This is a genomic window from Geitlerinema calcuttense NRMC-F 0142, from assembly GCF_030285425.1.
Window position 1 is genome coordinate 1 of the sequence record NZ_JASVEJ010000029.1, and the last position, 57,671, is coordinate 57,671.

Annotated in this window: 41 protein-coding genes and 3 pseudogenes; 18 read left to right on the forward strand and 26 right to left on the reverse strand. The window is 48.9% G+C overall.

Going from position 1 to position 57,671, the window contains the following annotated elements; translation table 11 throughout:
* Positions 1-255: 255 nt before the first annotated feature.
* Complete coding sequence (gene hpsL, locus QQ055_RS07585; protein WP_286004493.1) at positions 256-1,911, reverse strand: hormogonium polysaccharide biosynthesis protein HpsL; 1,656 nt, start codon at positions 1,909-1,911, stop codon at positions 256-258.
* Positions 1,912-1,922: 11 nt separating this feature from the next.
* Positions 1,923-3,413 (reverse strand): phosphoglucosamine mutase, encoded by a 1,491-nt coding sequence (gene glmM / locus QQ055_RS07590; protein WP_286004494.1) that lies wholly within the window; start codon positions 3,411-3,413, stop codon positions 1,923-1,925.
* A 443-nt stretch (positions 3,414-3,856) separates the two neighbouring features.
* Here glmM and QQ055_RS07595 point away from each other — a divergent pair, with 443 nt between their 5' ends.
* Together QQ055_RS07595 and QQ055_RS07600 are read left to right on the forward strand one after the other, a co-directional pair.
* Positions 3,857-6,628: a hybrid sensor histidine kinase/response regulator gene (locus tag QQ055_RS07595; protein WP_285963892.1), complete on the forward strand. Its 2,772-nt coding sequence runs from the start codon at positions 3,857-3,859 to the stop codon at positions 6,626-6,628.
* A complete protein-coding gene (locus QQ055_RS07600) occupies positions 6,625-7,983 on the forward strand; it encodes a sensor histidine kinase (protein ID WP_286004495.1) in 1,359 nt (452 codons plus the stop codon). The genes QQ055_RS07595 and QQ055_RS07600 overlap by 4 nt, the downstream gene beginning before the upstream one ends.
* Here the strand turns inward: QQ055_RS07600 and QQ055_RS07605 are convergent.
* Together QQ055_RS07605 and QQ055_RS07610 are read right to left on the reverse strand one after the other, a co-directional pair.
* Complete coding sequence (locus tag QQ055_RS07605; RefSeq protein WP_286004496.1) at positions 7,980-8,780, reverse strand: Tab2/Atab2 family RNA-binding protein; 801 nt, start codon at positions 8,778-8,780, stop codon at positions 7,980-7,982. The genes QQ055_RS07600 and QQ055_RS07605 overlap by 4 nt on opposite strands.
* Positions 8,781-8,784: 4 nt before the next feature.
* On the reverse strand, positions 8,785-9,225 hold the full coding sequence (locus tag QQ055_RS07610; RefSeq protein WP_285963895.1) for a hypothetical protein: 441 nt from the start codon (positions 9,223-9,225) through the stop codon (positions 8,785-8,787).
* Between the two features lie 25 nt (positions 9,226-9,250).
* Here QQ055_RS07610 and QQ055_RS07615 point away from each other — a divergent pair, with 25 nt between their 5' ends.
* The 4 genes from QQ055_RS07615 (at position 9,251) to QQ055_RS07630 (ending at position 13,446) form a co-directional block, all read left to right on the forward strand.
* Positions 9,251-9,934: a response regulator transcription factor gene (locus tag QQ055_RS07615; RefSeq protein WP_286004497.1), complete on the forward strand. Its 684-nt coding sequence runs from the start codon at positions 9,251-9,253 to the stop codon at positions 9,932-9,934.
* A 6-nt stretch (positions 9,935-9,940) separates the two neighbouring features.
* On the forward strand, positions 9,941-11,206 hold the full coding sequence (locus QQ055_RS07620; RefSeq protein ID WP_283357054.1) for a sensor histidine kinase: 1,266 nt from the start codon (positions 9,941-9,943) through the stop codon (positions 11,204-11,206).
* Positions 11,207-11,389: 183 nt separating this feature from the next.
* Positions 11,390-12,520 (forward strand): redoxin domain-containing protein, encoded by a 1,131-nt coding sequence (locus QQ055_RS07625; RefSeq protein WP_286004498.1) that lies wholly within the window; start codon positions 11,390-11,392, stop codon positions 12,518-12,520.
* A 488-nt stretch (positions 12,521-13,008) separates the two neighbouring features.
* Positions 13,009-13,446, forward strand: a complete 438-nt coding sequence (locus QQ055_RS07630) for a pentapeptide repeat-containing protein (RefSeq protein ID WP_285963897.1) — start codon at positions 13,009-13,011, stop codon at positions 13,444-13,446.
* Between the two features lie 124 nt (positions 13,447-13,570).
* Here QQ055_RS07630 and QQ055_RS07635 read toward each other — a convergent pair whose 3' ends face one another.
* Positions 13,571-13,906, reverse strand: coding sequence for a hypothetical protein (locus tag QQ055_RS07635; RefSeq protein WP_069969574.1), 336 nt, complete (start codon positions 13,904-13,906; stop codon positions 13,571-13,573).
* Positions 13,907-14,533: 627 nt separating this feature from the next.
* Between QQ055_RS07635 and QQ055_RS07640 the strand changes: the two genes are divergently transcribed.
* Together QQ055_RS07640 and QQ055_RS07645 are read left to right on the forward strand one after the other, a co-directional pair.
* Entirely contained in the window at positions 14,534-14,917 is a 384-nt protein-coding gene (locus QQ055_RS07640; protein ID WP_069969575.1) for an alr0857 family protein, read from the forward strand.
* A gap of 44 nt (positions 14,918-14,961) precedes the next feature.
* Entirely contained in the window at positions 14,962-15,549 is a 588-nt protein-coding gene (locus QQ055_RS07645; protein ID WP_283357052.1) for a hypothetical protein, read from the forward strand.
* A gap of 29 nt (positions 15,550-15,578) precedes the next feature.
* Here the strand turns inward: QQ055_RS07645 and QQ055_RS07650 are convergent, their stop codons facing one another.
* The 7 genes and pseudogenes from QQ055_RS07650 to QQ055_RS07680 all read right to left on the reverse strand — a co-directional run bounded on the left by QQ055_RS07650 (position 15,579) and on the right by QQ055_RS07680 (position 21,105).
* Entirely contained in the window at positions 15,579-16,052 is a 474-nt protein-coding gene (locus tag QQ055_RS07650; protein WP_283357051.1) for a PIN domain-containing protein, read from the reverse strand.
* Positions 16,049-16,312, reverse strand: a complete 264-nt coding sequence (locus QQ055_RS07655) for a UPF0175 family protein (RefSeq protein WP_069969578.1) — start codon at positions 16,310-16,312, stop codon at positions 16,049-16,051. The genes QQ055_RS07650 and QQ055_RS07655 overlap by 4 nt, the downstream gene beginning before the upstream one ends.
* Positions 16,313-16,525: 213 nt before the next feature.
* Complete coding sequence (locus tag QQ055_RS07660) at positions 16,526-18,265, reverse strand: abortive infection protein (RefSeq protein WP_286004499.1); 1,740 nt, start codon at positions 18,263-18,265, stop codon at positions 16,526-16,528.
* A gap of 83 nt (positions 18,266-18,348) precedes the next feature.
* Entirely contained in the window at positions 18,349-19,164 is an 816-nt protein-coding gene (locus QQ055_RS07665) for a hypothetical protein (RefSeq protein ID WP_286004500.1), read from the reverse strand.
* A 358-nt stretch (positions 19,165-19,522) separates the two neighbouring features.
* Positions 19,523-19,831 carry an urease subunit beta gene (locus QQ055_RS07670; RefSeq protein ID WP_069969580.1) on the reverse strand — a complete coding sequence of 103 codons (309 nt, stop codon included), beginning with the start codon at positions 19,829-19,831 and terminating at the stop codon, positions 19,523-19,525.
* 44 nt (positions 19,832-19,875) lie between these two features.
* A complete protein-coding gene (gene ureA / locus QQ055_RS07675; RefSeq protein ID WP_069969581.1) occupies positions 19,876-20,178 on the reverse strand; it encodes an urease subunit gamma in 303 nt (100 codons plus the stop codon).
* An 82-nt stretch (positions 20,179-20,260) separates the two neighbouring features.
* A pseudogene (locus QQ055_RS07680) lies at positions 20,261-21,105 on the reverse strand (urease accessory protein UreD).
* 173 nt (positions 21,106-21,278) lie between these two features.
* Here QQ055_RS07680 and QQ055_RS07690 point away from each other — a divergent pair.
* Positions 21,279-23,912, forward strand: a complete 2,634-nt coding sequence (locus QQ055_RS07690; RefSeq protein WP_286004502.1) for an ATP-binding protein — start codon at positions 21,279-21,281, stop codon at positions 23,910-23,912.
* Positions 23,913-23,954: 42 nt separating this feature from the next.
* A pseudogene (locus tag QQ055_RS10830) lies at positions 23,955-24,571 on the forward strand (glutathione S-transferase family protein).
* Here QQ055_RS10830 and rppA read toward each other — a convergent pair.
* Together rppA and QQ055_RS07710 are read right to left on the reverse strand one after the other, a co-directional pair.
* Entirely contained in the window at positions 24,568-25,266 is a 699-nt protein-coding gene (rppA, locus tag QQ055_RS07705; RefSeq protein WP_283357045.1) for a two-component system response regulator RppA, read from the reverse strand. The pseudogene QQ055_RS10830 and the gene rppA sit on opposite strands and share 4 nt — an antisense overlap.
* A 10-nt stretch (positions 25,267-25,276) precedes the next feature.
* Positions 25,277-25,921, reverse strand: coding sequence for a glutathione S-transferase family protein (locus QQ055_RS07710; RefSeq protein WP_283357044.1), 645 nt, complete (start codon positions 25,919-25,921; stop codon positions 25,277-25,279).
* Positions 25,922-26,041: 120 nt separating this feature from the next.
* On the opposite strand from QQ055_RS07710, the gene hisG reads away from it, so the two are divergent.
* Complete coding sequence (gene hisG, locus QQ055_RS07715; RefSeq protein WP_286004505.1) at positions 26,042-26,686, forward strand: ATP phosphoribosyltransferase; 645 nt, start codon at positions 26,042-26,044, stop codon at positions 26,684-26,686.
* A gap of 31 nt (positions 26,687-26,717) precedes the next feature.
* On the opposite strand, the gene QQ055_RS07720 is transcribed toward hisG, so the two are convergent.
* The 6 genes from QQ055_RS07720 to QQ055_RS07750 form a co-directional block, all read right to left on the reverse strand.
* Entirely contained in the window at positions 26,718-27,758 is a 1,041-nt protein-coding gene (locus tag QQ055_RS07720) for a methyltransferase (RefSeq protein ID WP_286004506.1), read from the reverse strand.
* Positions 27,759-27,890: 132 nt separating this feature from the next.
* Positions 27,891-31,640: a type I polyketide synthase gene (locus QQ055_RS07725; RefSeq protein WP_286004507.1), complete on the reverse strand. Its 3,750-nt coding sequence runs from the start codon at positions 31,638-31,640 to the stop codon at positions 27,891-27,893.
* A 12-nt stretch (positions 31,641-31,652) separates the two neighbouring features.
* Positions 31,653-36,980: a non-ribosomal peptide synthetase gene (locus QQ055_RS07730; RefSeq protein WP_286004508.1), complete on the reverse strand. Its 5,328-nt coding sequence runs from the start codon at positions 36,978-36,980 to the stop codon at positions 31,653-31,655.
* Positions 36,981-37,071: 91 nt separating this feature from the next.
* Entirely contained in the window at positions 37,072-37,653 is a 582-nt protein-coding gene (locus QQ055_RS07740; RefSeq protein ID WP_349775334.1) for an AMP-binding protein, read from the reverse strand.
* Between the two features lie 38 nt (positions 37,654-37,691).
* Entirely contained in the window at positions 37,692-38,270 is a 579-nt protein-coding gene (locus tag QQ055_RS07745) for an AMP-binding protein (RefSeq protein ID WP_286004509.1), read from the reverse strand.
* A gap of 361 nt (positions 38,271-38,631) precedes the next feature.
* Positions 38,632-39,846, reverse strand: coding sequence for a PQQ-dependent sugar dehydrogenase (locus QQ055_RS07750; RefSeq protein ID WP_286004510.1), 1,215 nt, complete (start codon positions 39,844-39,846; stop codon positions 38,632-38,634).
* A gap of 461 nt (positions 39,847-40,307) precedes the next feature.
* On the opposite strand from QQ055_RS07750, the gene QQ055_RS07755 reads away from it, so the two are divergent.
* Entirely contained in the window at positions 40,308-41,888 is a 1,581-nt protein-coding gene (locus tag QQ055_RS07755) for an iron uptake porin (protein WP_286004511.1), read from the forward strand.
* Positions 41,889-41,927: 39 nt separating this feature from the next.
* Here QQ055_RS07755 and QQ055_RS07760 read toward each other — a convergent pair whose 3' ends face one another.
* Positions 41,928-44,042, reverse strand: a complete 2,115-nt coding sequence (locus QQ055_RS07760) for a catalase (protein ID WP_286004512.1) — start codon at positions 44,040-44,042, stop codon at positions 41,928-41,930.
* Between the two features lie 259 nt (positions 44,043-44,301).
* A complete protein-coding gene (locus QQ055_RS07765) occupies positions 44,302-45,186 on the reverse strand; it encodes an inositol monophosphatase family protein (RefSeq protein WP_286004513.1) in 885 nt (294 codons plus the stop codon).
* A gap of 153 nt (positions 45,187-45,339) precedes the next feature.
* Between QQ055_RS07765 and QQ055_RS07770 the strand changes: the two are divergent.
* Positions 45,340-46,163 (forward strand): annotated as a pseudogene (locus QQ055_RS07770) (M90 family metallopeptidase).
* A 74-nt stretch (positions 46,164-46,237) separates the two neighbouring features.
* Here QQ055_RS07770 and QQ055_RS07775 read toward each other — a convergent pair.
* Positions 46,238-48,670: a PAS domain-containing sensor histidine kinase gene (locus tag QQ055_RS07775; protein ID WP_286004514.1), complete on the reverse strand. Its 2,433-nt coding sequence runs from the start codon at positions 48,668-48,670 to the stop codon at positions 46,238-46,240.
* Positions 48,671-49,213: 543 nt separating this feature from the next.
* On the opposite strand from QQ055_RS07775, the gene trpD reads away from it, so the two are divergent.
* Positions 49,214-50,296: an anthranilate phosphoribosyltransferase gene (gene trpD, locus QQ055_RS07780; RefSeq protein ID WP_286004515.1), complete on the forward strand. Its 1,083-nt coding sequence runs from the start codon at positions 49,214-49,216 to the stop codon at positions 50,294-50,296.
* A gap of 55 nt (positions 50,297-50,351) precedes the next feature.
* On the opposite strand, the gene QQ055_RS07785 is transcribed toward trpD, so the two are convergent.
* Positions 50,352-51,368 (reverse strand): ribose-phosphate pyrophosphokinase, encoded by a 1,017-nt coding sequence (locus QQ055_RS07785; protein ID WP_349775332.1) that lies wholly within the window; start codon positions 51,366-51,368, stop codon positions 50,352-50,354.
* 208 nt (positions 51,369-51,576) lie between these two features.
* Between QQ055_RS07785 and QQ055_RS07790 the strand changes: the two genes are divergently transcribed.
* The 4 genes from QQ055_RS07790 (at position 51,577) to QQ055_RS07805 (ending at position 55,959) form a co-directional block, all read left to right on the forward strand.
* Positions 51,577-52,035 carry a GatB/YqeY domain-containing protein gene (locus QQ055_RS07790; protein ID WP_069969598.1) on the forward strand — a complete coding sequence of 153 codons (459 nt, stop codon included), beginning with the start codon at positions 51,577-51,579 and terminating at the stop codon, positions 52,033-52,035.
* A gap of 91 nt (positions 52,036-52,126) precedes the next feature.
* Positions 52,127-54,058 (forward strand): protein kinase domain-containing protein, encoded by a 1,932-nt coding sequence (locus tag QQ055_RS07795; protein ID WP_286004516.1) that lies wholly within the window; start codon positions 52,127-52,129, stop codon positions 54,056-54,058.
* Positions 54,059-54,122: 64 nt separating this feature from the next.
* A complete protein-coding gene (locus QQ055_RS07800) occupies positions 54,123-55,187 on the forward strand; it encodes an SGNH/GDSL hydrolase family protein (RefSeq protein WP_283357029.1) in 1,065 nt (354 codons plus the stop codon).
* A 52-nt stretch (positions 55,188-55,239) separates the two neighbouring features.
* Positions 55,240-55,959, forward strand: coding sequence for a DUF8619 family protein (locus QQ055_RS07805; protein ID WP_069969601.1), 720 nt, complete (start codon positions 55,240-55,242; stop codon positions 55,957-55,959).
* On the opposite strand, the gene QQ055_RS07810 is transcribed toward QQ055_RS07805, so the two are convergent.
* Positions 55,956-56,585 (reverse strand): precorrin-8X methylmutase, encoded by a 630-nt coding sequence (locus QQ055_RS07810; protein ID WP_069969602.1) that lies wholly within the window; start codon positions 56,583-56,585, stop codon positions 55,956-55,958. The two genes, QQ055_RS07805 and QQ055_RS07810, sit on opposite strands and share 4 nt — an antisense overlap.
* A 128-nt stretch (positions 56,586-56,713) precedes the next feature.
* The gene (locus tag QQ055_RS07815) at positions 56,714-57,490 is read right to left on the reverse strand and encodes an MBL fold metallo-hydrolase (protein ID WP_286004517.1); all 777 of its coding nucleotides are present in this window, start codon (positions 57,488-57,490) and stop codon (positions 56,714-56,716) included.
* Positions 57,491-57,671: the final 181 nt, after the last annotated feature.

Genomic DNA, 57,671 nt, shown 5'->3' on the forward strand with positions numbered 1-57,671 from the left:
AGAAGGGAATTAGGAGTTAGGAGTTGGGGGTTGGGGAAGAAGGGAATTAGGAGAACTTGATAACTATCAACTCAGCACTCTCTTCCCCACTCTGCACACTGCTTCGCAGAAGCTAAAGCAACAGCACTTTCCACTCAGCACTCTTGACCCCACTCGGAACACCGCTGCTTGGTGTGCAAGCTACGGAACTGGGAACTTTGCACTCTTTTCCCCACTCAGCACTCAGCACTCAGCACTCAGCACTCAGTTCGAGAGTTATCTTCGTTTTCGAGTTTTGGCTTTGCCTTTCTTTTTACCTCGCTTTTTCTTGCTATTTTGTTCTGCTTGTTGGGCGAGAATGTCGGCTTCTAGACTTTCTCGCTTATCTATTTCTGGCAGTCTTAACAGCACCCCGGCAAAAAACCAATAATAGATGGCAACGGGATCGGTATCGAGGGGATACCAGTAGGTTTGGTAGCTAATAATGAGGATGAACACCCAAAAACAAGCCCCGAAGCTGCGGAAGTTGCGATCGCGCACGGAGCGATAGGCTTTAAAGGTGAGAACCGTTAGGGCTGTCACCATTAACAAGAATAAGATTAACCCAGGCCAGCCCACTTCATACAAGATTTTGGGAAACCAGGTTTCAATGAGGGTGGTTTTGCCAAAGGTGCGGGCGGAGTTGGTGGCCCGTCCTAAGCCTGCACCTAATAGGGTCGTTTTATCGGCGGTGTGGGCGGCTTGGGCGGCGATAAATTCGGTGGGGGGGGAGGCGTTCCAACGGCTGACGGTACTATCCCAGCGTTCTTGTACTACGTCAGGATACATGGTCATCGCCCCGCCGAGGAGGATGGCTAAACCGATGGCGATGGGGATGAAGCGTTTGAGGTTGGTGAGTTGCCCGGTAAGAACGAGTAAGATGACGGTGATGATGGGAACGAGAATTAAGGCGATCCGTTGCCCGGAAATGACCGCACAGACGAAGACGGAGGCCATCCCCCCAAGTCCCATTATTCGCCACAAGGGGGAAGGATCGCTGAAGGCGGTGGCAAAGGTGAAAAAGGCGTTGGAGATCATGAACCACGCCCAGTGCCACGGGGAAACGAAGGTTCCGGGCAACCGGATCATGTTCACCTGGGGGCTGAAGGCGAGGGAACCGCCAACGAAGCAACGGGCATCAAGGTTGGCTTTAAATAGGTCTGCGCCAACGAGGTTGCGGGTGCCTTCGCAGCGCCCTGACTGCAACATGGAATACTGGATAAAGCACAGGGCGCAGCAGATAATGGCGAAGATGACGTGCGATCGCGTTAAGAATAAAAATTCTTTTTTGGAACGGATGAGATAGTAGGCACAGGTAATCAGGGGAATATATCCCATGAAGACTTTTAAGCCTAAGATTCCCAGGAGAATTGGTTTTTCGCCAGGGGCAGAGGCTTGGGTGGCGTTCACGGCTAAAATCACGAGAACGCAATACCCCAATAGCGCATACACCCAAGGCAGAAACTTTTTGGGCAGTAGAAACGGGACGCGTTCTCGCTGGCAATATTTATAAAAGCCAAAGAGGGCGGGGATGTAGAAGGCATCCTTTGCCAGTTGAAAGAGGGGGCTGCCGCCGCCGACGGAGTAGGTGACGGTTCCAGAAATCGGCAGAAACATTAAAAAGGCCCAAATCGCCTGCCGAGGGTACTGGGAAGACAGCAGTAAGATGACGGTGGCGACAAACCCACCAAGTCCGGCTTTGTCGCCGCCAACAGCAAACCCAATTCCCCCCAGTACGGCTCCGATCCCGATGGCTTGAGCAGCGGCGGCAATGAAGGCGCTGCGATCGCTGGCAGCTTTGCGCTTTTGGGCGGCTAGCTCTTTTTTAGTAGGGGGGGACGGAACCGTGGGAGTAATGGGCGGTTCTTGGATTTTGGTTTTGGATCTAGCCAAGGAAATGCGGATTAGGTAAGGTACCGCTGAACCGCTAGCACGAGGTTATCTGCCCAGTGGTTGGCGAGTTCAGCACTTGCCGCTTCTACCATAACTCGGATAACTGGCTCTGTGCCAGAGGCGCGCACGAGGATGCGACCGCGATCGCCCATGTCTTGAGTGGCGGTGGCGATCGCCTGTTGCAGGGGGTCGCATTCTTGCCAATTTAAGCGGGTTTGACGGTCTTCGACTCGCACGTTCCGCAGCAGTTGCGGGTAGGTTTGGAAGCTAGAATCGATTAATTTGGCTAGCGGGGTTCCCGATTCCTTGACAATTGCAGCAATATGTGCAGCGGTCAGCAAGCCATCGCCGGAAATTCCGTAATGGCGACAGAGGATGTGACCGGACTGTTCGCCGCCCAGCATTGCCCCGGTTTTCACCATTTCGGCGTGGACGTATTGATCGCCAACTGCGGTGCGGATCAGGGTGCCGCCGAGTTTCTCCCAAGCGCGTTCAAAGCCGAGGTTGGCCATGACGGTGGAGATAATCGTATTTTCGGGTAATAATCCGGCATTTTTCAGGGTGTGACCCCACAGATACAGGATGTAGTCGCCATCGACGGGCCGTCCTTGGGAGTCTACGGCGATCGCGCGATCGGCATCGCCATCGAAGGCAAACCCCAGATCGGCTTGGTAATGAACTACGGCCGCTTGTAAGGCTCCTAGGTGGGTGGAACCGCACTGGACGTTAATGCGATCGCCATCGGCGCGATCGTGCAAGCAAATCACCTCGGCCCCCAACTGGCGGAACACTTCCGGCGCAACTTGAACGGCGGCTCCCCATGCCAAATCTAAAACAATCCGTAGCCCTTGCAAATTGGTGGTTTTTAACAGGGGTTGATGCAGGGATTCGGTATAGTCTTTCACCAATTCCGGGCGATAGAAATGTTGGCCCCATTCCGTTTGGGTAGAGAGGACGTTAATATCGCCCCGCAAAGCCGCCTCAATTTCCGCTTGCATCGCTTGGGGTAACTTGGTGCCTTCTGAACCAAAAAACTTAATTCCGTTGTCTTCTGGGGGATTGTGGCTGGCGGAAATCATCACGCCGCCGAGGGAATCCGTCTTGTTTGCCAGATACGCCACGCACGCGGTCGGACATAAGCCCAAATTCCAGACTTCTAAGCCCGCCGCCGTCAGTCCTGCCGAGAGGGCAGAGGATAGCATATCGCTAGAATGGCGCGAATCTTGCCCTAAAATCACCGTTCCCGAAGTTTGGGCATAAGTGCGTAAAATTTGACCCGCCCAAAACCCGACTTGCATCGCTAGGGGGGCGCTGAGAAGATCGCCGACTTTACCCCGTATCCCATCTGTCCCGAATAATGGTGTTGTGGGTAGGGTAAGGGGACTCCAAGCATGGCTGCTAGAGCGCTTTTTGCTATCTGCGATCGCCTCTAGCGGTGACGCATGGATCGGCCCGGAGTCTAGGCGACTAGAACCCTGCGTTCTAGAAGGAGAAGTAACCATAAATTAAACACTCCACACAACACACTCACAGAGGAGAATATCACCTTTTTTCCAAAATCTTCTCCACCCTATTACGCATTCCTATCTCTAGATACAGGCGTCTTTAGATGAAGGGGTGCTAGATCGAGCTATAACATCTAGGGTGTGCTAACAGCTTTCAGCTAGACTCTCAGCGATAGAATATTTCTTTATTCGCAGCCAGATAAAAATCTCCGGAACCTGGTTGACTGACAAAACTTTTTTCCCCTCATCCCCAACCCTTCTCCCATTGGGAGAAGGGAGTCAATCAGCAATGAGCGTTCCCTCTCCTAGGAGTGAGGGCGGTTCGGACAACAACCTTAATCAGATTTGTCAGTCAATCAGGGAGGTGACAGTAACCGTGCTGACGGGTGTTGGCACTGATTCAGATGCGATCGCAGTTCATCAACTTGTGAAACCTTCCTATGAACGCTCCCATACATCAGCAAACCCAGGGACTGCCACTCCGCTTCTTTTTGGTGGTTCCGTTCATTGTACAAATTTCCTTAGCCGTCGGCCTCACGGGATGGCTATCGATCCGGAACGGACAGCAAGCGGTTAATGATGTGGCTAGCCAGCTTCGAGATGAAGTCACCAGTCGGATCGATAGCGAAGTTCGCTATAGCTTAGAAACCGCAATGACCATTAATCAACTGACTGTAGACTCTATGCGCCGCGAGGCTTTGAGCTTACAGGATGTGCAAGAGGTTGAAGGCGTCTATTGGGATCATTTAATCGCCTTTGACTTCATCAGCGGTCTGGGGTTAGGGCTGCCTTCAGGCGATATGATCGGCATCTTTCGCCGCGTCAAAGAGGGTCAAGAAAGCTACTTTATTGAGTATGCCAATGACTCAACGGGCGGATATTGGTTAAGCCAGCAAGTCAATTTGCAAAAACAAGTCCTGAATAGCACCAATACAGGTAATCGCATTGATGCGCGAGAACGTCCTTGGTATCGAGCCGCCGTCGCCGCAGGTCAACCCGTTTGGACAGAAATTTATCCCTCAATTAGTCGTTCGGCCGATAAAAGTCTGGCGATTAATGCCTCTCGTCCGATTTATGACGCTAATAATAATTTTGTTGGGGTTGCGAGTGTCATTTTTAATTTGGCGCATATTAGCCAATTTCTCGATCGATTAGAACTGAGTCCGTCTGGGGAAACCTTTATCCTAGAACGCACTGGGGAGTTGGTGGGGAGTTCTGATGGCACCGATCCTTTTACCCTGGAAGCAGGACGGCTGATGGCGGTTGATAGCCCCAATCTTTTAATTCAGGCGTCTGCAACTCATTTGCAGCAGTATTTTGGCGATTTGCAGCAGATTCAACAACCGCAGCAGCTTGAGTTTTGGATTGAGGGTCAGCGCCAATTTCTTCAGGTGACGCCGCTATCTTTGGCAGAGGGAATTAATTGGTTGATTGTGGTGGCGGTTCCGGAAGCGGATTTTATGGCACAGATTAATGCCAATACGCGCAATACAATTATTTTGTGTCTTTTGGCGTTGGCGATCGCCAGTATCGTCAGCTTAATTACGTCGCGCTGGATTAGCCACCCGATTTCTCGCCTCAGTCAGGCAACTGGCGCGATCGCCCAAGGTCAACTCAATCAAACGGTTGAAACTCAAGGGATTCAAGAGTTAGAAGTCTTGGCTCGATCGTTTAACCAAATGGCCAAGCAACTGCAAGATGTGTTTAGCGAACTTGAAGCGCGAGTCGAACGGCGAACCGCCGAATTAAAAGAAGCCAAAGACGCCGCCGATACCGCTAATCAAGCGAAAAGCGAGTTTCTCGCTAACATGAGCCACGAATTGAGAACGCCCCTAAATGGGATTTTGGGTTATGCTCAAATTCTGTTGCGCGAACCCGGTTTTGACGCCAAACAAAAAGACGGTCTCAGCATTATTCAACAATGCGGCGCTCATCTGCTGACGCTGATTAACGATATTCTGGATTTGGCAAAAATTGAGGCCCGAAAGCTGGAGTTATTCCCCCACGACTTCAACTTTCAGGCGTTTCTCAACGGCATTGTCAATATTTGTCGGATTAAAGCCGAGCAAAAAGAGATTGTCTTTGATTACCAAGTGCTGAATAAACTCCCGGCGGCTATCCAGGCGGACGAAAAGCGCCTGCGCCAAGTGTTAATCAATTTACTCAGCAATGCTATTAAGTTTACCGATACGGGCGGGCGCGTCACCTTTAAGGTAGGCGCAGTTGTGGATAGTAGCAAGACAACGGTTGTTGAGTCGCCCCCATCGTGGGTTTGCTTGCGCTTTCAAGTCGAAGATACTGGGGTGGGAATGTCGCCCGATTGGATTGAGAAAATCTTTACCCCCTTTGAACAAGTGGGCGAGAAGCATCGGATGGTGGAGGGAACGGGTTTGGGACTCGCCATTAGCCAGCAAATTGTAGAAATGATGGGTTCTGCAATTCAAGTGGAAAGCGTTTTAGGAGAAGGAAGTCAGTTTTGGGTAGAAATTAATGTCCCCCAATCAACCGATTGGGTAGAATCTCAGGCGCACGCAACGCAGAATATTAGTGGATATGAGGGTAAAACGCAACGATTGCTGGTGGTAGACGATCGATGGGAGAATCGGTCAGTATTAGTGAATCTGCTAGAACCGCTAGGGTTTGAGATGGTTGAAGCCAGTCAAGGACAAGAAGGGATTGAAAGGGCGATCGCGTCTCGTCCGGATCTGGTGATTACCGATTTAGCGATGCCGGTGATGAATGGATTTGAAATGGTTCGTCAATTGCGATCGCTTCCCCAATTCCAAGACCTACCGATTATTGCTTCTTCGGCTAGCGTCTTCAATTGCGATCGCCAACAAAGTCAAGAGGCAGGTTGCACGGATTTCTTACCCAAACCGATACAATCAGAAGAATTATTAGCTCAACTCAGGCAGTATTTAAACCTGTCCTGGACTTACCAACCGGGTAGCGAACCGGCGATCGCGCCTCAAGCTGTCCCCACACCCCCTCAAAATACTTGGATCGTCCCTCCCGCTAAGGAGTTATTAGCCCTTTATACAGCCATCCGCATCGGAGATATCCGGGCTGTAGAACAAGAGGCTCGACGAATTCAACAATTGCACCCCGACTATGGCAACTTTTCGGGCAAAATATTGCAACTGGCTCAAGAGATGAACGAGCAAGCTATTCTCAAACTGGTTAAACCTTATGTGGAGGCTGAGAAATCATGACTCGGCAAAGTTTAATTCTAATTGTGGAAGACAATCCCACGAATGCCCGCGTCCTATTTGATGTCCTAGAGGCGGCCGGGTTTCGGGTTCTGTTAGCCCAATCGGGAGAGAGTGCTTTAGAAAAACTGAGTGCGATTACTCCCCATTTGATTTTGTTAGATGTAATGATGCCGGGAATGGACGGGTTTGAAACCTGCCGTCGCCTCAAAGCGGCGCAAGCCACTCAAGCCATTCCGGTGATTTTTATGACGGCTCTAACCGAAACTGCTGATAAGGTGAAAGCCTTTGCATTGGGGGCCGTCGATTACATTACGAAGCCCATCCAACAAGAAGAAGTATTAGCGCGAGTTAACGTGCATTTGCGCTTGCAAACCCTCAATCGAGAATTGCAGGATTTAAATCAGACTCTAGAGCAACAGGTGATTCAACGCACGGTTGAACTATCATCAGCGCTTGAGCAACTTCAGCAATCTCAGTTGCATTTGGTCAATAGCGAGAAAATGTCAGCTTTGGGGCAAATGGTGGCAGGTGTTGCCCATGAAATTAATAATCCTGTGGGCTTTTTGACGGGGAACTTACAGCCTGCCTTCAATTATGTTGAGGATTTATTGAGCCTGATTGATTTGTACCAAACAAAGTATCCCCAACCCGATTCGGAGATCGAAGAGCATATTGAAACTATCGATCTTGCGTTTGTGCGGGAAGATCTACCCAGTTTGCTGAATTCTATGAAGGAAGGGATAGGGCGAATTGCCAATATTAGCAATAGCCTGCGGACGTTTTCGCGTACAGATTGCAAGCGTCAAGTCGCGTTTAATCTGCATGAGGGATTAGATAGTACGTTGATGATTTTGGGGCATCGCTTGAAGGCTACAGCAAATCACCCTGAAATTAAAGCGGTTAAGCATTATGGCAACTTACCGTTGGTGGAGTGCTATCCGGGGCAACTCAATCAGGTTTTTATGAATATTTTGAGCAATGCCATTGATGCGTTAGACGAGCAAAATCAACAGCGCGCGCCGGAAGAGATCCAGGCGAATCCCAGTCAGATTCAGATTTGGACTGAAGTTTATCAACCCGGTTGGGTGAAAGTCCGCATTCTGGATAATGGGCCGGGATTATCTCCAGAAGCGCGATCGCACTTATTCGATCCTTTCTTTACGACTAAACCTGTCGGGAAAGGAACGGGGTTAGGGCTATCGATTAGTTCTCAAATTATCACGCAAAAACATGGAGGAAAGCTTTACTGCAACTCAACGCCAGGAAAGGGTACAGAATTTGTAATTGAAATTCCCATACAGCCTTCTGTACCGCTGTCTGCTGCTGCACCGGTTCGCGGTAACGCCCGCAGTTAAAATTCTCGTTGCAATAGCCAAAATCCGGTATAAGTCATGCCAGAATCGTCCGGTTGTACGAGGAGAAAGTGCAATCCCAAACTGGCTTTTTGGCGTTGGAGAAAAGTTTGACCCGCCGCCGCAACTTGGCGATCGCTAAACGTTTCCAGCACCCAGCGATCGACTAACCCCGCCTCTAAAATTAACCCATCCGGTTCCCCAGGGATATAATTTAACGCCGCAGGACGAACTTCTTGCAGCCACCGCGCCAAACGCATGGACTGACGGCCGCCATCAATGACTGCACCCGGAATCGGAACCGTAGAAGCCAATCCCAAATTTAAGGGAAATAACGCTTCAGGTAGGTGGCGAATGGGAATGGGACGCGCGCTGAACGCTTCAACCAAATTGCCCGCCGCCAGACTTGCAAACCGCCAGCGATCGCCCCAAAGATTTTCCGGTAGCGGCAAAGGTGGCGGTTTATCCAAGGCTAAAGGGGAAGAACCCGGTACAGACCGTTCGGTTAACCATTGCTTTAAAGCCAGGGTTCGCCGCGTCGGTTCAATCTCAATCCCTAAGTGCTTGCCTACCCCTTCTAAAAGATTGTACGCGACTGGGCGAAACACCTGAATCACCTCCGGCAGAGTCGCCGCCGCTTGTTGCAACTGCGAAATTAACCAAGCTTGATTCACCTCCGACTGAAGACAGCGCGCCTCATAGGTCAACTGGCGGGTGGCATCGCAAATCAGCAACTCCCAGAACGGCTGTCCGTTCTTTTGAGGCGATCGATAAATATCTACTTGCCAAATTCGAGACATGGTTTTAACGATCGATTCGATAGCGGACTAACCTTTGTACGGCTTCTGGCGAGAGTCCCAACTCTTGAATAATAGCGGCTTCCACCGCCTCCACCTCCGTCACCGGAAACTCAAAGCGCAACTCCTTGAGGGTAGTATCGGCAGTATTAACCTGAACCTCGGTAAAGTTCTCCCGGCGGTTAATTTCTGCTTCAATACTTACAATAGTGACATCAATGGCTAAATTGAGAACTTCCTCTGGATCGGCTTTAAGTTGTTGTGCGGTTTGGTAGTTATAGCTGAGAACCTGGTGCGCCACCCATCCACTACCTATCCAAAATCCCAATCCCAGTAGCGGGAGAGGCAAACAAAACTCTAAACTGGCCAGCAACCAAGACCGTTTTAGCGATCGCGCCAACGCTTGGGAGCGAGCGTGCCAAACTTGTAACCATTGAGGTTGGGACATACGATCGTTAACGATAACGCGAACTATGAGACTTTTACTGGTAGAAGATGACCCAGCACAACTCGACCCTCTTCATCTAGTTTTATCAGAAGTTGGCCATGTCGTGGATGCCGTGACTGACGCTGAAACCGCCCAGTGGTTAATCGAACAAAAAGATTACGATTTGTTGATTCTCGATTGGATGCTTCCTAAAATTAGCGGCGTGAGTTTGTGCCATCAATATCGCTCGGCGGGAAAAACGGCACCCGTTTTGATGCTGACGGCCAAAGATACCACCATTGATAAAGTCACGGCATTGGATGCTGGGGCCGATGATTATTTAGTAAAACCTGTGGATGTGGTGGAATTGTTGGCCCGCGTGCGTGCTTTGGGACGGCGATCGCCTCAATGGATTGGCGATACCCTGAGTATTGCCGATTTGCATCTTCACCTAACGACGTTGAAAGTGGAACGCCAACAAACCCAAGTGCAACTTTCAGGCCGCGAAAGTCAATTGTTAGAGTATTTTTTGCGCCGTCCCTACCAAGTCCTGACTCGCGAACAAATTGAGTTAGCTTTATGGGAATGGGGAACCGAACCCGAAAGCAATGCAGTCGCTAGTCAAGTCCGACGCTTGCGCCAACGCTTGCAAGCCGTAGAAGCCAGCGATTGGATTGAAACCATCTATGGGGTGGGTTATCGCCTCTCTCCCCCCCCTCAATCAGCGTAGGGAGTTATGTTTCATCGTTCTCGCCGCAATTTAGCTCGCTGGTTTACCTGGTCGATGGGGAGTATTTTGGTATCGTTTGCGAGTGCGGTTTATTGTATTGAAGTGCAGGATCAACTGACTTCGTTTGACCAAGCGCTGTTAGATAAAATTCAAGTGATGGCAGCCAGCGTTGAGTATCGCTACCATCGGGGACATTGGGAATTAAATTTAGAACATGTGCCGCTGTTAGGCAGTAATTCGCTGCCTTTGGATAGTAACTTAGTCTATGCCCGTTGGTATAACGAGCGAGGGCAGTTAGTGCAGTTTGTGGGGGCGTTTCCTTCAGAACAGCTTGAGGAACAACCCACGTTTCAGACCATTCGCCTGTCGGAAGAGGGGTCTGAGTTATTGCGTCAAGTGACGTTTCCGGTGACGCATCATCAAGTTTTAATTGGATATTTGCAGGTGGCGATTTCTTTATCTCCGGTGCAAGAGGCGATCGCCCAAATGCGATTATTCTTATCGGTAGGCGTCCCGGTGGCGTTGGGTGCTATTACCCTGACGGGTTGGTATTTGGGGGGAAGAGCAATGTCCCCCATCCGCAACGCCTACGATCATCTGCAACGATTTACGGCTAATGCTTCTCACGAATTGCGATCGCCTTTATCGGCAATTTTGAGCAATGCTCAGGTGGGTTTAATTTTACCAACTGGGGATGGGCAAATTCAGCGCGATCGCCTCTCGCAAATTGTGAAGACGGCGAAGGAGATGAGTCAGCTTGTCGATCAACTGCTGTTTTTGTCGCGTTCGACAGAGTATTTATCGCCAGAGGTTCTCAAGCAATTTGATTTCGGGGTTTGGTTAGAAAACTTGGCGGCAGATTATGCCCCGAAATTAGAAGCCCAACAGTTAGACTTGCAGACTCAATTTCCCTTAATGCCGGTATTGATTTGTGCCGATCCCGATCTATTGCGGCAGGCGATTGTCAACTTGCTCGATAATGCCTGTAAGTATACGCCAGCGGGCGGTCAGGTTTGTTTGCGACTCTCGACATCGGTTCGCTTCGCTACCCTGGAAATTGCGGATAATGGGATTGGCATTCCGCCAGGGGATTTACCCCATATTTATGAACGCTTTTATCGGGTAGATTCGGCTCGCAATCCGGAAACGGGGGGATTTGGTCTAGGCTTATCGATTGTCGATCAAATTGTCAAGGTTCATCGCGGTCAAATTCGGGTGAGTTCTACGGTAAATCGAGGCACCACATTTACCTTAGAATTCCCTTTGCTGTAGCAAAATCATTGCCTATCGTCAACCAACATTCGTCATAATTCCGTCATTTTTCTTTGTTAGCCTTGCGAGAGATGAAACAGAAAGTGCGAAATTCCAGCAGCAAAGGCGAAGCTTTTTTAACTGCGTTTGCAGAGTGCTGGATAGCTTTGTTTCTCAACGATACTTAAAGACTGGGTTAATTTTATGAGCGTTGTATCCGTTCGTCTGAGTGTAGGCGATCGCATTCCTGCGTTTAATCTTCCTTCGCAAACGGGAGAATACTTCAATATTGGTGACTTTGCGGGCAAACCCTTGGTCATCTGCTTTTTCCCCAATCCTTTAACACCAGACTGTATCGCTCAAGCGCGAGAAATTCAGACGTTATTACCCCAACTCGAAGCCATTGGCGTCAATCTAATTGGCGTTAGCCCGACTCCAGTAGAAGTCCTCCAAAATTTTGCCCAAACGCATCAGCTTCAATTTAAGTTACTCTCTGACCCAAAAGGCGCGCTTTGCCAAGAATACGGCATTCTCTACGGCAATGCTCAAAATCAATCTTTAACGGTTGCGCGCCAAACTTTTGTGGTGAATATCGATCTGCGAATTATCAAAGTTTACAATACGGTCGATCCGCACCAGCACGCTTCGCAACTGCTCGAAGATTTACAAGCGCTACTGGCAACTGAAGTGCCGCGCCACATTACGCGCCAAGCCCCCGTTTTACTGATTCCCAACGTCTTCGATCGCGAATTTTGCCAGCATTTAATCAATATTTGGCATACCCAAGGCAATGGCGAATCGGGGTTTATGCGCCAAGTGAACGGTCAAACGGTTGGGTTAATCGATCATAGCCATAAAATTCGCCGCGATCATTTCTTGCAAAACGGCGAAACCAAGGAACGAATTCGCTATTTATTTGGAAAACGGGTAACGCCGGAAATTTGGAAGGCCTATTGTTTTAATGTGACTCGGTTTGAAGATTTCCGAATTGTGGGTTACGATGCCAGCCGGGGGGGATATTTCCGCCCTCACCGGGATAATACCACCGCCGGAACGGCCCATCGTCGCTTTGCAATGACGATCAATTTAAATGCGGGAGAGTACGAAGGCGGTTATTTAAGATTTCCAGAATACGGCCCTCATCTCTATCGGCCAGATACGGGAAGTGCTGTGGTTTTTTCTTGCAGTCTTTTGCACGAAGCAACGGATGTAACGGCGGGATTGCGCTTTGCGTTGCTGACCTTTTTCTATGGGGAAAGAGAAGCACAAATACGAGATGAATATCGCAAGCGCAACCAAGGAAGTGAAGACCAAAACCAAGCCTATCAACCCTAGTTCTATCGTCTGCTTTAATGGACCAATCCGCGCAGGTGGGTTGGTTTTTTTGCGATCGCCCTTAGATAAAAAAATCCCCTGACCTAGTGGCAGGGGATTGGATCAGGGTGCATCTACTGATATTTCTTTTCCGAGCGAGAAAAGGAGTTCCGGAAAAAATTAGATGAATTTGCTCGGTTTCTGACCTGCGGGGGAGGAGACTGCAAAATATTAAACCTTGAGAGTGAGATTTCATTTCTAAAGATTATCCAAGCGGAGGACGCGCTCTGATGAGAAAGGAGCGATGATTATTTTATACAGATAGCCTCTATTGCTGATGGGTTGATAGGACAATCGCGATCGCATCCGTAATCGACACAGATCGCAGCGTATCTAGTCTTAGCATCACTGCGAGATAGGCCGTTACCCCTCACAGTGGTAAATAGCACAGCAACAGCGCTGTCTGTTTCATAAGGTTTGCGACTCACAGGTTGTGGAGATCTAAAACGATGAAATTCAAAATTCTCACTACAGTAGCACTTCTTTTTACCCTGGGTGTCGCGGTGCCTGTTAGAGCAGAAAATCCAGATCACGTCAGACAATTGTTAGAAACCAATCTCTGCTCTGGGTGCGATCTCAGCGGGGCCGATCTTAAGGGCGCTCACCTGATTGGTGCAGATTTAAGAGGGGCTAACCTAGCAGGGGCAGACCTATCGAATGCGAATTTGGAAGGCGCAGATTTAACCGGCGCTAATTTGCAAGATGCGGTCATGATTAGTTCTTTTTTGAATAGTGCCGATCTCAAGTCTGCGAATTTAACTGGGGTTGATTTAACAGAAGCCAATCTCATCCACGCCGATCTACAAGGGGCTGATTTAACGGATGCAGATTTATCGGGCGTCACGCTTCTGGAAACAGATTTACAGCCGGAATTGATTAATCAATAAAATTCTGTTCAGGTCTTGGTACCAGAGTCCGCTACTCTTCTGGCTGGGGTCTAGCTTGCATAAGCTAGGCCTTTTTATTGGGGAGAGGGGCGATCTTTTTTGCAAGATCGCCCCGATTATAAATTTACCTGCCGAAACTGCCAACACTGAGGGGGACAAGATCGCCGTGGGTTGTAAAGCCTAATAACATGGGTTCGTTGGGTCGAATGACTTCGCCAGTCAGAACGCAGCGTTCCTCCTTGCGCGCGATCGCTTCTACACTGGCGCGAATATCCGAACTGGCAAATTGCGGTCGATAGTCGGCGGACTTCTGCTGGACATAGTTCCACAGAATATCGCGAACCAACGCCTGATACCCTTGATTGCCAGAGAGTTGTTTGAGTTGTTCTTTGAGTTCTCTCTCTAAGCGGATGCTGGTGACTTCCATTTCAGTGGTTGAGGTTCGAGGTAAGGTTCTCATGATTTTTCTCCCGAATAGTGGACAGGGTTGTAATATCAGTGTAGTATTTTAAAAGCGAATTTCAAAGTGTTAATTAAGGAAACCCTCTTCTTGTGAAGTTTTTACAGCCCTTCTCCACTCCAATTCCTACCCTCCCCTCCCTTCGGGGTGGAGAGCGAGGTTATATCGGTGTGGAGTTTTGGTTTAAAGGGAACCTAAACGGGCTACAACAGGAATATATCAATTTAAACTTCAGCTCGATTGCACCTGTCGAGTTACGGCAGTTCAATCGCGCTCATCCGTTCAAATTTGATGCAGGACCTAGGGATAGAAGCAGGAGGTGCAGATTTAACCCTGTACCGTAACCGGATCAAAGAACTTTTAAGGTTTCTTTACAGCCCCTGCTTCTCTCCGCCTCAGAAGTAGGGGCTGTTTTTATCTCCAAAGATCGTACAGTGTTGCGATCGCGGCGGAAAACACGCTTGGGATGATGTAGTTGCTGCTGACTTGAGTTGCAATGCTAAAAAAGCGATCGCACTCCCACTGAGGCAAACAAGCCACTCCGCACCCAACCGCAAGCGCCGATTCATCCAACCGTCTTGGCGCAAACAAACTCAGAACCTGGATTAACAGGAGTTAACCGGAAGCATGTTAAAACTGACCTATACAGAAACCGGATTTTACCTGGAACGTTTAGCGCAACCGTTGGAAGAATGGGTGACGACGCGAGTCTTGGTGGCGTTGCGCGCCGGAACCCGCTTTACGGTAGAACCGAGTACGGCGGCGTTTTTGCTCCCTGCGGATTTACCGCACTTGGCTCAGTTGCAACTCGAAGCCCGTCGCGAAGATGAAGCGATCGCGTTTTCGGTTTGCGATGCCGATTATATTGAAGTTTCTTTGAAAGGAACCTGGCTGACTTGCAATCCTCAAGGGGAAGAAGGCATCTTTGTAGTGGCAATGAGCGATCGCACGGAGTTCTTTTTATCCAAGCTCTGGCAAGATTCTTTAACCTACGCCTCAGCGATTGAATAATTCTCTCTCGCGCATAGTTAAGCCTATGCGCTTTTTAATGGCTTATGAAGACCTTTCGCCTGTTTGCTTTAGTTTTGTGTACGGCTGCGATCGCAACTCCCCTGAGTTGGAAACCTGCACCCGCTCAGGAAGTGCTGCAAATTGCTCAATCCAACTGGAATACTTTTTCCTCACCGAATGGTGGCTTCTCGATCTTAATGCCCGGAACTCCTCAACCTGTCGTGCAACAAACGGTCAATCTTCCAGAAGGACAGGTGACATCCTCCTTGTTTGGCAGCCGTACTGAAGATTCTGCTTATATTGTGGGCTATAGCGATTTACCCGGAGCTGCGATCGCCTCTGCTGCCGATCGGCAATTGCTATTTGATAGCTTTCTTGAAGGCTTTGCTCGCAGCATTAACGGTCAAGTGGTTGGTCAAAATCCGATTCAACTCAATCGCTATGAAGGTCGAGAATTTGAAGTGCAAATGAACGAAGGGATAACCGCTATAGGCAGAGTCTATTTAGTCGAACAACGCCTTTATCAAATGGTGGCTGTGATTCAGCGAGAACAAAACTCACCCCAACGCATCCAAGGTTTTTTCGATTCTTTTCGCCTAGCTACAGATTCAACTGCCCAACCGACTCGGTAAAATTGGGGTAGCTATCGAAAAATTCTGAGTTAGCTGTGCCTATCTAACAGCCTTTGAAATAAGCTATCGGATGCCCAAAAAGATGTGTTTTGAAGGCTTTGGACGATAGCAGGTAGATCGATGAGCTTCTGAGTTGCTGCTCGATCCAGAATTCCGAGGATACCTGTAATACTCAAACCTTTGTCTTTCGCAGCGCGTCGTGCTTTCATGTCATCTAGCAAAACTAAGTCAGCATTGAGTTCTTGGGCTAGAAGAATAGCTGCACGTTCTCCAGGATCGAGCAAATCAACGATCGTATCCGAATCTTGGCTGACAGACTGAATTTTAAGCCAGTCGGGTGGAGTTGCGATCCAAGTTCGGACGAGGCTTGGAGCTTCAGGATCGGATAGTTCGCTATAGACTGCCTGGGGAATGACGATCTGCCGAAACAATTTAGGTAACAAGTCGATCTGCCCAATCAGAATCAGGTAGTTGATTGGGGAGGTGTTGGACACAATAATCATTCTGTGGTCAAAAGATTGTCAATGGCTTTGATATCCTGCTCTAAATCGTCTTCAGTATAGGGTAGAGACGCTTTCTCGCGCTTGAGAAATTCGTAGGTTTCCCAACGAGAAGAAAAGTTAAGTATTCGTCGGACTTCAGCGGCTCCAATATGCCCTTGACGATAGCGATCGGCTGCGATCAGTTCTAGAACTCGGCGGGAAGCATCGACGAGTTCTAGTTGATTGGCTATGTCATCGGGAAGTTCAATCGCGATCTTCACGATCGTTTTCTCCTGCTCATTTTGATACTGAAATTTTCTGTAAGGAAAAATTCAAAGCTGTTCGGCGATTAGTAACAACGCTTTTGAGATTTGTTGTTTGATATATCTCAGACTGGCCCAAATTCGGGAGTAGCAATGGGCAGATAGCAAGTCATCTATCTAGCATCAAATCGCTAAAAAGTCAAGCCTGCGAGACTGCGATTTTTGCTGTTTCTAGAATAACGTACTGGCTGCCCTCGGTTGAATCTCTGGATCGCATCCGCCGACTTGGTTGGTGCGGATAACCCATTGCAGGCTACCGTGTCTTAACAAGATTTTAGAAATATCATCATGGGCGCGACGGGGGAGAATGGTTCGCCAAGAGGTTAGGGCTTTGACCAATACCAGTCCGGGATATTCTAAAGACCCCACCCCGGCTAATTCTTGGGCGCTAGGCTGCCAATCTGAACGTAAAAAGCCAATCGGTCGTAAATGGCGCTCGATGGATTGTCCTAAACTGGCTAATTGTTCAAATCGCCAGCGCTGAGAAGAATAGGGATTTTGGTTTAACCAGTGGCGCATTTCTGGGTTAGAACGAATCTCAGATTCAATGCGTTTAATCGTTAGGTAAAGCGCCTGGTTGGAGTCTTGAACGCAGGAGGTGGCGGGGGTGACAATTGAAGCACCATCGCCGTCTCCCGTACGATAGCGAGCGGTCATGGTTTGCAGTTGGTCGCAAAATTCTTGTAAGGGAGAAAGGATGATTCCGTTAAAGTCGTAGTCTTCTGTAATGGCGGGAAATTTGACGATAATATCTGAAATGGGACGATTACCCAGCCAGCCTCTTTCTAAGTCTCCGGTATAACTTTGCCATTTAACTAATCCGGAAATAATATCATCGGGGTTGTGGCCGTAAACTTGCCAGTAATGGATATCAAAGCGCAATTCATCGGTTAATGGACAGCGAACGACTTTGGCGACGCCGTAGGAGAGATGTCCGGTTGTCACCCAGAGGGCTTTGGGTTCGGCTTTCTTACCGCCAATTCCACCGAACAAATGAATCACAATGCCAGTATCGCCTTCAGTCCATTGGCTTAAGGCGCTTTCGGCGGAATGACCAAAAGGGGCGAGTAAGGTAGTATTAGCGGTTCCTTTTTGGTCGGGAGTATTGCGCCAATTTTCTTGGGTAATATAGTTTAAGCAAGCGGGTAGTCCGGTGTAGGTGCGATCGGGGACTAAGCGCAAGATAGCACGCGGTTCTATGGCTTGGACGGTAAAGAGTCCTTGAGCATTGTAATCTCCATAAATATACCAACCCAGCGAATTTAGCGGCGATTGTTCAATGCCTTGGGGGGTGGAACGTGCAACGCCGCGTGCATCGGGAGGGACTTGGGGAATGCGGACGATTTCTTTGGGGCCGTTAAATTGTTGGTGGGTGGGGTTGTAGTGACAGACCCAATAGCGATCGCTGCCGGGGGTTTCGGGTTGGAGAATTTGGACGAGGGCGTAATAGCGACCCGTAATTTGAATCGGTTCTGAGGCGATCGCTAAGGCGAGTTGCGGTTCGGTTTCAATGCGAGGATCGGTTAATAAAACGGTGACGCTATCCTCGGTTCTTGCACCCGCTAAGGATTCTAAAGGGCTGACTTTTTTCCACTGATTTAAACGGTCGGGATGGCGATTTCCGCGCTGGCGACTCAGTTCAACTTCATGGCTATAGTTAATATCGGTAGTTACTCGCTTCAGGAAGGCTTGAATTTTAGGCGTTTGTATCCATTTGAGACGCACTCTTTTACCGACCCAATCGCAATAGCGAGGGTCGGCGTTGTGAATTTCAATCCAGACGGAGCCATCCGGGTGGCGGCTATTGGCAGATGGCAAGATTAAACGACCCGTCCAAGTGCCAATGGGACGATAAAGAGACTTGGGATTGAGGGAGTCTAAAGCGGGCAATGCCGAAGAGAAATCGCTCATTATTGAGGAGAGAAAGCTAGCTCAATTTTATTGGAGATTGCTCTGGCAGGAGTAGATGTTCCCTGATGGTTTGCTAAGGGGGTTTAGCGGTAAGCTTGAGGACCTGCCCAAATATTATTTACCACTCGTCCAAAGGTCATGGGGCGATCGCCATTTGCCATTAAGGTTTTGCCGGTGGCATCAACGGCGAGTAAGGGCCAATTTTCGTCTCCTAAATGACCCGCCCGAAATAAAACGCGGTTGGGATTATTCTGACTCCATCCTAAAAGGACGGCATGGCTATAGGAGTTGGCTTGCGGGCTTAAGGTATGGGTGCGATCGCCTTGGCTATCCCAAATCACCGCATAGTCGGAGGCGTTGGAGGAACTAAATAAGCCTTCAAATTGACGGGCTAAAATGCGATCGCCGACTTCTGACCAAGCAACGGGCATTAAAATTGCGATCGCTCCTGGCATTTGCGAGGCTTCTGTTGCCGTTAAGGGGTTATTCGCCAGGGGAGAGGCGGCGGTAATCACGCGCAAATCTCCGGTTGCTAAATTCTCTAAGAACATGATGCTATTCACGCGAGAGTTATACAGTTCTGGCTTGACTTGAAGTTGAATGCGACTATACGCCGCATACCGTCCATCCGGAGAAATCAGCGAAGGACTGCGATAATAGCGCACTCCCGTACCTCGCGTATTACTGACTTCAGTGTAGGTCGCCATCACCCAATTCCAAGGAACCGGATAGGGACTATTTAACGGATCGATCTGTTCTGAAGGTTGATTCATGGGAGCATCAGCAGACGGTGCGGGTTCGGCACAAGCAGGTTTGATGACGAGCAACAGGAGAATTGCAATCGTCCCAAAACAGGACGGGTGGCACAACCGAGCAAGAATCAGCAGCAAGTTAGACATGGATCGGTGGGTTGAATGGGGGAAGGGTGTGAGAAGCAACGCCCCAGTCAGGTTAATCCATTTTGATCTTGCAAGTCCGACCGGATAAACCGGATTGCAGTTGCTAAAAGCCGACAAAAATCGCTCAGGCTCCGGAAACGGCGACCTGATAATTCGTTCGCCGATCTTTCCAACAGCCCTTGATTTTTGCCCGTGCTTGCCCTCTGCTCAATCCCAGTTTGTGGAGTCGCGCTTGAGCAAAATGGTCTGAATCCTTTCTTACTTACTATGTATAGCAAGGAGCGCGCGATCGCGCTGCATCTTGCGCCCAAGTTGTTATGAGACTTAACCTTTAGGGGGTCTAAGCCTCTAGTCGTCGTTAGTCTAAGGCACCGTTGATTCTGGCGTTGAAGCCGTAAACCTGGCGGCTGCCGACAAAGGGGACGAGGGTGACGGGTTTTTCGTCTCCGGGTTCAAAACGCACGGCGGTACCGGCGGGAATGTCGAGGCGCATCCCTTTGGTGGCTTCTCGGTCGAAGCTGAGGGCGGCGTTGACCTCAAAGAAGTGAAAGTGGGAACCGACTTGAATCGGGCGATCGCCGGTATTGGCAACGGTTACTGTTAGAATGGGTCGTCCCGCGTTCAGTTCAATTTCACCCGATGCGGGGATAATTTCTCCTGGAATCATCTTAGCTATCTCCTGATTTGGGTCAATCGTTGAAAGGGGTAAAATTAGCGAATCGGGTTATGAACGGTCACTAATTTCGTGCCGTCGGGAAAGGTGGCTTCAACTTGCACTTCAAGTAACATTTCGGGGATGCCTTCCATGACATCGGCTCGCGACAGCAGGGTGGTGCCATAATTCATCAGTTCGGCGACGGTTCTTCCCTCTCTTGCACCTTCGAGAATGGCTGCGGAGATATAGGATACGGCTTCTGGATAGTTTAATTTCAGTCCTTTGTCTTTGCGTCTTTCTGCTAAAAGCGCAGCGGTAAAAATTAGGAGTTTGTCTTTTTCTTGGGGGGTGAGTTGCATGGGGTTTGGCTGGGATTTTTGCTTTTAGTTTATATCAATAATTGGACAAAACGTAGAAAAAAGGCTAAAACTGAAGTTGATGCTAGACTGGCCATAATCTTGACGGTTGGGTATCAAGACCCCAGGTTTGGCGGCGCAAATGACGCCAAATCGTCATAAACCAGCGTTTAGCCTCCGTCGTCGAGCGACCGCGATAGCGACAAATTAGACCGTCAGGCAGAAAAGTCATCCCTACCTGACAAAATTCATGAAAATTCACGATTTCTAATTCCCTCAACGCCTTCATTTCCAACGCATCCAGGCTTTTCCCTAACCAGACTAGCGTTCCGATTACGGGTTGTCCAGCCAAACCGTAGGGACTTTCCAGCAGGGGAGAACCCCCAGTTAGTCCAGAACGGTCTATCCACAAGGGAGTGCCATTTTGCCAAACTTCGAGCTGCGATCGCCATTGACCTTGGCTAAACCGTTCGCCGCGTGCCGTCCGTCCCAAGCGGGTTAAATCCCAACCCAGAAATACAGCACCGGGGGCTAAGTCTACGCGAGTCTGAGTGCGAAAATCAGCCCCATTGAAAAGAATTGTTTCTTGAGGCAACCACTCTAGCACCGCTTGGGAAGCAATGGCGATCGCGATCGCTTGCTGGGCCGTTGACCCTAAGCTGCGATAAATTTTACTCGCGCGACCGTTGTCACCAGCGCATGAGCTTGGGGGGCTAAATCCAGATCGATCTCAAGGCGATCGCCCCCAACCACCCCCCCAGCCGTATGGAGAATAGCGCTATGACAGATGCGATTCCCCTCCGGATAAAAAGGACGCTGAACCTTTAAAGGAGCTTGAGATTGCCCGCAATTGAATTCAGTTTTGCCTCGGTTATCGGTAAAGCCCAGTTGCAAGCGAGCGTGCCAGCCGGAGGAAGGAATGTGAGTCATGGGCAGCTTAAAGGTTAATTCTCAGTAATTTTAGGGAATACTAAGGCAACAGAGGGCCTGACTCGCATTCGATTCAGCGTTCGCCCTGCTAGCCCTAGTCTCAGTGGAACCGCACTCGAAAGAATTCGGGTCAATTTGTCCGTATTGGCATTACAGCAGACTTCACGAACCTCATGCCTAGTCGTCAACCCTCCCCATCTTTTCCCAGCGTTACCGAAGACAACCTGCTAACCCTGCTGTGGGAAACTGCAAGTATCGCTTTGTGCATTACCGACGAGCAAGGCAATTTAGTCAGCGTTAACGCGGCCTATCTCAAGCTGTATGGCGGGTTAGCCAGCGAAGTCCTCGGTCAGCATTTTACAACGGTCTTGTTAGGTGTAGGGGAGTCGCAACAGTCTCAAAGCTACGAGGGGCAAATGCAATGTAAAAATGGAGAAGTTCGCGACCTTCAGGTGACTATCGCCCCATTGCACTCTGAAAAACGTAGCTTGAAGTTAATGACGCTTGTGGATATTACAGAGTGCAAGCGCCTAAAATGCGCCCTGCAACATAGCGAACAGAGATTGGAAAAGCTGGCGGCTCATGTTCCGGGGACGCTTTATCAATTTTGTTTAAGCCGGGAGGGGAAATTTTACTTTCCCTATATCAGCTTGGGAATTGCTGAGATTGCCGAACTCGATGCCGCAACGGTCATCGCTGATGCTCAATCTCTACTCAGCTTAGTTCATCCCGATGACTGGGCAGAATTGGAAGAATCAATCGTTCTTTCGGCTCAAACGCTACACCCTTGGAAGTGGGAAGGTCGATGCATTACCCCATCGGGAAAAGTGAAATGGGTGCAAGGGGCTTCGCGTCCGGAATTGCAAGCCGACGGTAGTATTGTCTGGGATGGTTGGTTAATGGAGATTACCGATCGCAAGCAAACCAATGCGGCGTTGCTAGAGCGATCGCGCCTAGCGACCCTCTGTGCAAAAGTGGGCGCAATTTTGGGGCAAGGGGGAAATTTAGAGACGATTCTGCAAGAATGTACCCGCACTCTGGTGGTTTATTTAAATGCCAAGGGGGTGAAAATTTGGACGTTTTCCTCGCCGACCCAACCTCCACAATTGCAAGCTGCGATCGGCGAATTGGCTGGGGAATGTCCCGCAATTGGATCGGAGGGAATGTTGGCGTCTGAATTTCCGGCATATCCCTTAATTGTGGACGAACGTTTAATTGGAGTTTTAGGGATTGCAGAACAAGAAGGGTTTACGGATGCCGTTCATCATACCTTGTCTTGGATTGCCAATGCGATCGCGGTTGCAATCGACCGTTGGTGGGCGAGAGAAGCCTTACTTTCGCGGCGAGAAGGTTTATTATTTCGGCTAGCCAGCCAAATTCGCAATTCCCTAGACCTCAATACGATTCTCAACACGGCGGTTCAAGAAATTCGCAGCTTATTAAAGATTGACCGCTGTCATTTTTTGTGGTGCTGGCCCGATTTGCGATCGCCCACGCTAACCATTACGCACGAGGCGAGCGACGCTAACTTTCCCTGTTGGTTGGGAGACTATCACCTGCCCAACCTAGAACAGATGGTTGAGAGAATTCAAAACCTAGAAAGTTGGCAAATTGACGACCTATCGGTTTTTAAAAATTGTTCTCCACAAGAAGCCTGCGAAGTCGGGTTGCTTTCCCAAGGAATTACGGCGCAACTCCTATTACCCCTGCAAACCCGTTCCGGGCAACTGGGGGCAATTGCGTGCATTCATTTTAGCGGCCCCAGACCTTGGAGCGATCGCGAAGTCGATTTATTACAAGCCGTTACCAATCAATTAACCTTAGCCATTGAACAAGCGGAATTATATGCTCTCACTCGTACAGATGCCCTCCGCGCCCAAGCCCAAGCTCAGGAACTCAAACAAGCACTCCACAAACTCCAACAAACTCAAGCCCAACTGGTTCAAACTGAAAAGATGTCAAGTTTGGGACAAATGGTAGCGGGTATCGCCCATGAAATTAACAATCCGGTCAACTTCATTAATGGCAATCTCTTACATGCCAGTAACTATATTGAAGACCTGAGTGAATTGTTAACCCTCTATATGCAAGCCTATCCCAATCCCGCCTCAGAAATTACTGTTAAAGCCCAATCGATTGACTTAGAATTCATTCAAGAAGACCTTCCCCGGATTTTAGATTCTATGCGCGTTGGTGCAGAACGGATTAGTCAAATTGTTCTCTCCTTACGGAAATTCTCCCGGTTAGACGAAGCCGAAAGAAAGCACGTAAACCTCAACGAAGGCATTGACAACACCTTATCTATTTTACAACATCGACTAACATCTAAAACCAGTCCGTTTGCCATTCAAGTGATTAAAAAATATAGCGACTTACCCGCCGTTGAATGCTATGCCGGTCAACTCAATCAAGTCTTCATGAACATTCTCAGCAATGCCATTGATGCGCTAGAAGAAGCCTATCGCCAAGACTACTTTAGATCCGATACCACACCGACCATTTGGATTTATACCCAACCCATCAGCAGCCATCCTAATCCTGATATTGAAATGCCCCTCGATACCGTCCTGATTCGGATTGCTGATAATGGCATTGGCATTCCAGACTCGATTAAAAAGCGTTTATTCGATCCCTTTTTTACCACCAAATCAGTTGGTAAAGGCACCGGACTAGGCTTATCCATTAGCTATCAAGTTGTTGTTGAAAGACATGGCGGTAGCTTAGAATGTTTTTCGGAACCGGGTCAAGGCGCTGAGTTTTTTATTAAAATTCCAATTTCTCCTATCCCCGTTCTGCCTTTAGAGTAGGTGCTAACCCAAGAAGGAATTCTGTCCAATCAGTTTCAAAAGATGCTTAAACTTTATGATTTCCTGCCTTCCGGGAACGGCTATAAAGTCCGTTTATTACTGACTCAACTGCAAATTCCATTTCAGCGCATCGAGATTAATATTCTCAACCAGGAAAGCCGCACCCCAGAGTTCCTGCAAAAAAATCCCAACGGTCGCGTTCCCCTCATTGAATTAGAGTCTGGGGAATACCTCGCCGAATCGAATGCCATGTTAGTGTATTTCAGCGAAGGGACGCCCTTTTATCCGCGCGATCGCCTGCTGCAAGCTAAAGTATTACAGTGGATGTTTTTGAGCAATATAGCCACGAACCCTACATCGCCACCGTCCGGTTTTGGATAACCGAACTCAAGAAAGCCCAAGAATATCACGCAGAAATCCTCAAACGTCGTCCATCGGGTTATGCTGCCCTGGGAGTGATGGAACAGCATCTCGCCCAAAACACCTACTTTGTCGATAACCGCTATACCATCGCCGATATTGCCCTATTTGCCTATACCCACGTTGCTGAAGAAGGCGGTTATGACCTTTCAGGCTTCCCAGCCATTCGCAACTGGATAGAGCGCATTCAAGCCCAACCTCACCATATCCCGATTACCGATCCTTGTACAGGCAGTTAATCCACCTCCACCAGGATGCCAAATCGATATCCCTTACCGTAAACCGTATGAATTAAAGGCACCTCTCCCGATGCCTCAATTTTGCGACGGAGTAGGCGAATTTGGGCGGCTAACACATTACTGCTAGGTTTCTCGCTATCCGACCAAACCGACGCATGAATTTGGCGGTGAGTAAGTAACTGTCCTGGATGGCGCATGAAATATTCTAGTAACTGAGTTTCCTTCTCTGAAAGTTCAATTGCCCGCCCTTGACGATACGCTAACTGATTTTCACAGTCTAACTCTAGATCGTCAACCTGCAAGCGAGGGGCGCTGACTGTTTCGCTGCGCGACACCTCGCGACGCAATAGCGCCCTTACCCTGGCTAGTAACTCCCGCAATTCAAACGGCTTCACCAAATAATCATCCGCCCCTGCATCCAATCCTGCCACCCGGTCATCAATCGTATCTTTCGCCGTCAGGAAAAGCACGGGCGTCGCAATCTTGTGTTGGCGCAATTCTTGGCACAACTCTAACCCCGACTGTTGCGGCAACATCCAATCGAGAATTAACAATTCATACGCCTGATGCTCGATTAATTCTCCCGCCGCCGCCCCATCATAGGCAATATCTACCTCATACCCTTCGCGTTCTAAAACGCGGCTTAATGAATGGGTCAGTTCAACTTCATCATCCACTAACAGAATTCGGGCCATAGGAGCAAATTTAAAGAGACTTGGGAGTTTTACATTCAGCTTGGGCTTCATACAACCACTCTTGCATCGCGGGTAGCGACCAAAGAGTGCGGATGTATTCTTGGCAGCAATCGTCTAGAACTACATCATAAGTGACAAAGCGGGAAATAACGGGAGCAAACATCGCATCTGCAATCGAAAAAGAACCAAACAAAAACACCCCCTCTTGTCCATAGGTTTGACGACAGTTTCGCCAAAGGTTGCTGATGCGGTCAATATCCGCCTGTACCTTTAAAGTCCGTCCCGTACCTGGAAGCCTTGCACAACAGTTCATCGGCATGTTGCGTCGAAGTTCAGCAAACCCAGAGTGCATTTCACAACTCACTGCACGGGCAACTGCGCGGGATGGGGTGTCCTGGGGCCAAAGCTGAGGGGCGTAGCGTTCTGCAATATATTCGCAAATCGCTAAAGATTCCCAAATCGTTAAATCCCCATCTTGCAAAACAGGGACTTTTCCTGTGGGAGAGTAGCGCAAAATCTCAGTATGGGTCGTTGGGGTATCGAGAGGAATGCAAATTTCTTGGAATTCAACGCCAGCCTGTTTTAAGGCTAACCAAGGTCGCAGCGACCACGAAGAATAGTTTTTACTGCCGATAATTAAGGCTAGGTTGCTCATGCGGCACCGAATATGCTTTCCAAACTTCTAGCCTAGTGTAGGAGATTTCCTCTTTTTCTCGGTTAATTGTTCCCGCATTCGGTGATAATCAAGGTCTGCACGTTTGTTTTTGTAGATGCCATGATTACCGTTGCACTGCCCAAGGGCGCACTTCTCAAAGACAGCATTCAAACTTTTCAAGCCCTTGGCTTAGATTTTAGTGCTTTTCTCGATTCTTCTAATCGCCAGTTGCAAATTATGGACCCGACGCAAACGGCGAAAGCCCTCCTCGTTCGCGCCCAAGATGTGCCTGTTTATGTTGAATACGGTCAAGCGCAATTGGGGGTGGTGGGTTACGATGTGCTGCGAGAGAAGAAACCGGCTGTTGCAAATTTGGCTGATTTACGCTACGGAAAATGCCGAATGTCAGTGGCGGTAAAAGCAGCAAGTCCCTATCGGTCGGCTTTGGAATTGTCTCCCCACTGTCGGGTTGCGTCTAAGTTTGTGTATTGCGCCCGCGAGTATTTTCATAGCATTGATTTACCTGTGGAAATTATCCCGCTTTATGGTTCGGTTGAGTTAGGGCCGATTACAGGGATGTCGGAAGCTATTGTTGATTTGGTGTCAACGGGTCGGACGTTAAAGGACAATGGCTTGATTGAGATTGAAGTTTTATTTGAAAGCACGGCGCGTTTAATTGCTCATCCCCTCAGCTATCGCTTAAATTCTGGTGGGATGAATGAATGGATTGAAAAAATTCGCGCTTCTCTTTTAGCGCCTATGTAAGGGGAATGTTGGGTCAAGCGACCCAACCTACTCAGAAATTGGCGGGTTGGGCTTCCATAATGCTGACGGGGCCTGATGTTTTCAGTCGATTCGTGATTTGAAAGCCTGCGGAGGAAAGTAAGTTTTCAAACTCATCTTCTGTCCGCATACAATGACCGCCGAGTAGGAGGAGGCTAAGGCTACCCATTCCCAGAAAGGGAGACGTTTGTCCGGGAGATAGCATGAAGTCAACAATGACTAATCTATCTTTGGGGGACATGGCTTGATGGCAGTTTTTGAGAATTTCTAGGGCTTGAGGGTCTTCCCAGTTGAGGAGAACGCGGGAGAGTAAATAAAGGTCGCCACCGGATGGAATGGTTTGGAAAAAGTCGCCTCCGATGATTTGGCATCTTTGGGCAACTCCGGCTTCTGTTAAGACTGCGGGGGCACCTTGTACTACGTCTTCTCGGTCAAATAAAATAGCCTGCATTTGAGGGTTGGCGTTGAGGATAATTGCGATTAAACTTCCTGTCCCGCCACCCACATCGACTAAGGTTTTTAAGCCTGAAAAGTCGTAGGTTTCTAGAATGGGAAATAACCATTCTCTAGTGGTTTCTTGCATCCATTCATTGAAGCGATTTGCCGTTTCTGGATTTTGCTGCAAATAAGTATATAAGCTGGAATTGAAGGTTTTTGTAAAGGCAATTTCTTCGGTTTGAATGCCTTCTAATAAATGTCCCCAAAGCGGATACAATATCGCACCCATCGAGAGGACGGTTCCGCGTAAAGAGTGGGGTGTTCCCGCTAGGAGATGTTGGCTTAAGGCGTTGAGTTGAAAGGTGTTATCTTGATTTTCTGTGAAGATACCAACGCTGACGAGAAGGTGCAGTAGGGGTTCAAGGCGTTGGCGAGGGATGTCTAGCTTTTGAGCCACTTCCTCGCTCGATTGAGATCCATTTTGCAACAGGTCAGGAATTCCGAGTTGAGTCGCGACATAGATGGCTTGAGAAATTTGAAAGCCATACATCATTTCTAGCAGTGTTGCAGCAGATTGTAATTTTGCTAGGTCAGTTTTTTGAGAAGAGAAGGTCATAGATATGGCGCTTTTTGATTGGATAATATCCAGCAAGATTCCCTTTAGTCGGGGGGATTGGAAAAAAGTGCGATCGCGCTTCCTTTCCCCTTCGTTCTTCCACTGAGAGAAAGGGGAAAGGGAGGCGGTGAGTTAAGCGAGATAGGGGCGAAGTTTCTCGGCTAAGGTTTGAACGTGCGGAGGATAATTCATCGTGATATGATTGCCTGAGATTTCGTGCAGTTCTAACCCGCCTTGGGCAACTTCAATCCAAGGCTTTTCAGGATAGGGGGGGTTAATCTCATTGCGATCGCAAGCTTTAAAAAAGAGCAGGCGTCCGGGATAGGGTTGAGGTTGGTAATTCTGCATAGCGCGAGCATGAACTTTAAACCAGTGGATAAACTGCCGCACTTCGGGCAGACCAAAATCTGGGGGAATGATTTTGTCGGCAACTTTTGCTTGGTCTAAGAAATATTGCAGTTGTTCGTCGGCGGTTAATTGTTGCAAGCGATCTAGGGAGAGGGGGAGGTTAAACCCAACGCCCAATAAATAAACCAGAATTGCCGTATCATCCTCTGTGGCTAACACCGGCATTTGACCGGGGCCTGGAGTATCAATTAGAGTCAAAAGCGCAACTTTCTCGCCTTGCTGGGTGAGTTGTTGTGCCATTTCAAAGGCAATCGTTCCGCCAAAGGAAGAACCGCCTAAATAATAAGGGTCTTGGGGTTGGCGATCGCGCACGGCTTCGAGATAGCGAGTTGCGATCGCTTCTACGGTGACTAAGGACTCTTTCTCTTCAGCTTGGATGCCGTAAATGGGACGGTTGCTTTCGAGATAGCGGGCTAAATCTCGATAGATATAAACATGACCGCCTACGGGATGGATTAAAAATAAAGGCGGTTCAACATTACCGCGCCGAATTGCAACTAAGACTGGATCGCGGACAGGGGAAGATTCCGCTAAAAGTTCGGCTAAACTGGCCACTGTAGAGGCTTGCAATAAGCTATGGGTCGAAACTTCAGTTCCTAGTTTTTCGCTAAGTTGCGCCGTCAACTGCACGGCCAGCAGAGAATCTCCCCCCAAGTCAAAGAAATCATCATCAATGCCAATTTGTTCAATACCTAAGAAACGCTGCCAGACTTGAGCAATGATTTGTTCAATCTCAGTTCTCGGTGCAGTATAGGAATTGGCTAACTGGGGTCGCGCGTGGGTTGGCGGCGTCTGGATAGGGGAAACTTCTGGGAGGTATCCCGGCGGATCGATCCAATAGTGCTGGCGTTCAAAAGGATAGGTGGGCAAGGGCAGGCGATCGCGTTGTTCGTCGCGGTAGAATTCTGCCCAATCGATCGTAATGCCAGCAAGCCACAATTTGCCTAACGTAGTCAAGAGAAATGCCACATCAGACTGCTGTTCTTTGGGATGGCGTAAGGAAGAAAAAACCTCCTGTTGGGGGACTTTTTGGGGATGTTGTTTGGCGAGGCTAGCCAGCGTTCGTCCGGGACCTACTTCTAGGAGAATTGCATCGGAATTTTTGCATAACTGTTGCAGGTTTTCCGCAAAGCGTACCGTTTGCCGCAGATGTCGGGCATAATACTGCGGATCGGTCGCTGCGGCTGCGGTTATCCAAGTTCCCGTGACGTTAGAAAGATAGGGAATTTGGGGCGGGTGGAGTTTGACCTTTTGGACTTGGGCGGTAAATGGCTCTAAGATTGGCTCCATCATCCGAGAATGGAAGGCGTGGGAAGTGTGCAGGCAGCGGCTTTCAATCTCTTGGGCTGCCAGTTGCTTCTGCAAGTCCTCAATGGCTGCCTGGGGGCCGGAAACAACGCTAGTCGAGGGGGTATTCAGGACGGCAAGGTCGAGTTGTTCTCCTAAAAAGGGTTGAATTTGGGCTTCGGATAGGGGAACGGCTAGCATTGCCCCAGGGGGCATTTGTTGCATGAGTTGTCCCCGCGTCGCGACCAGGGATAGCGCCTCTTCTAGGGAGAAAACCCCGGCTAAACAAGCTGCGACATATTCCCCAATGCTGTGACCGGCCATTGCTTGGGGACGAATGCCCCAGGCCATCCACAACTGGGCGAGGGCATATTCAACCGCAAAGAGGGCGGGTTGGGTAATGGCTGTTTGTTGTAGTTGCCCAGTGGTATCTGTGGAGGCGTCGGGGTAAAGAACTTGACGCAGGTCGAGGTTGAGATGGGGTTGGAGAAGTTGGGAACATCGATCGATTTGTTGGCGAAACAGGGGTTCGGTTTGGTAGAGTTCTTTTCCCATGTTGAGGTACTGGGAACCCTGACCGGAAAATAGGAAGATAACCGGGCGGTCTTTGAGACTGGGGCAGCCGGAAAACACTTGTTTGGGATCGCCAGTGCTGAGGGCGATCGCGCCTGCTTCTACGTCCTCGCAGACGGCAATCCGGCGATGTTTGAAGGCTTGGCGTCCCACTTTCAAGGTATAGGCAATATCGGCTAGATCGCGGTTGTCTCGCTGCTGCAAGTAGGCGGCTAAATTCTCGGTGGCGCGGTCGAGGGCGGTTGCTGTTTTTGCCGAGAGAACTAAAAGTTGGGCGGGGCGAGAAGGGCCAGAGGGTGCCCTAGGGGGCGCTTCCTCTAACACGACATGGGCATTGGTTCCGCCAATGCCAAAGGAACTGACACCCGCCCGACGCGCCGTTTCCTGGGCAGTCCAGGCTTTGAGTTGCGTGTTGACGTAGAAGGGACTTTGAGCAAAGTCGATTTTGGGGTTGGGTTGCGTGAAGTGCAAGCTGGGAGGAATCTGTTGATGGCGCAACATTTGGGCGACTTTAATGACTCCGGTAACGCCAGCAGCCGTGTCTAAATGGCCGAGGTTTGTTTTTGCCGAACCGATGGCGCAGAAACCCGTTTTTTGGGTATCGAGTTGAAAGGCTTGAGTCAGGGCCGCAATTTCAATTGGATCGCCCAAAGGCGTCCCCGTACCGTGGGCTTCAACGTAGCTAAGGGTTTCTGGGTGGACATCGGCGATCGCCAACGCACTCGCGATCGCCTGCGCTTGACCGTCTATACTGGGGGCGGTGTAACCCACTTTCAGCGACCCATCGTTATTAATGGCATAGCCTTTAATCACAGCATAGATATAATCGCCCTCTGCGATCGCCTCTTCTAAGCGTTTGAGGGCAACGATGCCTACTCCGTTCCCGCTGACCGTGCCTTGGGCTTGGGCATCAAAGGCCCGACAATGACCGTCGGGAGATAAAATCATCCCCTCTTGGTAGAAATAACCCGCGATTTGAGGAACGCCAATGGCCGCCCCGCCCGCGAGGGCTAAATCGCACTGATAATTGAGCAAGCTTTGGCAGGCGGTACAAATGGCCACCAAGGAAGTAGAACAGGCCGTTTGCACGCTAACGCTAGGTCCTTGCAAATTTAGCTTGTAGGAAACGCGCGTGGCCAAAAAATCTTTCTCATTGGCGATCGCTAAGGGATAATCGCCAAAGGAAGCTCGCAATTCTCGATTGGGGTAGAGGTTCTCTAAAAAGTAGGTTCTAAAACTCCCCGCCCCCGCATAGACCCCAATTAACCCGCGATATGTTTCTGGGTCATATCCCGCCGTTTCTAGGGCTTCCCAAGCGCATTCTAAAAATAAGCGGTGTTGCGGATCGGTAATTTCTGCCTCTTTCGGATGAAACCCAAAAAAAGCCGCATCAAACCCCGCAACATCTTGTAAAACCCCTCGCGCTTTAACATAACGCGGATCGCGAACCACCTCCGGTTCAATCCCCGCCGCAATCAGTTCTTCCTCCGAAAAGAAAGTAATCGATTCTACGCCATTGCAGAGATTTTGCCAAAACTCATCCACCGTTTGGGCCCCCGGAAAGCGCCCCGCCATCCCCACAATCGCAATCCCTTCCAAAGCTTCTGAATTCATAATTTCCGTCCTCTAACGTCGTTGCGGCTTGCGTCGGTTCAGGGCTGCTTTTTGCTGCATAGCCCGTTGGCGGAGTTGCGCTTTATCGCTCTCCTGGTTGGTAGAATTCAACGATTCATCGCGCGTTGGGTTTAAATAGTCAGCCAAAGCGCTAATGGTGGGATATTTAAACAAATCGACCATTGAAATAGCGCGATTTATCTGCTGTTGGAGTTGGCTATGCATTTGCACCAGCAGTAAAGAATGCCCCCCCAAATCAAAGAAATTATCTTCAACTCCCACTTGAGGAAGCCCTAAAACTTGTTGCCAAAGTGCCACCAGCATTTGCTCGATTTCCGTTTGCGGGGCAACATAGGTTTCTTCTGACTGGGATATCGAGGGGTCTGGAATGCTTAAAGCCTTGCGGTCTACTTTGCCATTCGCAGTTAGGGGCAAAGCATTTAAAAAGACAAAGCTAGACGGCATCATATAGTCGGGTAGCTTCTGCTTCAACCACTGGCGCAGACTGCCCACTGCTGCCCGTTGCAACACTTTCAAAAAGCCCTGGGTTTCCAGAATATAGTCTATGCTTTGGTGAAAAAGGGTTTGTTCGCTGAGGTCAAGCGCCAACTCAACCCCAACTTGAGTATCCTGTTTCCAGACAATGGTTCCCTCAAACCAGCGTTTTTCCGTGGCAGTGGGGAGTTGGAAATACAAACGCACCCGTTGATGCAGCATCCAGCTTTTCGGGACATCCACTAAACCCACACCGTTAGGGGAAATATCCTGGGTACGAACCGTTGTCGCTAAATTACCCTGATATTCTGCCAGACATTCAATGTCCCAAGGGGTTCGTTCGGGCGTGAGGTTAGAAACAATATAGGCGACTAAGCGCGGGTTGCCCGTGGCATCATTTTGTTTTAAGACCGCCGTCTCTCGAACATCGGGATGTTGGGCTAGTATCGCTTCAATTTCGCCTAACTCGACGCGGAAGCCGCGAATTTTGACTTGATGGTCGATGCGACCGAGAAATTCCACATCGCCATTGGGTAAATAGCGGGCTAAGTCACCCGTTTTGTAGAGGTAAGTATTGGGTTCTGGGCTAAAGGGATGGGGAATAAATTTTTCAGCGGTTAATTCAGGACGCTTAAAATAGCCCCGCGCTAAACCATCGCCGCCAATGTAAAGTTCCCCCGGAATTCCCACCGGCACGGGTTGTAAGTAGGCATCAAGTAGATACACTTGGGTATTGGCGATCGCTCTCCCAATCGGAATCGAACCTCCCGCCCAACTCGCTTCTGTAATTGGGTGGCAGCAGGTAAAGGTGGTATTTTCCGTTGGCCCATAGCCATTAATTAACTGGCATTCGGGTAAGGCTTGCAGGACTTTTTGGACGTGCGGCACCGAAAGCACATCGCCCCCCGCTAGCAATTGGCGGACGGATTTTAAAGCTTCTAGCTGTTCGTTCACCATCAAGTTAAATAAGCCTGCCGTTAGCCACAGGAACGTCACTTGATGCTGTTGAATGGCTTGTCCTAACTCCGATAGCGAGGGCGGATGCGGGGGCATGATTGCTAGCCGCGCCCCATTCAACAAGCTGCCCCAAATTTCTAAAGTCGAGGCATCAAAAGCAACCGGGGCTAATTGTAAGAAGACTTCTTCAGCGCTGAAATGGGCGTAATCGGTGTTTTTCACTAAGCGGACAATTCCCCGATGCATGACATTGACGCCTTTAGGAACTCCCGTAGAACCGGAAGTGTACATGACATACGCCAGTTGGTCAGATGTTGCGGGAGAAGTCGGATTTTCCAAACTTTCCTGCTGAATTTGGGGGAGATCCGCATCCAAACAAACCACGCGCGCGCGGTGTTCGGGCAGGGAAGCGCGTAACGCGGATTGAGTTACCAAAACCGGAACGGCGGCATCTTCCAGCATCAGGGTTAAGCGTTGCGGCGGATAGGTTGGATCGAGGGGAACGTAAGCCCCACCCGCTTTCAGAATGGCTAAAAGTCCCACAATGAGATCGAAGGAACGTTCAACGCAAATCCCCACTAAAACTTCAGGCCCTACGCCTAGATTTTGCAAGTAATGGGCGAGTTGATTGGCGCGTTGGTTCAGTTCTTGATAGCTCAGATGTTGGTCTGCAAAAATAAGGGCTGTAGCTTCGGGCGATCGCGCCACCTGTTCCTCAAACAGTTGATGCACGCAGACCTGTCGCGGATAATCGGTTTGGGTTTGGTTCCAAACAGCTAGCTGTTGGCGTTCCCCGGCGGTTAACAGGGGCAACTGGGCGATTTTCTGTTCCGGGTTGGCGACGACGCTTTCTAAAAGGGTTTGCCAATGTCCCAACAGGCGTTCAATGGTATCGGGCTTGAAGCGTTCGGTATTGTACTCTAAACGACCAATAACTCCTTCCGGTCTTTCTTCCACATCTAAGGTTAAATCAAACTTCGCCGTATCCGTTTCCACATCTAAGTAGCTGACTTGCCAACCCTGACTTAAAACGGGCATGGGGGGTTGGGGGGCAAAAGCCACTTGAAACAGGGGATTTTCTCCGGGACGGCGTTCCGGGCGTAGAGTGGTTAACAGTTGTTCAAAGGGAACCTCTTCATGGGCGTAAGCCTTTAAGGTGACATCCCGCACCCGCGAGAGTAAGGTTTGAAAACTGGGATTGCCTGATAAATCGGTACGCAACACTAAGGTATTCACAAAGAAACCCATCATTTCGGCGGTTTCGGGTGGGTTGCGTCCGGCGCTAAAGGTGCCAACGACAATATCTTCTTGCCCAGAATAGCGATAAAGCAGCACTTTGAAGGCCGCTAGCAGCGTCATGTACAGCGTCACGCCTGCTTGCTGAGAGAGGGCTTTTAAGGCTTCTGTGAGGGGTTTGGAGAGGGCTAAACGCTGCCTCGCCCCTTGGAAACTGGGGGTTGTGGGGCGGGGATAGTCGCAGGGGAGTTGCAAAACGGGTAAATCTGCAAGCTGTTGCTGCCAATAGTCTAATTGGGGTTTGAGAGTATCCCCTTGCAGGATCTGTTGCTGCCAAACGGCAAAGTCAGCATATTGTAAGGGTAATTCCGGTAATGCTAGCGGGGGATGGCTGGGCGAATGGTCCTTAAACGCCTCGTAGAGGGTGGCGAGTTCTGGCAAGAAGGCATTGTAGATCGAAATGCCATCCATGATGATGTGATGGAAGGTGAGGAATAGCCGAGAATCGGTATCGCCAAGCTGAATTAAAGTTGCCCGCATCATCGGGCCTGTGGCTAGATCGAAGGGGGCTTTAGCTTCTTGTCCGGCAAGGTGCAAGGCGCGATCTTCTCGTTGATTGCTGGGAAGTTCTCTTAAATCAACAAAAGGTAAGTCAAAGGCGGCTGCGGGCGGATCGATAACTTGAACGGGTTTTCCCTCGACGGTCATAAAGCGGGTTCTTAAGCTTTCATGACGTTTAATTAATTCGTGCAGCGCTTTTTCTAGGGCGTCTACTTGAATTTCGCTGCCAAAATGTATCGTGCAGGGTTCGTTATAAACGGGGGCGTCGGGGGCGAGTTGCTTGAGAAACCATAATTGTTGTTGGTTCCAAGACAGCGGTAAGTAGGGATGGCGGGAAACGGGTTGAAGGGTGGCGACGGGCTGGCGCGTTTGGGTGTCGTTGCTTTCTAAGATACGTTGGGCTAGGGAAGCAACGGTCGGACAAGTAAATAAACTATCTCCGGGGAGTTCTATCTGTAAGGCATTGCGAAGGCGACCGTCAATTTGAATGGCGAGTAAAGAATGACCCCCCAATGCTAAGAAGTTATCGTAAATGCCGACGCGTTCAATACCGAGAACATCCGCCCAAATTTCAGCTAGCGTTGCTTCTAATTCGGTGCGAGGGGCAACATATTGCTCTTCTAGATCGGGTCGGCTGGCATCGGGGGCGGGTAAAGAGCGCCGATCGACTTTACCATTGGGGGTAAGGGGGAGCGCTTCTAGCAAGACAAAGCGATCGGGCGTCATATAATCGGGGAGTTTGTCTTGCACAAAACACCGCAGGCGCGGGATCAGTTTTTGGGCGACGATCTGTTGCAGGGGTTGGTTGGCGTAGTGCTGCCAAGATTGAGGGGAAACGGGAGTTTCTGCGGCGAGGACGAGGGGAGAATCAATTGAAGTTTGTTGAAACACCACGTCGTAGCAACCGGAAGCGTCTGTATTTAACCAACTGATGTGAATTTGATAGTTGAGGGCTTGGGCGAGTTGCCAAAGGGCTTCGGGATCGAGGCCTTGGGGGGGTTGGGTTTGCAGGTGGGTTTGCCATTCTCCCACGGTGTCGGGTGCGGCGTTATTATGCAACCATTGTAGGGTTTTGAGTTCGGTCTCTAAACGGGCGTTGGTAATGTGTCGCCAGCCGATTTTGGGGGGACGCTGCGATCGCAATCTTTCTTCGATCTCTGCTAGCGTCCACTGGGGTTGCCACTCTAACCATTGAATATCAGAGGTGACGGGTAAAGGTTCGCCAATTTCGAGGGTTACGTCGTAGCGAAAGCGGGTTAATTCGTTGTGGTGAATGCCGCGTTTGGGCAGAATTTCAATCTGGGCAATTTCTGGGAGGTGGTGTTTAAGGGCGCTGAAGAAGGCTGGATCGATGACGAGTTCTTCTTCTTGGGCGATGAGCGATCGCGCGGTGTTGAGTAATTGCGATCGCCTCTCGCCTTCATCAGCCCGGTACAGTTGCACGGAGGTATGATACGCCTCTAATAAGGGCAGACTTCGCAAGTCTCCTAAAAAGATTTTGCCCCCTTTGCGGACAGCTTTGACGGCTTTTTCTAAGACTGCAACCAGATAGTCAATGCTGGGGAAATGCTGAATCACAGAATTAATAATTAGGGTATCGAGACTGGCTTCAGCAATGCCCTCAAAGTTATCGGCCGATCGTTCTAGCAGGGTGACATGTTCTAACCCCGGTACGGACTGGCGCATCTGTTCGATATAGCACAGGGCTTGACCGGAGAAGTCCGCCGCCCAATAGTGGGTACAGTGGGGAGCAATGCGGGAGACTAGCAACCCAGTACCGCAACCAATCTCAAGTACCTGTTGGGGTTGCAGTTGTAAAATGCGTTCTACGGTATGTTCGACCCATTCGTGCATTTCTGCTTCTGGGATGGGTTCCCCGGTGTAGCTGCTATTCCAACCCACAATATTAAAGGTTTGGTTTTGAGGGGCGGGCGTCTGGCTGTAGGTGGTATTGTAGATGGCTTGCCATTGCGAGAGCAGTTCGCTGTCCTCATCTGCTTCTGAAGGGTTTTGGGGCGGACGGACGACGTAGGCCACCAGGCGCTTATGATTGGGGGTATCTTCTCGAACGATGACAACGGCATCTCCCACTTCCGGATGCTGGCGCAGGGTGGCTTCAATTTCGCCCAGTTCGATGCGGAAACCGCGAATTTTGACTTGATGGTCGATGCGACCGATAAATTCAATATTGCCATCGGGAAGATAGCGCCCCAGGTCGCCCGTACAGTAGAGGCGATCGCCAGTTTGGGGATGGATGATAAAGCGATCGCGGTTTTTCGGGGTCTCGCCAATAGCAGCGGGCTAGCCCGATTCCTCCAATATAAAGCTGTCCGGCTTCCCCATTCTGGCAGGGTTCTAGATCCTCGTTGAGGATGTGGAATTGCTGGCGGGTCATCGGGCGACCGTAGGGGATGCTTTTCCAATGAGGCTCGACTTGGGCAATGGGGTACAGGATCGACCAAATTGAGGCTTCTGTGGCTCCTCCCAGGCTGATGACGGCGGTTTGGGGGCTGCCTAGAGTGTGGATACGGTCGGGCAGGGTGAGGGGTATCCAGTCGCCGCTGAGGAGGACGAGGCGCAGGCTATCGGGTAGGTTGAGGTTGCGGGCTGTGGCATAATCAACCAGCATTTGCATGAGTGGGGGGGCAGAGTCCCAAAGGGTAATTTGGGCTTGGTGTAGGGTGTCTAGCCATTCGGCTGGATCGGGCGAGGCTGAGGCGCTGGGGATAACGACGGTACCGCCCACGGCCAGCAAGCCAAAGATGTCGTAGACAGAGAGGTCAAAGCTGAAGGAGGAAACGGCTAAAACGCGATCGTCCTCGTAACGCTAAAGCGCTGGTTAATGTCGAGGAGGGTATTGACAGCCCCCCGATGGGCGATCGCGACGCCTTTGGGTTTGCCTGTGGAACCGGAGGTGTAAATGACATAGGCGAGGTTATCGGGCGTTACGTCACTCTGGGGATTTTCAGCAGGCGTACTGTCTAGGTCTGTATCTAAGCAGATGACTTGGGCGCTATGCTCTGGCAGGATTGGGAGTAACGCTTGTTGAACCAGCAAGACGGGCGTTTGCGAATGCTCTAACATATACGCCAGTCGGTCGGGAGGATAACTGGGATCGAGGGGAACGTAAGCACCTCCCGCTTTGAGGATACCCAGTAAGCCAATGACCATTGAAAGCGATCGCTCGACGCAGATCGCCACGAGAACTTCAGGGCCAACTCCTAACTGTTTGAGGCGATGGGCGAGTTGGTTGGCTCGATCATTCAATTCTTGGTAGGTTAAGGACTGCTTTTGATAGACTAGCGCGATCGCATCTGGCGATTGTTGAACTTGGAACTCAAAGAGTTGGTGGAGACAAGCCTCCTGAGAATGACCAAGCATTGCGATTCTTCCTTTGGTTGTGTAGGGATTAATGGTGGGAGCAAAGGACAACGTTTGCAAGCCCAAGCTTGCATTGCCAAGTTATAGAAATGTTGTGAAGTTCAAAAGCGATGGATTGAAAGAGCGCTCTCGGTTTGGTGTAGAGGTGCTTGACTGAAACGTCTCTACAGGATGTATGGGGCTAGTTAAGGCTTTATTTCGCTCGCTGAAGAATAATCTGACACCTGTTGAACTTATATGGGTAAAGCTTAAGCTTGCAGCGATCGCGGTCACTGTTTTTCAGAATAAATCTCAATCAATATGAAAGCCTACACTCTCCTAAGCGAGAATGTAGGCAATTGTAAGGCTTTAAGGCGTTAGGTTAGGGTCTGCCGTTGTAGGAAACGCGATAGATGACCCCATTGGTATCATCGGTAAATAGCATCGAACCGTCTGGGGCGATCGCTAAACCCACAGGTCTACCAAATTGGGCTTGTCCATCGTTCGTGAGGAACCCGGTAATAAAATCCTCAAATTGGACGGGTTGATTATTCTCAAAGCGGACGCGCACCAGCTTATATCCCACGGGTGGGTTGCGGTTCCACGAACCTCGCATGGCAATAAAGGCATCTCCGCGATACTCGGCGGGAAACTGGGAACCGTTGTAAAACGCGAAGGCTAGGGGAGAACTGTGGGCTTGGTAGGTGAGAACGGGGGGTTCGGTTTGGGTTTGGCAGAATTCTTCCTTACTCATCCCTTCAGGGTTGGCGGGGAGGAAAACATCGGGTTGGCGATCGCCCCAACAAAATGGCCAGCCATAATGTCTACCCTGTTGAATGCGGTTGAGTTCTTCGGGGGGTTGATCTTCGCCACGCCAGTCAGAACCATGATCCATTCCCCACAACTCACCCGTGACGGGATGCCATCCAAAACCAATGGTATTTCGCAACCCACGGGCATAGATGCTGCGGTTGCTACCATCGGCTTGCGCCCGCAGGAGGGTGGCGTGTTCTTCGTTGGGTTCTTCGCAAGCATTGCAGGTACTCCCCACCGATAAGTACAGCATCCCATCGGGCCCAAAGGCTAGGGTGCGGTTGGGGTGTTGTCCGGCATCGGGGATATCGTCAATTAACAGTTGCGGCGATCCTTCGGTCCCATCGGGACGCAGATCTGCGGCGTAGAGTTCGGTATCGGTGACAAAATAGAGGCGGTTTTGGTGAATGGTAATGCCGTTTACATATTCTAGATCGGAGGCTACCGTGCGTCGTCGATCGGCGCGTCCGTCGCCATTGGTATCGGTGAGGGCGAGTACATCCCCTTGTTCGCGGCGCGTTACGTAAATGGTGCCGTTGGGGGCGACTGCAATCTTGCGGGGGTTGCCGAGATCGGTGGCAACAACGCCGATCTGAAACCCTTCAGGCAGCCTTAAGCGTTGCACTAATGCTTCGTTGAATTCTAACAGTTCGGGGGTGAAAAGATGCCCTTCCATCCGCTCAATTCGGAGTTGTTCGGGCAGTTGGGAATAGGCGGGAGAGAGAATTCCAAGGAGGAATGCTCCGGCAAGCAATAAACGTCCTGATGTTCTCTTGAACAGCATAAAAGGGTTCTCTGAGCAGTTGTTAAGCGATAGGAGGGAGGCTGCAAAACCAGGTTGAGCAACTTCCCATAAGAGGCGCAGAGTTAGAGGGATTTGATAAACGCGATTGGATCTAAGCTGTAGCGAATTTCAAACACGAGTTTGAACCAGGGAGATTCAGAGCTATATCGATGGATTTAATGGGGTCAAAACCGACAAGATTAATAGGACTTGCTGGCTTTTGACGATTCCAAAGGAGGGGGTTCAATGCTCTTTTTGAAGTTTTGTCGAGGCAACTTTTAAGGGTAGGATAGACTAGCTTTCTCAAACTGAAATGAACTGGAGTTAGGTTAAGAGATTGCGATCGCGATCGCATCTTCCGAAAGACAGAAGTTAATGTATGGAGTGCTATCTCCAAATCATCCCAAAGTTAGAGTTTTTGTAAAGTTAGATTGGATTGTTTTTGGTGAGGAGTGAGATTAATGGGTGTAAGTTTAAAGGCGCTAGCGATCTTAGGTATGGTTGGGATATTCTCCCCTGTGGCGGCGTTAGAGCTTCCCTTAACTGAGGAATTGCTAGAGAATGCAATAACAAATCGCGATTCTTTAGCACAAATTACTTCAGTATCAAATTTATCAGACGTACAGCCAACGGATTGGGCTTTTCAAGCTTTAGAATCTTTAATGGCTCGCTATGGTTGCTTAAGCGGTTATCCCGATAATACCTATCGTGGCAATCGAGCCTTAACGCGCTATGAGTTTGCTGCGGGTGTGAATGCTTGTTTGGATCGCATCCTCACCAGAATTAGCGATTCCTCTTTAGAAGTTTCTTCAGAAGATTGGTTAATCTTAAACCGATTGCAAGAAGATTTTGCCGTTGAATTAGCCGCGCTGCAAACTCAAGTCGATCGTTTAGAAACCCAAGTTAATCAACTGGAAAATCAACAATTTTCTCCCATTGTGCGGTTGAATACTTCAGTGGTGTTCGCGGGGACTGACTTAATCGGCGATCGCGCTGACGCTAACCCCGATACGCAGATTAACTCTAATTTTGCCCTCAACTACCGGATGCGCTTTAACTTAGTCTCCAGTTTTACCGGACGCGATCGCTTAATGGTGCGCTTGCAATCTTCTAACCGCGTTCCTAACTTTAGCGGCGTTTCAGGTACCGAGATGACGCGCCTTTCCTTTGAAGTTGGGAATACCAACGATCGGATTAATCTCAACTTACTAGAATATCGCTTTCCTGTGGGCGATCGCCTTAACCTCTACCTCTACGGAAACGCCGCCTCCCATCATTTCTATACCAACGTCCTTAACCCTTACTTTGCCAGTTTTGGCGGTGCAAAAGGTTCGCCTTCCCGCTTTTCCGAACGCAACCCCATCTATCGGATCGGCTTTCTCAGTCCGGGGGGTGCAGCCGCCAACTATCAGTTTAGCGATGCTGTACGTTTAGACTTTGGCTATTTAACCGATAATTTGAATAACCCCACAGCAGGTGCCGGACTGTTTAATGGCAGCTATAGCGCATTAGGACAGCTTACCGTTAGACCTGCCTCTAACCTAGATTTTGCCTTCACCTACGTTCGCAACTATGCCGCCAATGGTAACTTACTGCATCGCACCGGCAGTGAATTTTCTAATACTCCCTTTGGTTTAGGCGTTCCCTTAACCTCCAATTCCTATGGACTCCAAGCCTTATGGCGGATGACTCCTCGCTTCGCCGTTAGCGGGTGGTTTGGTTATACTCAAGCCAATCGAGTTGATGGCAGGCGGGGACAAGCCGACGCAATCAACTATGCTGTTAACTTAGCCTTTCCCGACTTATTCAAGGATGGGGCCGTGGGTGGAGTGGGTTTTGGGATGCCGCCGAAAGTGATTCGCAACACCCTTTCGCAACGACAAGATCCCGATACTGGGTTTCATTTAGAAGCGTTTTATGAGTATCCCCTCAATCGCAATATTAAATTAATTCCGGGCGTTATGTATCTGGTGAACCCAGACCACAACGCCGCCAACGGGAATATTTTTGTGGGGACGTTTCGCACCGTGTTTAACTTCTAAACGCGAGATCCCCAAGTTCTGGGGATCTCAACCGTTGAATTAGGCGGGAACCTTACTCTTCTGTTGTCGCGACCAATGACGGTGTTGCGCGATCGCTTCAATGAACGTTTGAGCAACCGCGTGCATATTGGAGGCGTTTTGAACGCTAATAACGCCGGAGTCGCTGCTGACTTCCCCTTGGGAACCGTTTAAATGAATGCCTTGAATTTGGGAAGCTTTCAGCAGTTCCTCCCCTTCCCCGGTGGCTGCGATCGCCTTACCATGCCGAAACGCCTCATTAATAAAATGAATCGCATCACCTTGTTGTTTGAGCGTTTCAATACTTTGCTGACCGCCAGGGACATAAATCGCATCAAACATCACCGAAGCTGAGGTCAAAAATGTCTTATCAGCCTCCATCTCTTCACCCGTCGAACTGGTAATGGTGTTGCTAAATTGCGAAACAATCATCGCCTTCGCACCCGCGTTCTGTAAGGCTTGTTGCATCGCCTTTAACTGGGAACTATCAAACCCATCAGCGACTAAGATCGCAACTTGGCGGCTTGATACGGTATCCTTAACCGTATTTTCCATACTCAACGCTGGAGAACTCTGACCGTGGTTCTGCGCGACAGGTTGGGGTTCGGGAATGCCAATACCTTTGGCGACTCGTTTGGCGAGTTCGTTGTCAATTTGGTTAAATAAATCCACCATCCGCTGGCGAATCTCTTTATATTGCACTTTACCTAACTCAAAATGAGCCGCCGAGACGATGTGGTCTTTCTCCGCTGAGGACATGCTATTCCAAAATAGCGTTGCTTGGCTGAAGTGGTCTTTGAAGCTATCGCTGCGTTTGCGAATTTTATGACCTTCGACTTTTTCAGCGTAGTGCGTAAAGGCGCGCAGGTTTTCCGGGTTCGCCATCGGACAGCCACCGCCTAGGGAGTTGGGAGAATAATTGGTGCGACCTTTATCAATGGTCTGGCGAGAATACCCGTCGCGCTGGTTGTTGTGAACCGGACAGGCGGAACGGTTGATGGGAATTTCGGCAAAGTTGGGGCCGCCTAAGCGGATCAATTGCGTGTCGAGGTATGAGAAGAGACGACCTTGCAGTAAGGGGTCGTTGCTGAAGTCAATTCCAGGGACGACATGACCGGGGTGAAAGGCAACCTGTTCGGTTTCAGCAAAGAAGTTATCTGGGTTGCGGTTCAAAACCATTTTGCCAATGATTTTGACGGGTACCATTTCCTCTGGAATGATTTTAGTAGGGTCGAGGATGTCGAAGTCGAATTTATGCTCGTCTTCCTCTTCAATGATTTGCACCCCTAATTCAAATTCGGGATACTCTCCCATTTCAATCGCATTCCACAGGTCGCGACGATTATAATCGGGGTCTTTCCCGGCGAGTTTTTGGACTTCATCCCAAACGAGGGAGTGCATTCCGAGTTTGGGTTTCCAGTGAAATTTAACAAAGCGTGCTTTTCCGGCTGCGTTGATGAAGCGGAAGGTGTGAACGCCAAAGCCTTCCATCATTCGGTAGCTTCTCGGTAAGGCCCGGTCGGAAAGCACCCACATAATCATGTGCATGGATTCGGGCATCAGGGAGATAAAATCCCAGAAGTTATCATGCGCGGCGGAAGCTTGGGGAATTTGATTATGGGGTTCTGGTTTGATGGAGTGAACCAGGTCGGGAAATTTAATCGCGTCTTGGATAAAGAAGACAGGCATATTATTTCCGACTAAATCGTAAACGCCTTCTTCAGTGTAAAATTTGGTGGCAAAACCGCGTACGTCGCGCACGGTATCGGCTGAACCTCGGAAGCCGACAACGGTGGAAAAGCGAACAAAGACGGGGGTTTTGGCGTTGGGATCTTGGAGGAATTTGGCTTTGGTATATTCCGCCATTGATTCGTAAACTTGGAAGTAACCATGCGCCCCTGAACCGCGAGCATGAACGACTCGTTCGGGAATTCGTTCGTGGTCGAAGTGGGTCATTTTCTCGCGGAAATGGAAGTCTTCCAACAGGGTAGGGCCGCGTTCTCCCACTTTTAGGGAGTTATCTGTATCGTCAATGCTGACCCCTTGGTTTGTGGTTAGTTCTTCTCCTGTTTCTCGGCGAAAGGTTTCGAGTTGTTTGTCTTTGCTATGCTCATCTACTCTACGATCGTCGTTCATGGTAATTCTACCTAGAGAAATTCTGGAGGGCGGTTTCCATTCCAGGTCTCGGCATTAGGGTCTACAAAAAGAGGAATGGAAGGCTCTATTTCTTTCAACTTTAGAAGGAAATCTGGAGGAAAGATGGCTCGCTAGAGATTTATGACTTAGGGTAGATTTTGGCATCGCAAAGAAGCGCGATCGCTCTCTCGTTAGACTGATGAATTTTGTACTTTTGTCTGAACTCAAATTGCGATCGCGCTCAGAAATTAAGTTATATTTAAGGCTGCATTAACGTTGAATTTGTGACTTGAACGGCTTTTACTAAGTCTTGATGAATGCTGTTTGAGGCTGCGACGATAAATCCCGGACGCTGATAATCGGTGCTTGAGTGTAGCGGTGGGGGTGGATTTCCTTCTAAGGTGGTAACAATGCACCCGGCAGATTGTGCTAGAAAGGCTAAAGCGGCTCCATCGATCCATTTCCCCGTCCGAATAATGGCTCCAGCTAATTCACCGCTGAACATGCCGTTGAGATTGGGAATTTGGACTTCATGGGAATAGCCAGTCGCGATATCAAAAATCTGATACTGGTCTTTTAATGCAGGTGCGATCGCTTCCATTCCCCACCCTAATAAAATAGCGGGTTGGGTTTCGCCAATTTGTAAAGGACGACACGCCTCTAGGGGATCTTCTAATTTTCCTTGCCAAGCGCCTTCACCCCGCAAGGCATAATAATAAATATCTTGGGCGGGAGAAATGGCGAGTACGGCTTCAAATTCATCGGCATTTAGAATAGCGAGAATAATTTGATAGTTGTCATGTCCATCGAGGTAAAATTGAGTCCCATCAATCGGATCGAGGGTGACTAAATAATCGCCCTGTTCGCCTAAGTCAATGGCTCGAAAATATTTGGTATTGTACGATTGCTCGTATTCTTCACCAAAAAAGCGAATATTGGGAAATGAGCCAATTAGCGCGACTTCTACAAGGGTTTGAATGGATAAATCTGCATCGCTTAAAGCGGCTGCAAACATATTTTCCTGTTGTTCTTTAATCGGACGTGCAGCAATTTGCGGTTGAATTTGTCGCGCATAGGCGGCTGCAACTCTCAGATGGGGAAGGAGGGTGTTGAGAATCTGGCGAGGGGTGGGTGTTTGCTGCATAACAATTCTTGAGTTTTGCAAGGAAAGCCACTGTCTACTGTAACGGCTTTCGCAACCCTTAAAGAGGATTTACTTCGGGGGAGTGAGTTTGCGACCGATCGGGGTTGCTAAAATGGAAGTCTACAGCATTGCGATCGCAAGGGTTATCGGTGAATGCGTCAAACCCTAATTGTGTTATTGGCAATTATCTCGATCGTTCTCTTTATTTTTGGCTTTCCGATTCTCAAAAAATGGCAGAGGCAGCGCATTAAGCAGCGTCATTTTCCTCCTCTGTGGCAAGCTATTATTGAAAATAATGTTCCGATCTATTTAGCACTAGATCCCCAAGAACGCCGCCGACTTCAGGGACATATTCAAGTCTTTTTAGCAGAAAAACAATTTATCGGTTGCCAAGGACTCCAGGTAACGTTAGAAATGAAGGTGACGATTGCAGCCGTTGCTTGTTTATTGCTGCTGAACGAACGCGGAACCTATTTCCCTAAGCTCCAATCTATTTTAATTTATCCCAATACTTATTTTGTGAAAGAAGTTACCAGCAATGATGGTTATGTTGTGGAAGAAACCCAAGTTGCTCGTTTAGGAGAGTCTTGGAATCGCGATCAATTAGTATTATCTTGGGAACAGGTTCAACGCGATATTCAAAACTGGAAAGATGGACATAATGTGATTTTACATGAGTTTGCTCACCAACTCGATCAAGAAGATGGACGGGCTGAAGGCGTGCCGATTTTATTACAAAAATCAGATTATCAACTTTGGTCAAAGGTGATGTTACGGGAGTATCAAAATCTCTGTTTAAAGGTTGAAAAGGGGATGAAGACGACTTTAGATTATTATGGTGCGACTAATCCCGCAGAGTTTTTTGCGTGGCGACGGAAACTTTTTTTGAAAAGCCGCGCCAACTCCGAAAAAAGCATCCCGAACTCTACGAACAGTTGCAACGCTACTATCAACTCGATCCGGTTCAATGGATTTAGGCTGGCTATTTTGAGCTTTAGTTGTGTTGGGTTTCGTGCCTCAACCCAACCTACGCGACTATCCTTCTTGAGGTTTAGTTCGCTATCGGAGTTTGACGAAGGGGGATTTCAATTCTAAATTCTGAACCCTGACCCAGTTGAGAAATACACTGGAGGCTTCCGCCATGTTTTTCGACAATAATCTGATGGCTGATGGCGAGTCCTAAACCTGTTCCCTGACCTACGGGTTTAGTGGTAAAAAAGGGATTGAATAAGCGCGATCGCACTGACTCGCTCATTCCTGGGCCATTATCTTTGATAGAAATGGCGACGCGGGCGGTTTCTAACAGATGATGGGTTGTAATCTGGATGGTACTGGGGTTGGCTTGAATCTCGGCTAGCGATCGCTGTTTGTTATATTCTTCCAAGGCATCAATCGCATTGGTGAGAATATTCATAAAAACTTGGTTTAATTGTCCGGCATAACATTCAATACGTGGTAAACGGCTATAGTCTTTAACGACTGCGATCGCCGGACGGTCAGCCTTGAATTTTAGGCGGTTTTGCAAAATCAGTAAAGTGCTATCAATGCCTTCGTGAATATCCACGGCTTTCATTTCAGCCTCATCAAGGCGCGAGAAATTTCGCAGGGATAAAACAATTTGTCGAATTCGATCCGCACCCACTTCCATAGAAGATAGCAGCCTGGGTAAGTCTTCGATTAAAAACTCCAAGTCAATCTCTTCAATCTGGTCGAGAATTTCAGGGCTAGGGTTAGGATAGGTGGTTTGATATGAGTGTAAAAGCTCCAATAGGTCTGAAGTATACTCTCGCGCTGGAGCCAGATTGCCATAGATGAAGTTAACGGGGTTGTTGATTTCATGGGCTACACCTGCGACTAACTGACCTAAACTTGACATTTTTTCGCTTTGGATCAGTTGCGCTTGGGTTTGTTGAAGTTCTTCTAAGGCTTTTTGAATCGCTTGCTCGGCGTTTTTGTGCGCGCTAATATCCGTGAGCGTCCCCACATAACTTTTAATCGTGCCATCCGCTTCTAACTCTGGTAACGTTTGGCACAAAACCCAGCAAATCTCGCCATTCAGACGCAGAAAGCGGTACTCGCATTGATAGTGATAGTTTTGTTCGCTAGCCGCTTTTTGCCATTCTTGGATCATGCGTTCCCGATCGTCGGGATGAATGGCGTTCATCCATCCCCCGCCCAAAAGTTCCTCAGCAGTTCGTCCCGTTAAGTAACAGGTGCGCTCGTTTGCATAAATACATTCTCCATCAATTAAGGTTTGAAAAATTCCGACAGGCGATAGTTGAGCTAAGTTTTGGTAGCGCTGTTCGCTAGCTCTTAATGCTTCTTCAGCACGTTTGCGTTCTCGGAGTGCGGCTTTTTGTTCGGTTGTTTCAATCCCAACAACTCCTAATCCTGTAATCGTTCCTGTTTCATCTTGCAAAGGAAAATAGGAAACTTCCCAAGAACGAGGATTATCGGATTGAGTAAAGGATTCTTCGCTTACTTCTAAGTTAAGAATAGCTTGTCCTGTTTCTAAAACTTGACGATAAAGGGGTTCAATAAGCGGTGCTATGTGGGGAACAATATCTTTGACCTGTTTGCCGATATGTTCGGCCATTGGTAAACCATGAACAGCGGCTGCTAAGGGATTGATCCGAACGTACTTGAGTTGGCGATCGAGAATTAACATTCCGACAGGTGCAGCGTTAAAAAAGTCATTAAATTGTTGCTGCTGGAGAAGAACTTCTTGTTCTAAATGCTTGCGCTCGGTAATGTCTTTGGTAATACCTAATGTCCCTTTTAGGTTTCCCTGGCGATCGCGATAGATATTTTTTTGGGTTAAAAATATTCGTCTTTCCCCCTCAAAATCGACAATTTCCTCAAATTCATGAAGTTTCTCACTAGCGAAAACCTGACGATCGTTTTCTATAAGAATTTCGCCTAGCTCTGAACCAAAAAGCTCGATATCTGTTTTGCCGATAATTTCTTCAAGAGTTTTGTTGATCCCGCGCAGACCGGCTTGATTAATGAACAAGAATCTTCCTTGCATATCTTTGACAAAAGCAATATCGCCGATGGTGTCAATGAGGGTTTTTAGTAAATCTTTCTCCAGCTCATTTTCGGAGTTCTGTTCTAATTCTTGAGGGGTTAGTTCTCGAATAATTCCTAGTAAATAAGCGGGGGTGTCTTCAATCCAAGATAAAGTTAATGAGATTTGAATAAAGGTATTTTGAGCAGTTAAAAGTCTAAGTTTTTTCTGATAATTTGTACTATTTTTGGTTTGAAGCTGATGGATAGCTGCCTGGATTTCTTCTCGCTCTTCAGGATGGGCGATCGCCATCAATGACGACGGGGTAAAATCTTCTCTTTGATAACCTAATAGTTCGCAGAAATAAGAATTAACCTCTAGCCATTTCCCATCTAAACTTAAATGAAATAATCCTATTGGCGCTCTTAAGAAGCTGGCCTCAAAGCGTGAGTTATCTTTGGGTTCTAAAGTCTGCATTGGTTGGCGTAATGTCAGCTTTGACTTTTGCTATGGTAACAATTTTTCTCTATTGATGAATCCGTTAAAACAAGGGTTTTGCGAGCGATTATGGGCTAATGCTGAACTGAATCTGATAACTTTAGGTCGTCAATAGGATGGGTAAAAGCAGGTTGAATAGAAGAGTGCATTTTTTGTTGAATGAAAGAATCGATAAAATTCTATCTCTTTTTCTATTGAACCTTAGAGAAAAAACTACGAAATTTCCCAACCGCGAGCAGACCTTGAAAAAGGCGAATCAAGTAAAATTACTGAAAGCGAGAAAAGCTAGCGAACTCTATATTACCTCTATAGCGTTTCGATCCGGGCGATCGCTGTAACCCTCCCCTTAACCCGTTGCGACTCAAGTCAGATTCTTAGGATTTTACCGGGTGATGCGATCGCACGATTCAACCCGCTTCTCCAGAATAGACTTTCAAGCGTTCTCCTCCGCCTGTAAAATTGCCATATCTATCAGGCGAACCGATTCGCACTCTCAACGCCAGCTTTCAAGGGAATAGATTTATGACTCACTCTCCGCCTTCTGTTGCACCTGTATCGGACACTGCCATTAACGAAATTAATGGCCCCAGTTTATTACAACAACTCCTCGATGGACAATCGCTGTCTCGCACCCAAGCCGCAGACTTAATGCAAGGATGGCTCAACGAAGCCATTCCGCCCGTTTTATCGGGAGCAATTTTAGTGGCGCTGCAAGCGAAAGGCATTTCAGCAGAAGAATTAGCGGGGATGGCACAGGTTTTGCAATCTCAGGTTGCTCCCATTCCGGAATCTTACACCCGTTACGAAACGCCCGTGATTGATACTTGCGGTACGGGAGGAGACGGCGCTTCAACCTTCAATATTTCTACCGCCGTGGCATTTGTGGTTGCTGCCGCCGGCGTGCGCGTTGCTAAACATGGCAATCGTTCCGCATCGGGTAAGGTGGGTTCGGCTGATGTTCTAGAATCGCTAGGAATCAATTTAGCAGCCCCTCAAGAGAAGGTTCTCGATGCCTTAGACGCCGTTGGGGTGACTTTTCTATTTGCTCCTGGCTGGCATCCTGCGATGAAAGCTGTGGTTCCCCTGCGACGAACCCTAAAGATTCGCACTGTTTTTAATCTTCTTGGCCCTTTAGTCAACCCCTTACGCCCAACAGGACAAGTAATGGGGGTTTCGAGTGCCCATTTAGTCTCTACCATTGCTCAAGCCATGCAGCTTTTGAACGCCGATAAAGCGATTGTTTTGCATGGGCGAGAAAAATTGGATGAAGCTGGATTAGGCGATATTACTGAGTTAGCCATTTTATCAGAGGGTAAGGTTGAGTTAAGCGCGATCGCGCCTCAAGAATTGAACCTCACTCCCGCCTCCCTGGAAGCCTTACGCGGCGGCGAAGTTGCAGATAATGCCGAAATTCTTCGCAATGTCCTGCAAGGGAAAGCTACGCCCGCTCAACAGGATGTGGTGGCGCTGAATGCCTCCTTAGCCCTTCAGGTTGGGGGGGCTGTCCCGTTATATGCTCATCAAGAAGGAATTGTTCTGGCCCGCGATATTATGTCTAGCGGTGCAGCTTGGAAAAAACTTGAAGAATTGATGGCCTTTCTTTAAAACAATAAACCCGCGATCGCATATCGCGGGCTAACGGCTCGTCTTCAGTCAAAAACTAACGAAACATACTGCTCACAGAGCTATCTTCATGAATGCGCCAAATGGTTTCCCCAACTAAGTTCGCTACTGAGAGAACCGTCAGTTGAGAAAACTGCTTGTCTAGGGGAACTGGGATCGTATTGGTGACAATCACTTCTTCAAACAAGCCACTGGAAAGCCGTTCTATCGCTGGTGGCGAGAATACCGGATGAGTCGCACAGGCATAGACTTGTCTGGCTCCTTCTTTGCGGAGCAGTTTAGCGCCCTCGCAAATTGTGCCGGCGGTATCAATCATGTCATCGACCAAAACCGCTGTTTTCCCTTTAACATCGCCAATGACGTTAAAGACTTCTGCGACGTTATGAGCCTGACGCCGCTTATCAATAATGGCCAGCGGGGCATCATCTAATTTTTTCGCAAACGCTCTCGCCCGCGCGACTCCCCCTACGTCAGGCGAAACCACCACCAGATCGGGTAGATTCTTGCTCGCCAGGTATTCTAACAACACGGGCGATCCATAGACGTGATCGAAGGGAATATCAAAATATCCTTGAATCTGAGCCGAATGCAGATCCATTGCCAGAATGCGACCTGCGCCCGCTTCTGTCATGAGGTTAGCGACGAGCTTGGCCGTGATCGATTCTCTACCGGCCGTTTTCCGGTCGGCCCTGGCGTAGCCATAGTATGGAAGCACCGCCGTAATTTGGCGGGCTGAGGCTCGCCGACAAGCGTCGATCATGATCAGCAACTCCATGAGGTGATCGTTCACCGGAGAGCAGCAAGGTTGGATCAAGTAGACATCGCAACCTCGAATCGACTCTTGAATTTGAATGTAGATTTCTCCATCTGCAAACCGTTTGCGAACCATTGGGCCTAAATCCATGCCCAAATAGCGAGCCACTTCTTGAGATAGAGGTACATTGGCGGAACCCGAAAACAAGCGCAAACGGTTATTTTCTGTCACCGTTGGCAGTGTCGGCTGAATTGTCAAAGTTGCAGAACGGATCACAACAAGCCCTCGAAGCGCATTCACCGCAATCTTATCACTGCCATACTACAAGATTTGCAAGGATTTGTGCGATTTTTTTTTGGAGCGATCGCACTTTCTCGCTAAAAACTCTCAAATGAGAGGGAATATCAACCTCGATCGGTAGTTCTACGAGGATGAAGTTTATGATGAAAATAGCGGAAAATCTCCGCATATTCCGGTAGAAAAGCAAGCAAATTTTGAGAAAAGGTCTATGAGTTTAATCGATCGGATCGGCGAAGAGATCAAATCAGCAATGAAAGCCAAGGACAAAGTTCGGCTAGAGACTGTTCGCAGCATTAAAAAGGTTTTGCTGGAAAAACAAACCAGCGTTCGCGATCCTGAATCTAAGGAACTGAGCGAAGCTGAAGAACTTGAAGTTCTCTCGCAGCTTGCCAAACAGCGGCGCGACTCGATCGAACAATACCGCAGCGCCGGCCGCGAGGATCTCGCTCAAAAAGAAGAGCAAGAGTTAGTGATTATTGAGGAGTATTTACCGCGTCAACTCTCGGATGCAGAGATAGAAAGCGCGATCGCCCAAATTATTGCCCAAGTGGGGGCAACCTCCCCGAAAGATATGGGTAAAGTGATGGGGCCCGCTATGCAGCAACTCAAAGGCAAAGCAGACGGAAAGAAGGTGCAGGACATTGTAAAAGCTAAATTGAGCGGCTAGATTGCGGCAGGGGAAAATCGGCAAAGACCTTGAGACTGCTCTGCCTGCGAACTCCGAGTAGACTAAAAACAGTTGGTACGAACAGAGAATCATGCAACCACCCATTCCCATCGGCACGCTTTTACAAAATCGCTACCAAATCCTAAAGATTTTGGGTCAGGGAGGGTTTGGTCGTACCTATTTAGCAGAAGATAAGGGTCGCTTTAACGAATGGTGCGCCCTTAAAGAGTTTATTCCTCAGCAAACGGGTACCTACGCCTTAGAGAAGTCTAAAGAGTTATTTCAACGCGAGGCGAGTACCCTTTACCAAATTCGCCATCCCCAGGTTCCCCAGTTCCGCGCCACCTTCGAGCAGGAAGGGCGGTTATTTCTGGTGCAAGATTATGTTGAGGGGAAAACCTATCGAGCGTTGCTGGCAGAACGTCAGGCCCAAGGGAGAGCGTTTAGCGAAGCAGAAATCCACAAGCTTTTAGAGCAGTTGCTTCCCGTATTGGCTCAGATTCACGCTCAGGGGATTATTCACCGGGATATTTCACCTGACAATATTATGTGGCGTCAAAGCGATTCTTTGCCGGTTTTAATTGATTTTGGCGTTGTCAAAGAGGTGGTAACGCGCTTTCGTTCTCCAGAGGAGACTGTTCCCCAAGCAACAACGGTGGGGAAAGCCGGTTACGCCCCTAAAGAGCAGATGCAAATGGGGTTAGCGTATCCTAGTAGCGATCTGTATGCGTTGGCGGTGACGCTGCTGGTGTTGCTGACGGGACGAGAACCCCAAGAGTTGTTCGATCCTAATCAAATGAGTTGGCAGATCCCGGTGGGGAATCATCCTCAACTGCGGCCTGTTTTAAGCCGGATGTTAAGCTATCAGCCGAGCGATCGCTTTGCCCATGCGAATGAGGTTTTGGCGGCATTGCAGACGCCCCAATCCCCGGCCGTTCCGCCCACTCAGCCTTTCCCGGTACAAGCGGCTTCAGAGGTGCCGCCGACTCAGCCGTTTTCGCCGCAACCGCCAACTCCGAGTTATTCTCCGGCCCCCAATCCTTCAGAGATGGCAACAATGGCGGTGGGAGGGCGATCGCAACCGCTGAGTTCTAGAACGCCAACCCCCCCGCAAGGGCCGGTGATTCCGCCGAATCCAACGTCTATTTGGGATAATCCTTGGGCTGTGGTGGGGATTGGGGCTGGTGTCGCTTTAGCGGCGGGATTGGGTTCTTTGGCACTGTTCACGGCCGTTCTCGACCGCCCTACGCCCACCCCAACGCCTACGGTGACGGTGACGCCGACGCCAACGCCAACGCCGTCTCCCATCGTGACGCCAACGCCGACGCCTGCACCCGTTACTTACGAGCAGTTTTTGAATATTCAACCCAACCGCGTCGCGAATTTAGAAAATCAGATTCGGGCAAATGAAACCGTTCGCTATGCGTTTAATGTTGAAGAAGCGAATGATTTTAATGCTTATTTGTCGGGCGAAGGGGTGTTGATGTCGCTGTTTGGGCCCGATGGCGAGGCGTTACCAGGGCGATCGCAAAATGTGTCGATTTGGGAAGGAACGCTTCCGGCTAGCGGCGAATATCGCATTGAAGTTAGACCCGTGCGCGGCATTCAACAAGCGGATTATCAGTTGAATCTCAATTTAATTGCGCCCGAACCGACTCCGGAACCGACTCCGGAACCCACGCCGACGCCTACACCAACGCCAACAGTTCCTCCTCCGGTTGAGGTTGAAGGCGAACAAGTGCGCTTTCCTGCTGGGCAAACGGGGGTAGAACGGACGGGAGTAGTGGGACCGAGTCGAGTTTACCGCTATTCGGTTCGGGGTCGGCAGAATCAGGTAATGACGGTGGAAATTCTTGAAGGAAATGCCCGATTTAATGTGCGCTTTCCGACGGGAGAACCAATCCCGGATGCGGCGGGACTGCTATTCTGGCAAACGCAGTTACCTCAAGGCGGCGACTACCAAATTGAGGTTGTGGCGAATGAGGAGACGGATTTTAGAATTGCGATCGCCATCCAAGATTAGCGAAACGATTGACAAATTCAACGTCCTGATTTAAGAATGTACAGGTTTAGCTGGACAAGGATTCATGTTTAAATTTAAAAAGCTTCCTGCTTTATTAGGACAAACAGCGATTATCTTAACGATTTCGCTAATCTTTACAGAAGTCGCCTTGAGAATCTATAACAAATTCAATCCTAGTTTCGTCTTTTACGATGCTTCTTACAATCGCTATCGGGGCAAACCCTTTGCGGATGACTATGATTTTCAACTCAATTCTAGAGGGTTTAAGGATGTTGAGTTTGAGGTTGAAAAAGCCCCAGACACCTATCGAATCTTAGGAATCGGTGATTCGTTTGCCTATGGAGTGGTTCCTTACGAGCATAATTACTATACTCGTTTAGAAGAAAAGCTGAATCAATCTAATGGGAATTTTGAAGTGATTAATATGGGAATTCCCAACCTCGATCCCAAGGATTATTTAGCAATTTTGATGAACGAAGGCTTGGAACTCAACCCGGATATGGTAGTTCTCAGCTTTTTTATTGGGAATGACTTCTTAAATTCTAAATCAGAAAGACGCAGTTTATATACTTATTCCTACACAGCATCTTTTGTTAATTTCATCGTTCAACTGGCGCGTAAATATGAAGGGAATGTAATTCACGGCAAGTATGTTTATCAAGATGATACTAAAACTTTAGAAGATGATGCTTTTTTGGCAGTGCAACAGCATCGCAGCATCCTTTTTTATAAAGATAATAATGGATTTGCAGATGATGTAGAAACAACGTTTGATTATCTCCAGAGAATTCAGGAAATTTGTAATTCTAGAAATATTCAATTAGTCGTTGTCTTAATTCCCGATGAAAACCAAGTCAATCCTGAACTTCAAGCGCAAGTTGTTGAAAGTTTGGGCGGATCGCTGGAATACTATGATTTTGACATTCCCAATCGCCTCTTAACCCAGAAACTTGGACAAGCCAATATTTCTTACTTGGATTTACTCGATCTCTTTAGAACAGAAACCAATAATCAACTGCTCTATAAACCCAACGATACTCACTGGAATATTCCGGGAAATGAGCTAGCAGCGATTGAGATTCATCGGTATCTGAGAGAGCAATTTTTTAACACCTCAGCCAATCACTAAGTAGAAAGATTCAAAATCAAAGTTAAAATTGGGGTAGCGAGTCGTACTGAAGATGCTGATTCCTCTAACCCGTAAGAAATTTGAAGAGCTTATCCCCACCATTGCGACGGGGAACCAGTATAAGCATTACTGGGGAAAATTTCCGGACTTTCTCAGGCGGTTACTGATTTCCGTGATTGGTGTTGTGGTCGCGTTTTTTGCTCGGATTGCTACTTTAGGCAGTAGTTCCGGGATTCTGATTTTTGCGGTTGGGATTACCGTTGGCACTTACTGGTTGTGGGGCCCGATTTTTTGGGCCAGTCGCCGCAACGCCAGTTACCGCAAACATCCCTACAGCGGATTTTGGAAAGGTCGCGTGTTAGATGTCTACGTTACAGATGACGTAGTGGGAACCGAAGAAACGGTGAATAGTCGGGGGGAGTTGGTGATTGTTGAAAACCGCGAACGTCGCCTCAATCTTGAAGTTGGAGATAAAACGGGATTCTATACCGAACTCCAGGTTCCCATTCGGCGAGATTACCGGGCGATTCGACCGGGACAAGTGGCCTTAATGTTAGTGATGTCTGACCGTCCGGATCTGAGCCGAATTTTACAAACCTCTGATGTTTACATCCCAAAGCTGAAACTCTGGGTTAGCGATTATCCTTGTGTGCGACGGGATGTGTTTGAAGAAGTTAGCCAAACGCTACGTCAACGTCGAACCCGTTCCCCTTCAGAGGGTCGTTCTGCTCGTCGTCCGGCGCGATCGCGTATGGAGTACGATCCTTACTAAATCATGACCTGTCCTTCTTGACCGTAAGCTTGCCAAGCCAGCTCAACTAAGCCGTTGACAATCGCGGCAGCAACCACTGCACTCCCTTTACGCCCTTCAATCCGGATATGAGGGACAAGGGAATCATTGAGACGGTCTTTGGCGACATCGGCTTCTACAAACCCCGCAGGCGTGCCAATAATTAAAGCCGGTCGAATGACTTCCGTTTCTACTAATTCAATCAACGCCGATAATGCAGTTTGGGCCTGACCGACTACAAAAATTCCTTCTGGGTAGCGTCTAGCAAGGGTTTCTATGCCCCAGGCGGCTTTGCTTTTCTCTTTTTGGGGTCGAGTGAGCGTTTCCATGCTGCAATACACAGGGTTCGCAAAGGTATGTTGAATGGTGGGGGCAATTCCCACCTGTACCATAGGGACATCAACAATAATCGTGGTACGGGCAGCTAGGGCAGCGGCTCCGGATTGCAAAGCTTGTTCTGAAAAGTGAATCAGCGATTTATATTCAAAATCTGCCGTTGCATAAATGACTCTGCGGACAATTTCGTACTCCGCAGGTGAAAATGTATGTTCTCCAATTTCTTGGTCAATGATGCCCAAGCTTTGGGCGTCAGTCGTGTGCCATTCCATGCGCCACCAGCACTTCAGCTATCAGCTATCAGCTTATCAGGTTGTTGGGGTTTCAGTGGGTCTTGTTAAGGCGAGCAGAACAATTTCTAATGCCCTAAATTCTGGATTTGTGCCAGCGAAAGGGGAACTTAGGGAGCAGCAGGCTGTTTGAGTTTAAGCTCAATCCGTTCTCCTGGCTGGGGTTCAATGATTTGTGTGGGGAGATGGTGCTGCTGCAATTGAGCTTGTAATGCCTTGGTGCTGCCTTTGGCTTTGAGCAGGACGTTAATTAGACCTTCTAGGCGGATATCGCCCCCGGCGGCAGTGGGTAAGAGAAATTGAGGTCGGATCTGTTGGGCGAGTTCTAGGGCGCGTTCAGGGCCTTGGATGATGGAACCGATCGCGGGAATCGATAAATTTATGATGGGCGCGATCGCAACATCTATGGGGGCTAGATCTTTTAACTGGGGGTCATGGTTGCCGTGGGGTTCGTAATATAAGCTGGTACCTTGGTGTAAATCTCGGATCAGATAGCCATTTTCTAGGGTAAATGGACCTAGGGGGGTGCCTTGGGTTGCTCGAATTTCTAGATGGTTATCTAATTTCCAGGTTTCGCCTTTGAGTAGCGGGTAAACATGCCGATAGCCTAGCTTTTGCACCACTTTGGCTGCGCTTGCTGAGGCAACAACGGGAATGTTACGGTCTAGGCGTTTGAGGGTCGGAGGATGGGCGTGATCTTCTAACCCCTGAGAGAGCAAGATTAGATCGATGGATTCGGGAATGGGACGATCTTGCGATCGCACTCCTTTAAATAACCATTCTTGGTTGCCAAAGCTTAAAACCCCGACTAACCACGGATCGATCGCAATCCGTTTTTGTCCGATTTCCACTAACCAGGAGTTACTATCCAACCAAGTCAGGTGCATCTGTTTATCATTAGAATATCTCCTCACTATTTTAGAGAATTGTGTTGGATTGTTAAGGATCTGGCTTGGGGCTTTGCCTTCTAGTCGATTGTGACTCTTGGGTAAAGGCGATCGCTTTTGATTGACACAAGTCCCTTGAGCAAGCCAAGATCGATGTAAAGTAAAGCTTTGTAAAGGCTTT

Coding starts and splice junctions, on each gene's coding strand:
- glmM (WP_286004494.1), bottom strand. CDS start 3,413: ATGGTTACTTCTCCTTCTAGAACGCAGGGTTCTAGTCGCCTAGACTCC.
- QQ055_RS07595 (WP_285963892.1), top strand. CDS start 3,857: ATGAACGCTCCCATACATCAGCAAACCCAGGGACTGCCACTCCGCTTC.
- QQ055_RS07600 (WP_286004495.1), top strand. CDS start 6,625: ATGACTCGGCAAAGTTTAATTCTAATTGTGGAAGACAATCCCACGAAT.
- QQ055_RS07605 (WP_286004496.1), bottom strand. CDS start 8,780: ATGTCTCGAATTTGGCAAGTAGATATTTATCGATCGCCTCAAAAGAAC.
- QQ055_RS07610 (WP_285963895.1), bottom strand. CDS start 9,225: ATGTCCCAACCTCAATGGTTACAAGTTTGGCACGCTCGCTCCCAAGCG.
- QQ055_RS07615 (WP_286004497.1), top strand. CDS start 9,251: ATGAGACTTTTACTGGTAGAAGATGACCCAGCACAACTCGACCCTCTT.
- QQ055_RS07620 (WP_283357054.1), top strand. CDS start 9,941: ATGTTTCATCGTTCTCGCCGCAATTTAGCTCGCTGGTTTACCTGGTCG.
- QQ055_RS07625 (WP_286004498.1), top strand. CDS start 11,390: ATGAGCGTTGTATCCGTTCGTCTGAGTGTAGGCGATCGCATTCCTGCG.
- QQ055_RS07630 (WP_285963897.1), top strand. CDS start 13,009: ATGAAATTCAAAATTCTCACTACAGTAGCACTTCTTTTTACCCTGGGT.
- QQ055_RS07635 (WP_069969574.1), bottom strand. CDS start 13,906: ATGAGAACCTTACCTCGAACCTCAACCACTGAAATGGAAGTCACCAGC.
- QQ055_RS07640 (WP_069969575.1), top strand. CDS start 14,534: ATGTTAAAACTGACCTATACAGAAACCGGATTTTACCTGGAACGTTTA.
- QQ055_RS07645 (WP_283357052.1), top strand. CDS start 14,962: ATGAAGACCTTTCGCCTGTTTGCTTTAGTTTTGTGTACGGCTGCGATC.
- QQ055_RS07650 (WP_283357051.1), bottom strand. CDS start 16,052: ATGATTATTGTGTCCAACACCTCCCCAATCAACTACCTGATTCTGATT.
- QQ055_RS07660 (WP_286004499.1), bottom strand. CDS start 18,265: ATGAGCGATTTCTCTTCGGCATTGCCCGCTTTAGACTCCCTCAATCCC.
- QQ055_RS07665 (WP_286004500.1), bottom strand. CDS start 19,164: ATGTCTAACTTGCTGCTGATTCTTGCTCGGTTGTGCCACCCGTCCTGT.
- QQ055_RS07670 (WP_069969580.1), bottom strand. CDS start 19,831: ATGATTCCAGGAGAAATTATCCCCGCATCGGGTGAAATTGAACTGAAC.
- ureA (WP_069969581.1), bottom strand. CDS start 20,178: ATGCAACTCACCCCCCAAGAAAAAGACAAACTCCTAATTTTTACCGCT.
- QQ055_RS07690 (WP_286004502.1), top strand. CDS start 21,279: ATGCCTAGTCGTCAACCCTCCCCATCTTTTCCCAGCGTTACCGAAGAC.
- rppA (WP_283357045.1), bottom strand. CDS start 25,266: ATGGCCCGAATTCTGTTAGTGGATGATGAAGTTGAACTGACCCATTCA.
- QQ055_RS07710 (WP_283357044.1), bottom strand. CDS start 25,921: ATGAGCAACCTAGCCTTAATTATCGGCAGTAAAAACTATTCTTCGTGG.
- hisG (WP_286004505.1), top strand. CDS start 26,042: ATGATTACCGTTGCACTGCCCAAGGGCGCACTTCTCAAAGACAGCATT.
- QQ055_RS07720 (WP_286004506.1), bottom strand. CDS start 27,758: ATGACCTTCTCTTCTCAAAAAACTGACCTAGCAAAATTACAATCTGCT.
- QQ055_RS07725 (WP_286004507.1), bottom strand. CDS start 31,640: ATGAATTCAGAAGCTTTGGAAGGGATTGCGATTGTGGGGATGGCGGGG.
- QQ055_RS07745 (WP_286004509.1), bottom strand. CDS start 38,270: ATGCTTGGTCATTCTCAGGAGGCTTGTCTCCACCAACTCTTTGAGTTC.
- QQ055_RS07750 (WP_286004510.1), bottom strand. CDS start 39,846: ATGCTGTTCAAGAGAACATCAGGACGTTTATTGCTTGCCGGAGCATTC.
- QQ055_RS07755 (WP_286004511.1), top strand. CDS start 40,308: ATGGGTGTAAGTTTAAAGGCGCTAGCGATCTTAGGTATGGTTGGGATA.
- QQ055_RS07760 (WP_286004512.1), bottom strand. CDS start 44,042: ATGAACGACGATCGTAGAGTAGATGAGCATAGCAAAGACAAACAACTC.
- QQ055_RS07765 (WP_286004513.1), bottom strand. CDS start 45,186: ATGCAGCAAACACCCACCCCTCGCCAGATTCTCAACACCCTCCTTCCC.
- QQ055_RS07775 (WP_286004514.1), bottom strand. CDS start 48,670: ATGCAGACTTTAGAACCCAAAGATAACTCACGCTTTGAGGCCAGCTTC.
- trpD (WP_286004515.1), top strand. CDS start 49,214: ATGACTCACTCTCCGCCTTCTGTTGCACCTGTATCGGACACTGCCATT.
- QQ055_RS07790 (WP_069969598.1), top strand. CDS start 51,577: ATGAGTTTAATCGATCGGATCGGCGAAGAGATCAAATCAGCAATGAAA.
- QQ055_RS07795 (WP_286004516.1), top strand. CDS start 52,127: ATGCAACCACCCATTCCCATCGGCACGCTTTTACAAAATCGCTACCAA.
- QQ055_RS07800 (WP_283357029.1), top strand. CDS start 54,123: ATGTTTAAATTTAAAAAGCTTCCTGCTTTATTAGGACAAACAGCGATT.
- QQ055_RS07805 (WP_069969601.1), top strand. CDS start 55,240: ATGCTGATTCCTCTAACCCGTAAGAAATTTGAAGAGCTTATCCCCACC.
- QQ055_RS07810 (WP_069969602.1), bottom strand. CDS start 56,585: ATGGAATGGCACACGACTGACGCCCAAAGCTTGGGCATCATTGACCAA.
- QQ055_RS07815 (WP_286004517.1), bottom strand. CDS start 57,490: ATGCACCTGACTTGGTTGGATAGTAACTCCTGGTTAGTGGAAATCGGA.